Origin of the sequence: Ensifer adhaerens, assembly GCF_028993555.1 — a bacterium.
GTDB classification, from domain to species: domain Bacteria; phylum Pseudomonadota; class Alphaproteobacteria; order Rhizobiales; family Rhizobiaceae; genus Ensifer; species Ensifer adhaerens_I.
The window spans coordinates 57,243-114,436 of the sequence record NZ_CP118613.1 but is presented as its reverse complement, the minus strand read 5'-3'; the positions used below and the strand labels follow the sequence as shown (position 1 = coordinate 114,436).

Annotated in this window: 50 protein-coding genes (2 of these 50 cut by a window edge); 20 read left to right on the top strand and 30 right to left on the bottom strand. The window is 59.6% G+C overall.

The window, feature by feature from the left end; translation table 11 throughout:
• The 4 genes from PWG15_RS36390 to PWG15_RS36375 all read right to left on the bottom strand — a co-directional run.
• Positions 1-1,361, bottom strand: partial view of a site-specific integrase gene (locus tag PWG15_RS36390; protein ID WP_275028080.1) — the 5' portion only. Its footprint begins 514 nt before the window's first position; the window shows 1,361 of its 1,875 coding nt (coding positions 1-1,361); it begins with the start codon at positions 1,359-1,361; the stop codon falls past the left edge of the window.
• 3 nt (positions 1,362-1,364) lie between these two features.
• Complete coding sequence (locus PWG15_RS36385; RefSeq protein WP_275028079.1) at positions 1,365-3,176, bottom strand: site-specific integrase; 1,812 nt, start codon at positions 3,174-3,176, stop codon at positions 1,365-1,367.
• The gene (locus tag PWG15_RS36380) at positions 3,166-4,323 is read right to left on the bottom strand and encodes a tyrosine-type recombinase/integrase (protein ID WP_425536862.1); all 1,158 of its coding nucleotides are present in this window, start codon (positions 4,321-4,323) and stop codon (positions 3,166-3,168) included. Before PWG15_RS36380 ends, PWG15_RS36385 begins: the two co-directional genes overlap by 11 nt.
• Before the next feature lie 349 nt (positions 4,324-4,672).
• Entirely contained in the window at positions 4,673-5,026 is a 354-nt protein-coding gene (locus tag PWG15_RS36375; protein WP_275028076.1) for a ParB/Srx family N-terminal domain-containing protein, read from the bottom strand.
• Between the two features lie 1,154 nt (positions 5,027-6,180).
• On the opposite strand from PWG15_RS36375, the gene PWG15_RS36370 reads away from it, so the two are divergent.
• Positions 6,181-13,920 (top strand): RHS repeat-associated core domain-containing protein, encoded by a 7,740-nt coding sequence (locus PWG15_RS36370; protein ID WP_275028075.1) that lies wholly within the window; start codon positions 6,181-6,183, stop codon positions 13,918-13,920.
• Positions 13,921-14,014: 94 nt separating this feature from the next.
• The gene (locus PWG15_RS36365) at positions 14,015-14,482 is read left to right on the top strand and encodes a L,D-transpeptidase (protein ID WP_275028074.1); all 468 of its coding nucleotides are present in this window, start codon (positions 14,015-14,017) and stop codon (positions 14,480-14,482) included.
• Between the two features lie 219 nt (positions 14,483-14,701).
• Here PWG15_RS36365 and PWG15_RS36360 read toward each other — a convergent pair whose 3' ends face one another.
• Positions 14,702-15,268, bottom strand: coding sequence for a UPF0149 family protein (locus PWG15_RS36360; RefSeq protein WP_275028073.1), 567 nt, complete (start codon positions 15,266-15,268; stop codon positions 14,702-14,704).
• Between the two features lie 260 nt (positions 15,269-15,528).
• Here PWG15_RS36360 and PWG15_RS36355 point away from each other — a divergent pair, with 260 nt between their 5' ends.
• A complete protein-coding gene (locus PWG15_RS36355) occupies positions 15,529-15,750 on the top strand; it encodes a hypothetical protein (protein WP_275028072.1) in 222 nt (73 codons plus the stop codon).
• 11 nt (positions 15,751-15,761) lie between these two features.
• Here PWG15_RS36355 and PWG15_RS36350 read toward each other — a convergent pair whose 3' ends face one another.
• From PWG15_RS36350 to PWG15_RS36340, 3 genes are all read right to left on the bottom strand, one after another.
• Positions 15,762-15,977 (bottom strand): hypothetical protein, encoded by a 216-nt coding sequence (locus PWG15_RS36350; protein ID WP_275028162.1) that lies wholly within the window; start codon positions 15,975-15,977, stop codon positions 15,762-15,764.
• Between the two features lie 152 nt (positions 15,978-16,129).
• Complete coding sequence (locus PWG15_RS36345) at positions 16,130-16,327, bottom strand: hypothetical protein (RefSeq protein ID WP_275028071.1); 198 nt, start codon at positions 16,325-16,327, stop codon at positions 16,130-16,132.
• 512 nt (positions 16,328-16,839) lie between these two features.
• Complete coding sequence (locus tag PWG15_RS36340; RefSeq protein WP_275028068.1) at positions 16,840-17,736, bottom strand: SMP-30/gluconolactonase/LRE family protein; 897 nt, start codon at positions 17,734-17,736, stop codon at positions 16,840-16,842.
• A 72-nt stretch (positions 17,737-17,808) separates the two neighbouring features.
• Here PWG15_RS36340 and PWG15_RS36335 point away from each other — a divergent pair, with 72 nt between their 5' ends.
• Entirely contained in the window at positions 17,809-18,225 is a 417-nt protein-coding gene (locus PWG15_RS36335; RefSeq protein ID WP_275028066.1) for a GlcG/HbpS family heme-binding protein, read from the top strand.
• Positions 18,225-19,085 carry an NAD(P)-dependent oxidoreductase gene (locus PWG15_RS36330; RefSeq protein WP_275028064.1) on the top strand — a complete coding sequence of 287 codons (861 nt, stop codon included), beginning with the start codon at positions 18,225-18,227 and terminating at the stop codon, positions 19,083-19,085. The genes PWG15_RS36335 and PWG15_RS36330 overlap by 1 nt, the downstream gene beginning before the upstream one ends.
• Before the next feature lie 3 nt (positions 19,086-19,088).
• Here PWG15_RS36330 and PWG15_RS36325 read toward each other — a convergent pair whose 3' ends face one another.
• On the bottom strand, positions 19,089-20,120 hold the full coding sequence (locus PWG15_RS36325; protein ID WP_275028062.1) for an L-idonate 5-dehydrogenase: 1,032 nt from the start codon (positions 20,118-20,120) through the stop codon (positions 19,089-19,091).
• A 10-nt stretch (positions 20,121-20,130) separates the two neighbouring features.
• The gene (locus PWG15_RS36320) at positions 20,131-21,078 is read right to left on the bottom strand and encodes a 2-hydroxyacid dehydrogenase (RefSeq protein WP_275028061.1); all 948 of its coding nucleotides are present in this window, start codon (positions 21,076-21,078) and stop codon (positions 20,131-20,133) included.
• Positions 21,079-21,164: 86 nt separating this feature from the next.
• Here PWG15_RS36320 and PWG15_RS36315 point away from each other — a divergent pair, with 86 nt between their 5' ends.
• From PWG15_RS36315 to PWG15_RS36300, 4 genes are read left to right on the top strand one after another with little or no spacing between them, the layout of a single operon-like run.
• The gene (locus tag PWG15_RS36315; RefSeq protein WP_275028060.1) at positions 21,165-21,920 is read left to right on the top strand and encodes an SDR family oxidoreductase; all 756 of its coding nucleotides are present in this window, start codon (positions 21,165-21,167) and stop codon (positions 21,918-21,920) included.
• On the top strand, positions 21,889-22,425 hold the full coding sequence (locus PWG15_RS36310) for a gluconokinase (protein WP_275028059.1): 537 nt from the start codon (positions 21,889-21,891) through the stop codon (positions 22,423-22,425). Before PWG15_RS36315 ends, PWG15_RS36310 begins: the two co-directional genes overlap by 32 nt.
• Positions 22,422-23,309, top strand: coding sequence for an NAD(P)-dependent oxidoreductase (locus PWG15_RS36305; RefSeq protein WP_275028057.1), 888 nt, complete (start codon positions 22,422-22,424; stop codon positions 23,307-23,309). The genes PWG15_RS36310 and PWG15_RS36305 overlap by 4 nt, the downstream gene beginning before the upstream one ends.
• Positions 23,306-23,638, top strand: a complete 333-nt coding sequence (locus PWG15_RS36300) for a hypothetical protein (RefSeq protein ID WP_275028056.1) — start codon at positions 23,306-23,308, stop codon at positions 23,636-23,638. Before PWG15_RS36305 ends, PWG15_RS36300 begins: the two co-directional genes overlap by 4 nt.
• 49 nt (positions 23,639-23,687) lie before the next feature.
• Here the strand turns inward: PWG15_RS36300 and PWG15_RS36295 are convergent, their stop codons facing one another.
• The 5 genes from PWG15_RS36295 to PWG15_RS36275 all read right to left on the bottom strand — a co-directional run bounded on the left by PWG15_RS36295 (position 23,688) and on the right by PWG15_RS36275 (position 28,711).
• The gene (locus PWG15_RS36295) at positions 23,688-24,416 is read right to left on the bottom strand and encodes a cytochrome b561 domain-containing protein (RefSeq protein WP_275028055.1); all 729 of its coding nucleotides are present in this window, start codon (positions 24,414-24,416) and stop codon (positions 23,688-23,690) included.
• A 2-nt stretch (positions 24,417-24,418) separates the two neighbouring features.
• On the bottom strand, positions 24,419-25,288 hold the full coding sequence (locus PWG15_RS36290) for a carbohydrate ABC transporter permease (RefSeq protein ID WP_275028053.1): 870 nt from the start codon (positions 25,286-25,288) through the stop codon (positions 24,419-24,421).
• Positions 25,289-26,209: a carbohydrate ABC transporter permease gene (locus PWG15_RS36285; protein ID WP_275028052.1), complete on the bottom strand. Its 921-nt coding sequence runs from the start codon at positions 26,207-26,209 to the stop codon at positions 25,289-25,291.
• A gap of 67 nt (positions 26,210-26,276) precedes the next feature.
• The gene (locus PWG15_RS36280) at positions 26,277-27,605 is read right to left on the bottom strand and encodes an ABC transporter substrate-binding protein (RefSeq protein ID WP_275028051.1); all 1,329 of its coding nucleotides are present in this window, start codon (positions 27,603-27,605) and stop codon (positions 26,277-26,279) included.
• A gap of 20 nt (positions 27,606-27,625) precedes the next feature.
• On the bottom strand, positions 27,626-28,711 hold the full coding sequence (locus PWG15_RS36275; protein ID WP_275028050.1) for an ABC transporter ATP-binding protein: 1,086 nt from the start codon (positions 28,709-28,711) through the stop codon (positions 27,626-27,628).
• Between the two features lie 110 nt (positions 28,712-28,821).
• On the opposite strand from PWG15_RS36275, the gene PWG15_RS36270 reads away from it, so the two are divergent.
• Positions 28,822-29,844 carry a LacI family DNA-binding transcriptional regulator gene (locus PWG15_RS36270; protein WP_275028048.1) on the top strand — a complete coding sequence of 341 codons (1,023 nt, stop codon included), beginning with the start codon at positions 28,822-28,824 and terminating at the stop codon, positions 29,842-29,844.
• Between the two features lie 45 nt (positions 29,845-29,889).
• Positions 29,890-30,906, top strand: a complete 1,017-nt coding sequence (locus tag PWG15_RS36265) for a LacI family DNA-binding transcriptional regulator (RefSeq protein ID WP_275028161.1) — start codon at positions 29,890-29,892, stop codon at positions 30,904-30,906.
• Positions 30,907-30,942: 36 nt separating this feature from the next.
• Here PWG15_RS36265 and PWG15_RS36260 read toward each other — a convergent pair whose 3' ends face one another.
• The 4 genes from PWG15_RS36260 to PWG15_RS36245 form a co-directional block, all read right to left on the bottom strand.
• Positions 30,943-31,674 carry an amino acid ABC transporter ATP-binding protein gene (locus PWG15_RS36260; RefSeq protein WP_275028047.1) on the bottom strand — a complete coding sequence of 244 codons (732 nt, stop codon included), beginning with the start codon at positions 31,672-31,674 and terminating at the stop codon, positions 30,943-30,945.
• The gene (locus PWG15_RS36255; RefSeq protein WP_275028046.1) at positions 31,655-32,314 is read right to left on the bottom strand and encodes an amino acid ABC transporter permease; all 660 of its coding nucleotides are present in this window, start codon (positions 32,312-32,314) and stop codon (positions 31,655-31,657) included. The genes PWG15_RS36260 and PWG15_RS36255 overlap by 20 nt, the downstream gene beginning before the upstream one ends.
• Complete coding sequence (locus PWG15_RS36250) at positions 32,311-33,015, bottom strand: amino acid ABC transporter permease (protein WP_275028045.1); 705 nt, start codon at positions 33,013-33,015, stop codon at positions 32,311-32,313. Before PWG15_RS36250 ends, PWG15_RS36255 begins: the two co-directional genes overlap by 4 nt.
• A gap of 64 nt (positions 33,016-33,079) precedes the next feature.
• Positions 33,080-33,883 carry a transporter substrate-binding domain-containing protein gene (locus PWG15_RS36245; RefSeq protein WP_275028043.1) on the bottom strand — a complete coding sequence of 268 codons (804 nt, stop codon included), beginning with the start codon at positions 33,881-33,883 and terminating at the stop codon, positions 33,080-33,082.
• Between the two features lie 267 nt (positions 33,884-34,150).
• Here PWG15_RS36245 and PWG15_RS36240 point away from each other — a divergent pair, with 267 nt between their 5' ends.
• Complete coding sequence (locus PWG15_RS36240; protein ID WP_275028042.1) at positions 34,151-35,173, top strand: LacI family DNA-binding transcriptional regulator; 1,023 nt, start codon at positions 34,151-34,153, stop codon at positions 35,171-35,173.
• A 40-nt stretch (positions 35,174-35,213) separates the two neighbouring features.
• On the opposite strand, the gene PWG15_RS36235 is transcribed toward PWG15_RS36240, so the two are convergent.
• Genes PWG15_RS36235 through PWG15_RS36225 form a run of 3 tightly spaced genes read right to left on the bottom strand, consistent with a single transcriptional unit; the run spans position 35,214 to position 38,937 of the window.
• A complete protein-coding gene (locus PWG15_RS36235) occupies positions 35,214-36,314 on the bottom strand; it encodes an ABC transporter substrate-binding protein (protein ID WP_275028040.1) in 1,101 nt (366 codons plus the stop codon).
• A 47-nt stretch (positions 36,315-36,361) separates the two neighbouring features.
• Complete coding sequence (locus PWG15_RS36230; protein ID WP_275028038.1) at positions 36,362-37,423, bottom strand: ABC transporter permease; 1,062 nt, start codon at positions 37,421-37,423, stop codon at positions 36,362-36,364.
• Positions 37,424-37,440: 17 nt separating this feature from the next.
• On the bottom strand, positions 37,441-38,937 hold the full coding sequence (locus PWG15_RS36225; protein WP_275028037.1) for a sugar ABC transporter ATP-binding protein: 1,497 nt from the start codon (positions 38,935-38,937) through the stop codon (positions 37,441-37,443).
• A 178-nt stretch (positions 38,938-39,115) separates the two neighbouring features.
• Between PWG15_RS36225 and gndA the strand changes: the two genes are divergently transcribed.
• Complete coding sequence (gene gndA / locus PWG15_RS36220) at positions 39,116-40,531, top strand: NADP-dependent phosphogluconate dehydrogenase (RefSeq protein ID WP_275028036.1); 1,416 nt, start codon at positions 39,116-39,118, stop codon at positions 40,529-40,531.
• A 288-nt stretch (positions 40,532-40,819) separates the two neighbouring features.
• Here the strand turns inward: gndA and PWG15_RS36215 are convergent, their stop codons facing one another.
• Positions 40,820-41,428 (bottom strand): recombinase family protein, encoded by a 609-nt coding sequence (locus PWG15_RS36215; RefSeq protein ID WP_275028035.1) that lies wholly within the window; start codon positions 41,426-41,428, stop codon positions 40,820-40,822.
• 95 nt (positions 41,429-41,523) lie between these two features.
• On the opposite strand from PWG15_RS36215, the gene PWG15_RS36210 reads away from it, so the two are divergent.
• Entirely contained in the window at positions 41,524-44,427 is a 2,904-nt protein-coding gene (locus tag PWG15_RS36210) for a Tn3 family transposase (RefSeq protein WP_275028033.1), read from the top strand.
• Between the two features lie 757 nt (positions 44,428-45,184).
• On the opposite strand, the gene PWG15_RS36205 is transcribed toward PWG15_RS36210, so the two are convergent.
• From PWG15_RS36205 to PWG15_RS36190, 4 genes are read right to left on the bottom strand one after another with little or no spacing between them, the layout of a single operon-like run.
• Positions 45,185-45,490, bottom strand: a complete 306-nt coding sequence (locus PWG15_RS36205; RefSeq protein WP_275028032.1) for a hypothetical protein — start codon at positions 45,488-45,490, stop codon at positions 45,185-45,187.
• On the bottom strand, positions 45,487-46,026 hold the full coding sequence (locus PWG15_RS36200) for a hypothetical protein (protein ID WP_275028030.1): 540 nt from the start codon (positions 46,024-46,026) through the stop codon (positions 45,487-45,489). The genes PWG15_RS36205 and PWG15_RS36200 overlap by 4 nt, the downstream gene beginning before the upstream one ends.
• Positions 46,027-46,060: 34 nt before the next feature.
• Complete coding sequence (locus PWG15_RS36195) at positions 46,061-47,059, bottom strand: DUF8626 domain-containing protein (protein ID WP_275028028.1); 999 nt, start codon at positions 47,057-47,059, stop codon at positions 46,061-46,063.
• Positions 47,059-47,514, bottom strand: coding sequence for a DUF3846 domain-containing protein (locus tag PWG15_RS36190; RefSeq protein WP_275028026.1), 456 nt, complete (start codon positions 47,512-47,514; stop codon positions 47,059-47,061). The genes PWG15_RS36195 and PWG15_RS36190 overlap by 1 nt, the downstream gene beginning before the upstream one ends.
• Positions 47,515-48,429: 915 nt before the next feature.
• Between PWG15_RS36190 and PWG15_RS36185 the strand changes: the two genes are divergently transcribed.
• From PWG15_RS36185 to ligD, 4 genes are all read left to right on the top strand, one after another.
• Positions 48,430-48,987 carry a helix-turn-helix domain-containing protein gene (locus PWG15_RS36185; RefSeq protein WP_275028025.1) on the top strand — a complete coding sequence of 186 codons (558 nt, stop codon included), beginning with the start codon at positions 48,430-48,432 and terminating at the stop codon, positions 48,985-48,987.
• Positions 48,974-49,264, top strand: coding sequence for a Y4lK-related protein (locus PWG15_RS36180; RefSeq protein WP_127664462.1), 291 nt, complete (start codon positions 48,974-48,976; stop codon positions 49,262-49,264). Before PWG15_RS36185 ends, PWG15_RS36180 begins: the two co-directional genes overlap by 14 nt.
• Before the next feature lie 114 nt (positions 49,265-49,378).
• Positions 49,379-49,807 carry a helix-turn-helix domain-containing protein gene (locus tag PWG15_RS36175; protein ID WP_275028024.1) on the top strand — a complete coding sequence of 143 codons (429 nt, stop codon included), beginning with the start codon at positions 49,379-49,381 and terminating at the stop codon, positions 49,805-49,807.
• An 881-nt stretch (positions 49,808-50,688) separates the two neighbouring features.
• A complete protein-coding gene (ligD, locus tag PWG15_RS36165; RefSeq protein ID WP_275028022.1) occupies positions 50,689-51,681 on the top strand; it encodes a non-homologous end-joining DNA ligase in 993 nt (330 codons plus the stop codon).
• A 207-nt stretch (positions 51,682-51,888) separates the two neighbouring features.
• Here the strand turns inward: ligD and PWG15_RS36160 are convergent, their stop codons facing one another.
• Genes PWG15_RS36160 through PWG15_RS36150 form a run of 3 tightly spaced genes read right to left on the bottom strand, consistent with a single transcriptional unit; the run spans position 51,889 to position 55,214 of the window.
• A complete protein-coding gene (locus PWG15_RS36160) occupies positions 51,889-52,578 on the bottom strand; it encodes a hypothetical protein (RefSeq protein WP_127664459.1) in 690 nt (229 codons plus the stop codon).
• On the bottom strand, positions 52,575-54,977 hold the full coding sequence (locus PWG15_RS36155) for a hypothetical protein (RefSeq protein WP_275028150.1): 2,403 nt from the start codon (positions 54,975-54,977) through the stop codon (positions 52,575-52,577). Before PWG15_RS36155 ends, PWG15_RS36160 begins: the two co-directional genes overlap by 4 nt.
• Positions 54,978-54,986: 9 nt before the next feature.
• The gene (locus PWG15_RS36150; RefSeq protein WP_127664457.1) at positions 54,987-55,214 is read right to left on the bottom strand and encodes a hypothetical protein; all 228 of its coding nucleotides are present in this window, start codon (positions 55,212-55,214) and stop codon (positions 54,987-54,989) included.
• 364 nt (positions 55,215-55,578) lie between these two features.
• On the opposite strand from PWG15_RS36150, the gene PWG15_RS36655 reads away from it, so the two are divergent.
• Both PWG15_RS36655 and PWG15_RS36140 read left to right on the top strand, forming a co-directional pair.
• On the top strand, positions 55,579-55,752 hold the full coding sequence (locus tag PWG15_RS36655; RefSeq protein WP_425536861.1) for an ATP dependent DNA ligase: 174 nt from the start codon (positions 55,579-55,581) through the stop codon (positions 55,750-55,752).
• A gap of 292 nt (positions 55,753-56,044) precedes the next feature.
• Positions 56,045-57,194: the 5' portion of an AAA family ATPase gene (locus PWG15_RS36140; protein ID WP_275028148.1), read on the top strand. It continues 602 nt past the right edge of the window; 1,150 of the gene's 1,752 nt are visible here — the first part of the coding sequence; the start codon lies at positions 56,045-56,047; the stop codon falls past the right edge of the window.

Below are 57,194 nucleotides of genomic sequence, written 5' to 3'. Positions count from 1 at the left end.
CGATCGGTCATGGCCCGGGTCACATGGCCGAAGTGCGCCTGAAGCGCATGTAGTCCGGTGCGGTCGCGTTTGCCGACAAAGCGCGCAAAGGTCTTTCGGCCCTGATGGGTGTTCAGATGCCAGGGCTCGCCCTCGTGGTCCGGCAGGCCGATGAACGGTGCGAACAGATCGTTCAGCCGCCGTATAATCGTGGAGACGACGGGCAGGTCAGTTCTCGCAGCGGGACCGACAAGGCCCGTGCTGGCCATCACCAGAAAGAGCTCGGATCGCCCGCTTTGGGCCCGCAGGCGAGCGGTCAGTTGCTCCATGACCAAGACGGCCCGTTCGACGGGCGCTGGAGCAACCCAGCGGTGGGCTTCGCCGTCGACGCCGCCCGCCGTCTTGTAGATCTGGCCGGCGAGATAGGCGAAGCTCTCGCTGCCATCACTGGCAGGATGCTGCTCGATGCAGCCGACCTGAAGGCCAAGGATCTCCGAGACTCGGGCGCCGACCAGATAAGCGATGACGACAAAGCATGCGTCGTAAATGCGATCTGCAAGATACCGCACCTGCTTAGTGCTGGTGACAGGCGCTTCATGCCAGGGAGATTCCTCTCCGGAGAGGGTCGAGAAGGTAAACTCCCTGATCGCGTCGGTCGCGACGAACCCGGCCTTCGTCTGGCTGATGCCCCTGGCAAGGGCATCGTCATACGCAACCTGCGCCTGCGTTTGCAAAGCGATGACTTCGTCCGCCGGCTGTTCGATCAGCCGCAAGGCCGCCGAGACCAATGGCACGGCGACCGCGTCCGGCGTATAGGGAAGCCAGCCTCGGTCACGCCGAACGAACGGCGGCACAGTCCCTGGGAATGGATCATCAATTGCCACTTCCGGGAACTTCGATCCTTGGAGATACAGAAGCGTCAGCAAATTTGCGTAGTGTTGCAGGGTCATGGCCGACAGCGCCTTGCCCGGCTTGCTGCCAGGACGCTGCGCCATCGCCGCTAAGAACCTATCGCTGCCATCGCGGTCGAGATCGGCGAAGCTGCGGTACCCTTGCGCCGCCATCCAGCGGATCAGCGTCCTCTGCATATTAAAGACGCGGACGATCGTCGAATCGTGAACGTTGCGGCGGCCTGCAGGCGGGTCCAGCTTCAGGCTCCACAGGAACAGTTTGGCCGCCTCTCGCCAGTCAGCCCATTGCGGATCGCTGAACCCGCTGTCGTCGGCCAGGGTAAATCCCCAGTCGAGCGAGAAGTCACTCCGGTTTGCGCCGGGGCGATGGCCGTCGAGATGCCAGACCTGGTCTGACCATACCGAGCGCGCCGATATTCGAAGCGCTGGCCTTGCCGCGGCTGCAAGATCGGGTGCCGTGGACGCTTGCATCGCTCACTCCAGCGCCGGCAGGATTGGCAGAGCCAACATTCGACCTTCGGCCTCCGCACGCAGCGACTGCGGGAAGTCCGGCAGGATGTCGTCGACCAGGATGCGCAGGCTCGGCGCATACAGAAGCTCGAAGCGGCGCGGATCGATGCGCTCGCGTGCGCGATCCAGTTCCTCCTTCGCCTGAAGGACACGCGCCATGTGCTCCGCATCGATCGGGATGACCAGTCCCGGGCAGCGCAGGCATCCGCCGAAGTGCCGGCAGATCCTGCCAGTCGCCGATCCAGGCGCTGTGCCAGTGGCCGGGTTGAGACAATCATGGCTGAACGGAGCCGTCGCATCGCTCGCCAACGCAATCCGGTCACGTTGCGCCTGATCTCCGGCGTCCGCTCTTATTCCGACGATCCAACCGAGCATCAGCCCCTGCAACCGGGCGATGGTCTCGCGTTGGACGCGACGCGTCTCTGGCCCCTTGATGTAAAGCTCAGTCGTGTCGGCGCGAGCGTGATTGAGCACGTCTTGTGTCGCGACGATGTCGCCGCCGGACGCCTTGTAATATTCGGTGGCGACGCTGCCCCGCAGCAGAACGGCGGCAAAATCCGGCAAGAGTTGGCGTGCGCGCTCGGGCGCCGCCTTGTTCCAGATGGATATCCGGGCATTCGAGCGTTTGATGAACGCCTTCAGGGCATGCGACAAGGTCGCCTCCACGACGAGCGTCACCGCGTCCTTCTTCTCACTCTTCACCAGGAATAGCCGGTTGCGATCCTGGCGGCTGGCCCGGGCCGCGAGCGGCGCGGTCATCGCCAGCAATTTATCGATTAAGTTCGGCGCCGCATGTCGCCGACGCCGGTCGAAGGATCGCCGCTGCGCGCGCTTCACCTTCGCACCGGCCCGGGGCTTGGCCCATTCGACGATGATACGATGCTCATCGAGCGGATGCGCCACTTGGCAGTCGCGCGTCACCAGTCGCAGTGCATCCGGATTGCCCGCCGCCTGGATCGAAAGCGCGATAAAGAATGCGACGACCGTTTCGCCGGTCAGGTGAAGATAACCGGCAAGGTGACGAAGGCCGCCATGACGATTGACCGCCGATATGTTGACGCCGCTGCGTATCGCAAGCGTCCGCGACGGCAGCACGCCGGCATTCACACCCGCAAGCGCCAGGACCAGGTCGCACAGCTCGGGATCGACGCCATCGACCGGGCCGCTCGCCGCAAGGATGGTCCGTCCCGTTTCGAAGCGCTCCCACGCCTCGTCGATTTCCTCATAGCACGCGCCCAGGATCGCCTTGAGATCCGCTGCGCCAAGACGCGGTCGCGTATCGGCATTGCGGCTCGGCCAGACCCGCCAAGGGAAGTCGATGCGGGCAGGCAGCCGGGACGGATGCCGGCGCTTGGTCCAGTCGATCATCTGGCGAAGCTGCATCAGCACATTCGCCCGCGATCCCTTCGACCAGGGCCGGTTCGTCTGTCCTCCAACCTGGCGATCCAGCCACGCGATGTAGCGCCCCACCATCGCACTGGTCAGATCGTCGGCGGACAGGACCTGGCCGTCCTCCACCACAAAGCGCGCGAACGTCCGCAGCGCCATCCAGCAATGACGCTGTGTCTCCCGGCTCGATGCCGCATGATGGTGGCGGAAAGCATCGGCCAAAAGTATCGCGATGTCCGACGGCAATCCGAGCGTGCCGGGATCGTAGCGCTTTGTGACCTCGCCCCAGCCGTCGCGGAAGACGACGATGGTGTCGGCCGGCCGGTCCAGAACGATCGGTGTCGCAGCCGACAGCCGCCGGTCGATGTGCCCGCGTCTAACGGCCATCGGGGATCAACTCGCCATAGAGATAGTCGATGCTGTCGGCGAGTTCCCGGGCATTGAGCTCGACGCAGCGCAGGTAGATCGCCGTGCTCTGGATCGAGCTGTGCCCCAGCAGAACCTGCACGATCTTCAGCGGATTGAGGTCCGGCGTGGTCAATGCCTGCCGCTGCAACCGCACCAGCATCGTCATCGCGAATGTGTGCCTCAGATAATGCAAGGTTCCCGTCACACCGGCCGCCCGGAAGGCCTCAGCAAACACCGCCGTCAATCGCGCCTTGCTGACGGCGTTTCCCTGAAGGTTGAGAAAGAGCGTGGAGGGCGGCCGATAATCCGGTCGCTGGCGCCGCAACGCCCGGACCTGCGGCGTGCGAACCTCGTCGATATAGCGCTGCGTGCGGTCGACCAGGCGGATCGGCGGATAGATCGTGCGCGGCTTGTCACCCTTGGTGATTGTCAGCGGCACGCCGATCAGAGGATGATCGTCGTCATCCAGATGCGCCGTCTCCGGAACCTGGAAGACGGCAAGGCCGCAAAGCTCCTTGCGCCGCAATCCCGTCGCCAGCGCCCATTCCGCCATCAACCGGTAGGGCATCTCGAGATGCGCAAACACCCGGCGCAACTGATCGACACGCAACGGTCTCGGCAGACGTTCGTGCTCGGCGACCGTCAGGATATTCGCCGCCATGATCCCCGGACGCCCGTCCACATGCGCCAGGAATGATTGTCGCCGGCCGGAGCCCACTCGAACGTCGACGAACTGGAACGGCAGACTCTCGATCCAGCCGCGGCCCTGGGCCCATGCATAGAACCGGCAGACCGTACGGACCCGATCGTTCACCGTCGACCGCGCGTATGGCCGTTTCGTATGCGGGCTCGGCTGTGACAGCATGCGATTGCGCCAGGCCGCAATCTCCGCCTCGCTCACACCGCGCCAGTCGAGACCGGATTGCTCCAGACTGTCGAACCAGTCATGCAAGTGCTCGCCGTAAGTCCGGATAGTTTCCGCGGCGTGGCTACGACCGGGAATCGTCGCCAGTTCCATCAGCCAGGCAAACGCCGGCTCGATGATCGACATCCGTTCCGACACCAAAATTGGAAAGCCGGCCGGGATTGCGGCATAACCCATCGCCGCCCTGATGATCCGCACCACGATCTGTCCTCTTTGCCCGCCGTCGCTCAAAACAACAAAAGACATCAGCAGGACCCAAAGCCCTGCCCAGCAACAAAGAAGACAGTTTCTCGAACCGGATGTTATCTTGAGCGGAGCGCCTTCGGCGCACTCTTCTCTTTTGAATGCGAGGGGTTCCCCTCGCGCTCTCCCGTTCGCCACGTGGCAGGGGTGCAGGACTTCGCCTGCACCCCATCAAAAAAGCTTGTGGTGTCGCCGCCGCCTCAAGTGTTGTCCTCGCTACGCTGCGGGAACACTTGACCCGGACGTCCGTGTGCCTTCCTCGATATGCCCCGCGAATATGGCCCACAACCATGACGGTCATACGAACTCAACAGGACAGTTGCGACGCAGAACCTAACATTTCCTCGCGCATGACGTTCTCTGCGAGGCTGATTTCCGTGGCGGTCTCCCCTTCGCGTTCCTTGCACTCGACGGGGTAATCCTTGGCGATCTCGCCCGCCTCGGCCAACAGATTGAGCGCAGCCAATCGGCGGCCGCCGGCGACGACGAAATAGCGGCCCTTCTTGTCGCCCTTGCGAACAACGAGGTTCTGCAGAAGTCGGTAGCCGTCGGCGCGAATGTTCGCAGCCAGCGCCTCGATGCCCTCGGCGCTGTAGGTCTTGCGCACGTTTCTCGGATCAGCGTCGAGCTTGCTCAATGCAACAGTGATGATGTCAGTCATGATGGTTCCCTTTTTCCCTATTCCCGCGAAGCGGCCTCATGCCCGAAGGGGCAGGAGCCCCGCTCCTGCTCCCCGAGCTCGCGCGGAGCAGCGGGGGAGAGGGGGGCCAAGGGGACAAATCGGAGGGGGATCACCCGCCCAAGGGGGCGACGCAAAATCCGCCTCGAGCGGATCCGCGTCGATCCTGCACGGAGCGAGCTAAGGGCGAGCGCAGGAAGGACGGGGAGACCGATTTTCCCCTTGCAGGGGAGAGGGGGCAGAGCGCCCTTTCCCCACTGAAGCAAACAAATGAGCATACCAGGCGGAGGCACAGCCGAAGCCAGTTCGCGCGCCGCTTGACCGGTTAAAGGGGCAGCCGCAGGAGGTTTAGCATAGCGATCGCCCGAAGGGCGGAAACCGGGACCGACTGCCCCCGGGCAAGCGGTTCATTTTGGTCTTCCACCTCTGGTGCCGGCGTTTCCCACAAGCCTTCGGCAAACCCTACGGCGCTACCTGGCGGGCGCGGGTTGCCTTCGGCTGCTCCGCTCCCTGAGGGTCGCTGCGGCCGCTTGCCGGCCTGTGCCGGCGCGGCTGGAAAACGCCTCGCGCGACTACGCTGAACTCCTCAACAGGGTGGTGACCGGTCGTGTCGAACGTCGTGAGTGGGGCCGATACCAGAATGACCGGTCTTAGTATCTGGTGCGCGAAAGCTGACATTCGAACTACTATGACGGATATATTCTTCGCGCTGCCATCCGCGATGCGACTATGGCCTAGGAAATTCATGTACCTCCACCTGAGTTCCACTGCCTGGCTACGGCGTGGCGATAAATGGGGGCTCCGCGGAGGTGGCGATGCATAGGTTGTCTGACGACAAATTTCCATCTAATGTAGTGATCGTCAAGCGGCAGTTCTAAATACTCTCGTCGCTTCCCCTTGTGTTTGATTGCGACATTTATAGCTGATCTGCCGATTGCTACCATTGTCAACATTTCGCAAAATTTCGACGCTGTTTTTGAGGGTTTACGAGAAACACAAATTGCTTTGACTTGACTTACGCGGGGGCGTCTATGTGCAAGTGTTTTCGCTGGGTATTGCCCTGGCTGTTAATCTGTTTCTATGCGTCTGGTGGAAAGGCGGAAGTTGTTCCGGGAACAATCGCGGGACAATTGACTGTGAACCTCAACGGTTCCTCTTCATACAACTTACCTCTGGCATTGCCACAGGGCACTGCTGGAATGGCTCCCAAGCTGTTCCTCTCCTATGACAGCAATTCTGGTCCCGGACAGTTTGGGCTCGGATGGTCGCTTGCTGGTGCATCAGCTATCAGTCGGATCAATCGCACAACTTTCATTGATGGTCGGCCAACTGCCGCGGTGTTCGACGATGCCGTCGACGCTTTGGCCCTTGACGGGTCACGGCTTGTGACCGCTCCTGAGGGTGCCCCATATCTCGCAAAATCGATTGACGATCAGACTCGTGTTTGGCGCGATGGTCAGAAGTTTGTCGCGAAGACAAAAGCTGGGCTGACCCTCTACTTTGGAGAAAGCCCAAACTCGCGGATCAAAACATCCGGTGGCCAAATTCTCACGTGGGCGCTAAGTCGCATTGAGGATACTTTTGGAAATCAGATTGTCTTCTTGTATATCCAACGCGAAGGTGATTGGGGAATCGATAAAGCTTTTTGGACAATTTCTAAAGGTGCTTTGGATCAATCCAACCTGTATGATGAAACTTCGTTACGGACAGAATCTTTTGCAAATCTGGTGGTCGAGTACGACACCAGCGCACAAATCTACTCAGCGCGATTCATCAGTGGAGAAAAGACTTCTCGCAGCCTCTTTGCAACTGGCATCGTCGCGTTTGTGGGCCAGACCGAGTTTCGTCGATATGAGTTTGAATACGAGACGACCGGTCGCTTTGGCGGCCGTCGCCTGAAATCAATCAAAGAAATCGGGGCCGATATCGGTAGCCCTCGGGTCGAATATCCGAAGACCGAATTCACTTACACAAATTTTGAACCTCGCTGGAACAAATCAACGAGCTATGAGCTGCCGTCGGACTTCGGATCATACCGCTCCCTGAGATCGGGCTACCGTCTGATTGACCTCGACGGAGACGGCGACCGCGATCTGCTCTATTCAGCCTATGTAGATGGGCACAGCTTCCGTCGGGCCTTCAAACAGGACGCGCAACAATGGCTGCCGAACGGTGGCCTCGCACCGCCGATCGATTTCTCAAGCGAATCGGATGAGACCGATGCCGTTTTCTTTTTCGACGCCGACGGAGACAACAAGCCGGAGTTGTACTCCAGCCGCCTGTCCGCAGGAAGCCTTCAGGCTACCGCTCATCTTCAGGACAACGATACCTGGGCGGAGGCGCAAGGACGCGAACCGCCGTTTATTGTTGTTGCCGACGGACAGCGCTTGATGACGACGTTCGCCACACTCTGGGACGCACAGTCTCGGCTCTTAACCTGGGGCGCTCAAGGGGATCTTAATTCCTGGATAATTGACCAAGGCCGTTGGCAGGGCGTTCCCGTGTCCGGTTGGGCTGAGGCTGGGATGCCGGCGCAGGTGTTTGACGGCGACTTCAGATGTGACGGCAAGCCCGACCTGGCCACTGTGTCCGCCAACAAACACACGATTCGGTTCTTTGAGAAGGCAACCAATTCAGAAGGCGGCCTTGAGCTCAAGGAGATTGCCACACATCAAAGCAGTGGTGACATCACGGCCGCAAAACTGCTAACGCGCGGTGCTTGCAGCAGTATCTCAGTAGCCACCTCGAGCACAGGAGAAGTTTCGGTTGTTAGCATCGGATCGTCGGGGTCGGTGGAAGTGGATACGCTACCGCTTGCAACAGATCAGATGGCCAAGCTGGCTGATATCTTTCCGCTGGATGTCGTCGGGCAAGGGGATCAGGACATCGCCATTCTTTTGGCAGCCGATGATACAAAGGCCAATATTTCCGTCTTTCGCTTCGATCAATCAAACAAGAGTTGGGCGCACGACCCTGTGCTCGACTACGTACCCTCCAGCGCTGGAGAGACGGTCGACGGGGCCTACCTCATCACAGTTGAAGATATTGACGATGACAAGCGCGAAGATTTCCTCCTGCTGCCGGCAGAGGCAGGCGTGACCACCAAGGCACTCGTCAATACTGGAAATGGTTTTTCCCTCGTGTTCGGCTTTGTTCCTCCGATCGAGTTCGCGCGGGAGGAGAAAGTCGGCGCAAGTCCTCAATTTGTCGATTTGAATGCAGATGGGCTCACGGATGTGGCGGGCTATCATCTGGACAAGGACGGTAAGGAAGTCATCAACACAACACAGATAAACACGAAGGATGGCTGGGTCGGGGTCGAGGCGCTAAAGCTGCCAAAGCCAATAACTCATGAGAAAGGCGGATCGGCCGGGGCTTTTGTCGATTTCAATTCTGATGGCATCGCAGACTTTGTATATGCCTACGGAGCCGCGACTGATTGGGGCGCGTGGACAATCGCATTTGATAGCTCAGGAAATGCCCTGAGATGGGACCCTGTCCCCGGATACAAACTGCCCCTCGAAGCACGGCTTTCGGATCCCGAGAATGGTGACATGGGGGTTCGGTTTATGGACCTGAACGCCGATGGGCGGGTGGACATTTTGGTAGCGCGAAGGGAACTCGATGGTTCATTTGTTCGCAGTTCTTTTCTAAATTCCGGAACAGGCTGGACGGTCGCTCCGGCCGGATTTTTATCGCCCGTCCCCTTCGTTTCCCGCAATAGCGCAGAAGTTCACTATGAAACGAAGGTTTCTCAGGGTCAATATTATCGCGATTTGCAAGTATCAACGCTTGATCTGAATGGAGATGGTCTTTCAGACCTTCTCTTCAGATACGGCCACAAAATGCTGACAACCGGGTTCGGCATTCCCTATACGCCTGGCAAGGGTTGGTGTCTCAACAAGGACAAGGTCATTCCTGGGCCGAATCCGGGAGATCCAATAACGATTGAACCTCATCCGATCTCCGCGGCCACCGAATGTGCAGGTGTCTACTTGTCTACCGGCTCAGGATGGAAACCAAGCACTGATGACTACCTTCCGCCCGCAAAGCTAGACCTCTCTATCCAGGAAGAAAACGCGTCGGTGGATATTATTGACGTTAACGGAGATGGGCTGCCGGATATCGTACCGTCGCGTCTTGTGGCTGGCGCCAACCAATACAATGCGTTTCTCAACACTGGAAAATCCTGGATTAAGGACGCCGCATACTCGGTACCGCTTGAGGCGTTGTCAGCAGATAAAAAGCTGACGGGTCACAGGATCATGGACTTGAACGGCGACGGCCTCCTCGACATTGCCTATAACCGTCCCGGTCCTGCAAAAGGAACGTTTCTCAACAACGGTACCGGGTGGACCAAGGCCAGTGAGCAATTCGCTCCACCGGAGCCGTTCGTAAACGACAAAGGCGAAGATCAGGGTATCCGCTTCATAGATGTAGACGGGAACGGTATGCCAGATGCATTGCGGAGCTTCCGTGACAAGAGAGGCAACCTTATTCAATCCGCTTTCCTGAATTCCGGCGATCCAACTAACCCGCAGCAGGCTATAGAGAGTCGTGCGGACATGCTCAAGACCATCGCCAACGGCATGGGATTAGTCACGACGCTAGACTACAAGTCCCTGATCAGCCCGAGAATAAGTGCTGTGATTACGGCGGAGGATTTCTACACTCCCAGTCCCATTTCTCCGTTCCCGAAGATAAGTCACGTGCCGACTATGTATGCGGTCCAGCAGATGTCGTTCGTGGACACGGATAAGAGTGAGATCGCTACGCGATATCAATACAAGGGCTTCCGGTTCAATGTGCCGGCAGCGGCCGCGCTCGGTTTCGAAGAGCGGACGGCGCGCAACTTCGTAAACAACGTCCCGAGCGGCATCGAAGAGCGCGTCGAAATGTTTCAGGACTATTTCCGGGTCGGCCGCAGCAAACGCGAACTGGCGATTGTCGACGGCGTCACCGTTTCTGAGATTACGAACGAGTATGACCTGGTCGAGCATTCATCAACTGCCTGGCCCAAGCGACTGATACTCTCGTCGACGACGACCACGACTCGCGACCTGAATGGAGACCAGATCGGTTCGACAAGACAGCAGTTCGCGTATGATTCCTTCAACAACGCCACCAAGACCTGCGTCGAATACGGCGACGGTTCTCGAACGCTAACAGACAATAGTTACGATAACTCGCCTGATTTAATGGCGCCTGCTGTGCTTTTTCTGGGTCGACTGGAAAAAGCTGTCGTTTCTCACTATCGAACAAGGACCCCGGTCGCTTGCAGCGAACTTATGCAAGGATTGTCAGGCGTTCCTCCAGACGAAGTCGTCACCAATACCGCAACTTTCGCCTATGACATCAGGCGTAACTCTACGGGCAACTTTGATACCGCCAGCACTGGAGTGCTGAAGAAGGAAGTTGCAAATTCTGGTCATCCGCTCGCTGTCACGAAGTCCTATCAGCACGACAAGTTTGGTAACACGGTCGGCGAGACAGCCACCACAGCCGACCTCCCGGCTCGATCCAAGTCGACCGAATACGACACACTGGGCCGCTTTCCTATCGCGGAATCGAATGCTCTCGACCACAAAGTTACATACGAATATTCGTCTCTGCTCGGTCTCGCAACGAAAGTCACCGATCCAAATCAAGTCGAGAACGAAAACGAGTACGACGGCTTCGGGCGGTTGATCGCATCAACTTCGCCCACCAAACTCAAGTCGACCGACATTCGGAAGTTCGAGTCAGGATTTGAAGTTCTTGGGCGGCAGGTCGCGCTCAAACAGGTTCAAAAGGTCGGCGATCTTCCCGAAATTACAACGTACTTTGACTATCAGGGACGCACGCTGCGCACCGAAAAATTGGGCAAATCGGACGGCGTCTTTCGCAAAATCTTCCAGGACACGAAGTACGATGCGCGAGGGCGTGCCGTGGCAAGCTCGCTCCCCTTTTTTGAAGGTGACCCGGTCTTCTTCGGCCAGACCGAATACGACAATCTTGACCGGGCAACGCGAACAATCGCGCCGGACGGCGGTATTACCAAAGCTGCATATGCAGGACTGATCACCAGGATCACAGACGCCAACGAGAAGGTTTCGGTCAAGATCGTCAACGAAAAAGGTCTGACCGTCGAAACGGTCGACAATGCGAAAGGATCGTTGAAGTTCGAATATGGGCCTGGCGACCGCTTGCTGAAGACAATTCAGGTCGATGGACTGGAACTCCTCCATGGCTACGACCAGATTGGTAACAAGGTGATGTCGATCGATCCTGATCTTGGTCGCTGGGACTACCGGTATGATGGATTTGGCGAAATTTTCTGGCAGCGGGACGCCAAAGGCCAGGTCACAACGGTGTCTTATGACCTGCTCGGCCGACCGCTTCAGCGTCACATGCCGGACAAACTCGATCAGTTTACCTATGATACCGCAGCATTCGGCATCGGAAAGCCAAGCGCCGTATCATCCTCTGACGGTTATGAAGAGCAGTTCGCCTATGACAACAAGGGACGGCTTTACCGTAAGGCGACACGCATTCAGGGCGAGCTGTATTCGACGTCAGTGGAATACGATGAGTACGATCGCGTCGTCCAAGCTCACCATCCGGGCAACTATGTCGTCAGCAGTGAGTATGATGATCTTGGATACCTTTCCAAGGTGCGCGCCAATGATCCGCTGAAACCGTACTTGACCGAACACAAGATCTATTGGACCGCAGGTGAGCGCGATCAATACGGCCGGATCATCACCGAGGAATTCGGCAGCGGTGTCACGTCGACCTATGCCTACGATCCGCTCAAGGGAAATCTGAGCCGGATCGCAGCCCAGGCGGCAGATGAAACCGAGATCACTGATATATCCTTGGACTACGATCTCGTCGGCAATCTCCTCTCCAAAGACCACAAGACTGAAAAAAAGAAAGAAGACTTCAAATACGACGATCTCGATCGACTGACGAATTGGAACGTGAATGGCAAGACGCAGGGTCGATACACCTATGATGGTGCCGGCCGCATGCTCTCAAAAACCGGCATGGGCAAGTATTCATACGACGGCGAAGGGCCGGCACACGCCGTGAAGCGCATTGCCAAGCCAGACGGCAGCGAGGCTGAATACCAATATGACGCCAACGGCAACATGGTGTTCGGACCTAAGGGTCGCTTCGAGTATTATGCCAACAACTCAGTGAGGCTGATCTATAAGTCGAAGGACGCATGGTCGCGCTTTTCCTATGCACCTGACGGGAGCCGGTACTTCCAGCACTACTCTGAGACGCGCGCAATCGGCAAATCCGGATTTGTGACCAATGTCCTTCAGACGATCTCCGTCGGCGCCTATGAGCAAATCCGCGATCTAGGCGGCTCGTTCATCGTCAAGCCTGGCGGTTTCCAGCGGCACCGGCTCTATCTCGCCGCCGAAGGTGGCGTTGTTGCAGTGCTGGAGCATTCTACAGAATTCGAGCCGCTGGCAAATGATCCCAAATTCAAGGCCGGAAAGGAAGACACCCCGCTCGCGATCGCGTTGACGACAATGTCGGTCAGTTACCTGCATAAGGACGAATTAGGCTCGATCGTGAAGGTCACGAACGAGGACGGGGCAGTCGTTTCCGGCTATTCCTACGATCCTTGGGGCAAGAGGGTCCAGGTTGCCTGGGCGGCAAAAGGAAAACAGGATTTCGCCGAAGGCACGTTCCGGCGCGGCTTCACAGGACACGAACATCTCGACAATCTCGATCTGATCCACATGAATGGGCGGGTCTACGACCCGGACCTAGCGCGTTTTGTGTCGGCCGATCCGACGCTTCAATTCCCTGAAACTGGACAGAACTACGATAGATACTCGTATGTCATGAACAATCCGCTCGCATTCACTGATCCGAGCGGATTTGGACTTTGGGAAGCCATCAAAAAGCTTGGTAGAGCAATCGCAAAACCGTTCGAAAAGATCGGGAAGTGGATCGAAAAAAATTGGCGCACGGTTGTTGTGATTGCGGTTGCAGCGGTTGTCAGCGTTTTCACCGCTGGGATTGGAGGCGCTATACTTGTCGGAGCTATCAGCGGCGGACTGAATGCTGCGCTGTACGGGGGAGACTTCTCAGACATACTCCGAGGAGCGATAATTGGAGGTGCGTCCGGGGCGGCATTCTTTGGAGCAGGCGAATTGGCTTTGGGTGTCGGCGCAGAAACTGGCTCTTTCTGGGCCGAGACAGGTGCTGGGTCGGTTGGTCATGGAGTCGTTGGTGGCTTGGAATCTGAAATAAATGGAGGCGATTTTTGGAGCGGATTTGCATCCGCCGCCGTGACGAAGGCTTTTGCCAGCAAGGTCGCGGATATTCGAAGTGACGCTCTGCAGACAGTCGCAGCCTCGGCGATTGGCGGAACTGCTAGCGTGGTCGGTGGCGGCAAGTTTGAGAATGGAGCAATCACGGGCGCATACTCACACCTCCTTAATGATGCAATGCATAAGGCAAAAGAGCAGTCAGTCTCACAAAAAAACCAGCCCGATTATATGGAAGACGCCATATATCCAACTTGGTCACCAATTGACCTTGCGATCGGTGCAGGTGCTTTTTTCTGGCGTTCGATGGTGTCGTTGTATGGTAGCTTTGTCGCAACTACGGGAGGCTTAGGAGCGTGGGTTCGCTTCGGGTCAAGCAGGCTTCCCGGAAGGCTGCCCGAAGGACTGAACAAAACAAATTGGTCAATCAGATGGGGATCAACGAGTAGACACCTGCAAAAAATCGGTAACCCTCGACTACGAGAGTGGAATCAAACACTAAGACAGCAAGGGGGCGGCCACTGGGATGTCGTTGGACCAGGACTCTGGTCCCCCGCTGTTATACCGCCACCTAGAACTGAGATGGCACCCAATCAACCCTAGTCTCTATCGGAAATGCTTCAGTGTCTGAGAGCTTGGATTTCGGGAACTCACGGCAATCCTTGAAGGTAAGCGAAGTAGCCAACAGGGGAGTTGAATGAATGCTGGTTCAATAGGCATTATCTTTCTTTCTGCGGCTAAGGTCACTCTCCGAACCATTGTTATCTCCCTGTCCATTGCTAGTGTGGCGTCAGCTTCGACATCGCAAGAATTGCAAGTGCATGTCGACCTCTCTGACCAATCTATGGCGGTAACTCTCGACGGCGAAGCCATCTATTACTGGCCGGTATCGACTGGAACCGTCGGATACAGCACCCCAACGGGAGTATTCCATCCAATCCGCATGCATGAAACTTGGTATTCGAGGAAATACGATGGCGTTCCGATGCCAAATTCGATCTTCTTCTTCGGAGGCTATGCGATACACGGTACCTTGGACACGAGAAACCTTGGCCGACCTGCGTCTCGCGGTTGCGTGCGTCTCCACCCAGAAAACGCCAAAGTGCTATTCGATCTGGTCAAGAAGCGGGGGCTCTCGCGAACAGAGATCATTTTGCACCAATAGGTCGACCAGCGGCTTAACACCTGGCCCAAACTTGAATTTACTTGGAGAAGATTCGACGTCAGGCTTGTCTGCGCTGAATGACCTCCTTTTACCTTGGTGAAAAGCTACGTCTATGCCGCAAATGTCCGGATCCAGGAAACACCTCCGACGACGTGAACATGAACGCGACGAGCAGCCCACGGCTTTAGTCTGTTGACGGACGAGGAGCCGTCCGTTGTTTCAGAACTTCTGCTTTGCGCGCCTTGGCATGAAGTAGCTTCGCATGTTGACGAGCGCTTCGCCGACGGCAGCAGCATCCTGGCGGGTCGCTTTCCGTTTTGTCTCGCCGAGCCTGCGGATGGGCGCGATGATATCGCCGGTCCCGGCATGACCTCGAAGAACCGGCTGCCAAAGCCTCGGCGCGTACCTTGTTCCTAACAGAAAGCAGAGGTCCCAATCGAATGGATCAAAGGTCTGATCATCGATCCTGGTGAACCTGGGCCGGTGGTCTTTCGGTGTTTCGGAAAGGCTCGCAGAGATGCGGTTATACTCCGCAACGATCGTCTGCACGGCCCGATGTTCGGTTGTTTCCATCGGCAGGTTCAGGGCATCCGGACCGGTCAGTTCCGGGATCCACTGACGTGGGTCGATAAACTTCGGGCCGATGATGAGAGCCGTGAGATAGCCATCGAGACCGCTCATTGACCAGATTGGCGATGCCGGACGACGTGCCCTGATAAACGCCTCGAACGCCACATCATCCAGCTTCGGTCGTGCGGTCGTCGTCCCCTGGCTGTTGTGCGTCATGCCGCCCGTCGCTCCTGCTCTGTCAGCGCCTCGCGCTCAGCCTTCCAGTTCCAACGGCAGAAGACTCTCCATCTCGCTGGCTTTCACTTTGCCCGCGATTGCGACCGGGCAACCTAAATCATCGACCATTCAACCAGGTAACGGCCAAGCTCTGTTCCGCATGCAAAGGCGATGAGGGCAAAGCCGATCCGTGCCGCCCACTGGTTGCGCACCTCCAAATAGCTTCGATTGACGCGATCGAGGCGATCCGCGAGATCTCAATGTTTGCTGTCGGACAGCGGAATGCCCCTGAGCTGAGCGAAAATGCGAAACCAGAATTGGTGGTCAGCCTCGCGACGATCGACGTGGGCCTCAAGTGCGCAATGAGCCACGGCCGTTGTGGCATCGACACCGTACAGCTCTACAGCGGCTTCGATGGCGCTCTCCTGATCGAAATTACCTGCAAAGATGCTTTTCACGCGGTCATACCTCATTTTCGTTGATGGTCTTTGCCTTAGCTGGCCTGTCCCATGAACCGCATGCCCTCGTCTGTCCACGAGATGGAGGTTCGACTTCCTGCGAGCGGTCCACCCAGGAGGACAGGCGTGTTGATCTCGACCAGGCCGTGATCGAGGAGAACGCGAAGTCGGCGCCACGGAAGGTCGATTTCCTGGCCCCGGGCGATCAGCGCCATGTCCTCCTGAACCTGCTGAACCGTGTTGCTCGTCATGGTCACGAAGTCTTCCCTTGCTGGTTGATGTCCAATGCTCACCCATTCAATCTGAGATTTCAAGCATCGGGACGCAATATCTCCAGAGGAGATATGCGGCGGCACGCGGGCCACGGCGGAAAGCCGCGCTCTGCGTGCAGGGCGCGGCCGTCTCACTTCGGCTTGTTGTCGTTGTCGGCTTTGGCGTTGAAATCGCACTGATAGCTGACCTCGACGTTGGCGATGAGCGGAAGCGAGACCGCGACCGAGATCTTCAACTGGCCTTTATGGGACAGTTTGGCGACTTGCCGATTGAGGTAAAGGCGAAGGCGGCGGCCGGTCTTCTGGCAGAAGGTTACGAGCGCTTTCATGAGGTTGATCCTCCTCAGTGGGGGCGTTTGCAGGAGGGGGCGAAATACTACCTTAAGCGCAGGCGCGGGTCCTTACATGCCGTCGGGGGACGAGAACGGATCCCGAAGCGATCGCGTCGCGCCTGGCAAATCCGGGGGGTGAAGGACGTTCGGTATCCTTGGTCGAACGACAAAAGAGGGTGCGTGACTATAGAGCAGTGGGGAGGGTTGCCTCAGAAGGGGGCGGCTCGACTTCGATGATGTCGGCCAGCACCACCCCAACTGGGGCTGTGGCGCGTGCGTTTGCATGTCTGCAGTTCTGGTCGCCCGATGGAGGAAGGAGGATTTCCTCCATCGGGCGCCGTCGAAAAACGCAAGTTTTTCGGCGGTTCAGTCAAACGGGTGTTTCCAATAATGCAGTGTCTGCCACTCTTTGTGGGCGCTGACCGGTTTTCCTGCACTACTTTGTTGTTGACGCAACCCTTGCGTCGAGCTTCCATCTTGTTAAATGGCGCCTCGGTTGTTCGCCTTGGTCACGGGTGTTGCATGCCGCAACGATTGAGCGAGATCGTGTAGATGCTGGTTGTCGCGGTGATGAAGAGTTGATGCTTGGCCCGCCCCCCGAAGCAGAGATTTGAGACAACCTCCGGGACAAGAATCTTACCCATCAGGTGACCATCAGGCGCGATGCAGTGCACGCCATCCGCAGCCGAAGACCATAGGTTGCCGTCAAAATCTACCCGAAACCCATCAGCACAACCTGGGCTGATGGTGTAAAATGCGTTCCCTCCAGATATTTTACCGGCTGGTCCAACGTCGAAGACGCAAACATATTGCGCGTCGGCGCCAAACATTCTGCCGGTATCGGCAACATAGAGTCGGGTCTCGTCGGGGCTGAACGCCAATCCGTTCGGGCACTTCAACTCCGTGGCTACCGCTTCAATATGTCCGTCGGGATCGACGCGATACACGCTACAAGGTAATTCCTGCTCACTGCGATAGCCTTCGTAATCGGTCATAATTCCGTAGTGCGGATCAGTGAACCAGATCGAGTTGTCCGATTTCACCACCACGTCATTTGGGGAGTTTAGCCGTTTGCCTCGGTAGCTGTCGGCAATCACGGTAATTGAACCGTCGAGTTCCGTCCGCGTGACCCGTCTTGTGCCATGTTCACAAGTAACGAGTCTCCCCTGTCGGTCCCGTGTGTTGCCGTTCGCGAAGTTCGACGGCTCCCTGAAGACCGAGACCCCAGCGCCGGGGCACCAACGGTGGATACGATTATTGGGAATGTCTGAAAACAGAAGACATCCTGCGTCACCAAACCAAACCGGGCCCTCTACCCAATCGAAACCCGTCGCGATTTGCTTCACCGGTGCATTGCAGAGCACATAGGTGCGAAAAACAGGATCGATTGCTTCAAAGAACGACATTCAGCTTTCCCCTAAGTATAACGATATGTTATCGATAACATATCGAGACTTTGGAAGCGAGAGAGAATTGCGATGGACGCCACCGAAAACACGCTGGTCTTAACCGATGATGCGGTCTTAAGAATGTTGTCGGCTGCCCGAGAACGGGCGCAACAATTGCACCAGCCGCAATGCATCGTCATTGTCGATGCAAGCGGTGTCACCCTCGGCCAGCTGCGAATGCGTGGTGCGCGATTTTTGTCCCTTGCTAGCGCTGAAGCAAAGGCGCGGACCGCGGCCTCTATCGGTGCGGAGACCAAGACAATTCCGGAAGAGGTGCGGCTTCTCATCGCCGCGGCAACAGGTGGAGCTGTGACCGGCCTTACCGGCGGCCTGCCGATCAGAATCGCTGGTGTGCTCGTCGGCGGGATAGGAGTTGGTTCGGGTACCGGTGAACAGGATGCCTCAGTCGCACGAGCTGCACTTAGTGTGATAGGAGCCGACATCTGATGACGAAAATTGCTGTTCTGGGGACGGGCTTGATGGGTGCGCCCATGGCGCGACATTTAGGTGCGTGTTTCGACATTAGCGTTTGGAATCGCAATCCGGACCGAGCCTTGCCTCTGGCCGACATTGCTCGAGTCGCACGCGATCCGGTAGAGGCCGTTAGCGACGCTGACGTTGTGATCTCCATGCTGCTTGACGGGGAAGCGACTGAGGCTGTTCTGATTGGAAAAGGGGCCATCGAAGCAGCAAGACCCGGCGCTCTTGTGATTGACATGGGCTCTGTCGAACCCGAGTGCGACCGCCGACTAGCGGATTTTGCCAGCTGCCACGGAAAACATTTCATCGATGCCCCCGTTTCAGGCGGGGTTGTTGGCGCGGAGGCCGCTTCGCTTTCCATCTTCGTTGGTGGAAGTACTGAGGATTTCGAGTATGCGTTTCGATTCCTGTCCGCACTGGGGCGACCAACACATATGGGACCGGTCGGCTCGGGACAGGTCGCGAAACTGGCAAACCAGCTGATCGTGGCGATAACCATTGGCGCGGTGGCTGAGGCACTCCATCTTGCCGAAAATGCCGATTGCGATCCAGCAGTTCTCGTGCAGGCCCTCAAGGGTGGCTTTGCCGACAGCCGCATTCTGGATCTACATGGAAACCGAATGGTGAAGGGCGATTTTCAGCCTGGTGGGCGCTCTGCCGCCCAGCTTAAGGACCTGCGCAACGCTCTGGATGCAGCCGCTCAAGCCGGCCTTACGCTCCCACTCGCGCGGACCGTAACGGATGGCTTTGCGGACCTCGTCAACAACAAGGGCGGCGCGGATCTTGACCACGCCGCCTACTTTTTATGGCTGAAAAGCCTTTGCTGACGGTCAGGAAAAGGCGATCTGCGCTTTCATCGCCTGGCTGCGGTCGCTTGCCAGCTCGAAAGCGGTGATTGCATCGATGAGCGGCAGCGTATGGGTGATCAGCGGCTTGACGTCGATCAGCCCCTTCTGCATCAGCCCGACTCCGGTCGCGAACTCTTCGTGGAAGCGGAAGGAGCCACGCAGTTCGAGTTCCTTGGCAGTGATCGCCATCATCGGCAGGCTCATATCGCCGCCGAGCCCAAGCTGGATGATGACCCCGCGCGGGCGCAGCGCAGCGATGCCGGCGGCAAGCGCCGGCGCGGCGCCGGAGCACTCGTAGAGAACGTCGAAGCTGCCCTTGTCGGCGCCGTAGGGAATGAGCGCATCCGGCTCGCTTTTCATGTTGATGACCCGATCCGCGCCGACCTTCTTGGCGAGCCCCAGGGTGAAGTCGGAAAGATCGGTGGCGACTATCTCGGCCGCGCCGGCGCGGCGCGCCGCCAGGATCGCAAGCACCCCGATCGGTCCGCAGCCAGTGACCAGAACCCGCTTGCCGAGCGTTTCGCCGACCCGGCGCGTCGCATGCAGCGTCACCGCCAGCGGCTCGGCAAGCGCCGCCTCACCGGGCGTCAGGCCATCGGCCGGCACGCATTGGATGGCGTCGGCGATAAGCACCTCGCGGAACGCCCCTTGGATATGCGGGAAAGGCATGGCGCTGCCGTAGAAGCGCATGTTGAGGCACTGGTTGTGCAGCCCTTCCTGGCAATAGCGGCAGGTCCGGCAGGGGCGCGATGGCGACACAGCGACGAGTTGGCCGATGTTTAGCCCCTCGACGCCGGCTCCGAGCGCTTCCACATAGGCCGAGACCTCGTGGCCGAGAATCATCGGCTCGCGCAGGCGCACCGTGCCGAAGCCGCCGTGATTGTAATAATGCAGGTCGCTGCCGCAGACGCCGCCGACGGCGAGGCGAAGCCGGACTTCGCCGGCGCCCGGTGCCTCGACTGTCCGCTCCTCGATGCGCAAATCTTTTGCGCCGTGAACGACGATGGCTTTCATCGGAACCTCCTTACAGAACCGGAGTCAGCAGCGGCTTGCCGGCAAAATGCGCGGCGAGATTGTCACGCACCAGCTGGCCCATGGCCTTGCGCGTCTCGATCGTGCCGGAGGCATGGTGCGGCTGGAGCAGCACGTTGTCGAGGGCAAGAAAGCGCGGGTTCAACGCCGGCTCGCCTTCGAAGACGTCGAGCGCCGCAGAGCCGAGTGTCTTGTTTTCCAGCGCTTCGAGCAGCGCCTCTTCGTCAATGTTGGAGGCGCGGGATATGTTGATCAGCATGCCCTCGGCTCCGAGGGCGGCGATCACCTCGCGGCCGACGATATGGCGCGTCGCGGCGGAAGCGGCGAGCGTGACGAAGAGGAAGTCCGACCGTTCGGCAAGCGCCACCGGATCGGCGATATATTCCCATTCCGACGCATAGGGCTTCGCCTCAACGTCGGAATAGGCGATCTCCAGATCGAAGCCCTTGAGGCGCTTGGCGACCTCGTAGCCGATCCGGCCGAGGCCGAGCACACCGGCGCGCCGGCCCCAGACGCGCCGCTTCAGCGGATAGAGGCCCTTGGCCGCCCAGCTGCCGTCCTTCACCCAGCTTTCCGCGCCAATCATGCCGCGCGATAGGCAGAGCATCATCGCCACGCCGAGATCGGCGACGTCATTGGTCAGCACGTCGGGCGTATTGGTGACGCGGACGCCCCGTTCGCGGCAGGCGGCAAGATCGACAGCGTCGAATCCGACGCCATAGACGGAGATGACTTCGAGCCCCGGGCAGGCCTCGATCATCGCGCGGGTTGCGCCGAGCTCACCGCGCGTGGCGATTCCTTTGACGCTCGGGCCGACCTCGGCGAGGAAACCCGCCTTGTCGGCGGCATCGAAGTAGCGGTGCACGGTAAAGGCCTCGTTCAGCGGCACCTCGTCCCACGCAGGATAGGGGCCGACCTGGAGAATATGGGGCTTGGTCAATTCAAAACTCCGTCCCTTGACAATTGATGTTATCGATAACATAAACAGATCAAATCCAGTTGTCGAGATGAAATGCAGGAGGAAAAATGGCCCTCGAACTGTTCGATCTCAGAGGCCGGCGTGCGCTGGTCACCGGCTCGTCGCAGGGCATCGGCTTTGCGCTCGCCCGCGGCCTTGCCGAGGCCGGGGCGGAAGTCGTCCTCAACGGGCGCGACGAAGCCAAGCTCGCCGAAGCCGCCGAACGCATTGCCGGCGCGAAGAAACTCGCCTTCGACGCAACCGACCATGAGGCGGTGCGGAGCGCCGTCGACGGCTTCGAGGCGGAGGTCGGGCCGATCGACATCCTCGTCAACAATGCCGGCATGCAGCACCGCACGCCGCTCGAGGATTTTCCCGCCGACGCCTTCGAAAAGCTGCTCAGGACCAATATCTCGACAGTCTTCAACGTCGGCCAGGCTGTGGCGCGGCACATGATCAAGCGCCGCGCCGGCAAGATCATCAACATCGCCAGCGTCCAGACGGCGCTCGCCCGCCCGAGCATCGCCCCCTACACCGCCACCAAGGGCGCGGTCGGCAATCTCACCAAGGGGATGGCGACCGACTGGGCGAAATACGGCCTGCAGTGCAACGCCATCGCGCCGGGCTATTTCGACACACCGCTCAACGCCGCCTTGGTCGCCGACCCGGACTTTTCGGCCTGGCTCGAAAAGCGTACGCCTGCCGGCCGCTGGGGCAAGGTGGAAGAGCTGGTCGGCGCCTGCATCTTCCTCGCCTCGGACGCTTCCTCTTTCGTGAACGGACACGTGCTCTATGTCGACGGCGGCATCACCGCATCCCTCTGATACTCCCCGGCGCATGGTGCTGATGGGCGTTGCCGGCTGCGGCAAGTCCTCGGTCGGCGCCGCCCTCGCCAATCGCCTCGGCGCCGTCTATTTCGACGGCGACGACCTGCATCCGCCGGCAAATATCGCCAAGATGAGCAAGGGCATCCCGCTCGAGGACGAGGACCGCTGGCCCTGGCTGACCCTCGTCGGCGAGGCGCTTCAAGCCGGCATGGGGCCCACCATCATCGGCTGCTCGGCTCTGAAGCGCGCCTACCGCCAGCATATTGAACGCGCGGCCGGCGCGCCCGTCACCTTCATCCATCTCGCCGGCACCGTCGCCGTCATCGAGAAGCGCATGAAGGAGCGGCAGGGCCATTTCATGCCGCCGGCGCTGCTTGCCAGCCAGTTCGCGGCGCTCGAGCCGCCGGGACCGGACGAAAATGCCATCAGCGTCGACATCGACCAGCCGCTCGATGCGGTCGTCGATGCCATCGCTATCCAACTGGGAGGACTGCAAAAATGACGAACAGGGTCGCATTGATTGGCGCCGGAGCCATGGGGGGTGCCATCGGGACGAGGCTCATCGAAACCGGTAATCAGCTAACGGTCTTCGACCTCGACCAAGCCAAAGTTCAGGAACTGGTTGACAAGGGCGCGAAGGCGGCGCCGAGCGCTGCGGAAGCGGCGGCGGCATCCGACACGGTCATTCTCAGCCTCAATTCCCCGAAGATAGTCCATATCGCCGTCTTCGGCGAGACCGGCGTCGCCAAGGGGGCCAAACCCGGGACGCTGATCATCGACATGTCCTCTATCGATCCGGAGGCCACCAGGGCGCTCGCACAGCAAGCCGCGGAAACCGGCCTGCGCTGGGTCGACAGCCCACTATCGGGCGGCGCTCCGAAGGCTCTTATCGGGGAGTTGACACTGATGGCCGGCGGCAAGGAGCAGGATGTCGCTGATGCCTATGAAGTGCTGAAGCACGTCGCCTCCAACTATACCCATATGGGCCCATCCGGCGCCGGGCAAACGACCAAGCTGATCAACCAGGTTCTCTGCGGGCTGAATTTCCTCGCCGTCGCCGAGGCGACGCAGCTGGCGATTGATGCGGGCGTCGACGCGGCGAAGATCCCGCAAGCGCTGAAGGGCGGCCGGGCCGACAGCGCCATTCTGCAGGAATACATGCCGCGCTTCGTCGCCAGGGATTATCGGCGCACCGGCCGGATCGACAACATGGTGAAGGACCTGAACGGCGCGCAGGACCTCGCCCGCCGCACCAACACGGCGATGCCGCTGACGGCGACCTGCGCGGAAGTGCACCGGATGCTCACGGCGGCCGGGCTCGGCGGCGAGGACCAGGCGGCGCTGATGGAATTTTTCAAGGGACCCAACAAGGAGATTGCCAAATGATCACCCGCTATGCATTGTTCGAGGGAAAGGTGAAGGAGGGCGAGACTGCGGCCTTCCGGGCCGCGGTGTTGGAAAACATCCTGCCGAAATGGAAGGCCTTTCCCGGGGCGCTCGACGTGCGTGTCACCTTCGCGGATTTCCGTGACGACGGAGCGCCGGAAATCCCGATGATTCTGGCGATCAACTACCCGGATCTCGACACGGTCGAAAAGGCACTGGCGAGCCCGGCGCGCGCCGCGGCGAAGGCCGCGACCGAAGCGGTGCTGGCGCGCTTCTTCGAAGGCCGCATCCACCACCACGTCACCCAGGCGAACGAATTCCACCTCTGAGCAAAATCATGCGTAATCCGCGGCGCCCTGAGCGTCGCGGGTCTTTGGGCTATACGTCTTTAGGCGGTAGCTTCCTGATCCCCATGCCGATCGGCCGGAGGCTGTTCCCTGGATGCCGCGGATCTGGACCCCAAATGACTTGATAGGTGTCATACGCCATCCCTCTCCGCTGTAGCACGGCGAACGACACCAGCACGATCAGATACCATGTGCCGATAAGCAGGAGCATCCACCTCGGAGCATTCGCCTGCCAAAGGCCGGTTGAAACAGCCGCCATGGAGACCAGCAGCGCCACATAACCCAATGACTTGTGAATGCGCTCAAAGAGGCGGCGGCGGCGTGTCATGTCGTAGTGATCACCACGCCAGCTGCCGTCGGCTGCCGGTGACGACGGGCCACCTTTCGTTCCTCTGAACCATCCCCCAAGATATTGCATGCCGCCGAGTATCATGACCGTCCATCCCGTGAGCTGATGCGCCCAAATCGCTGCGGTTATCGATTTGGTTTCCGCAGGTGCGGAGAGGATAAGAAATGTGCCAACCAGCATGAGCACCAACGCTGCATACTGCGCACCGCGATGAAGATGCCACCATCGCCGATCGTCCAATACACGAGGCCAGTCCTGGCCGGGGAAGATTTTGAAGAACCGCGCTGCGATCACACCGATGGGGACGAGAACCGACCAGGCCATCACCATCGATCGCGCGTGCCATGACAGGTGCGTTCCGACTTCATGAACTCTTGTTGGATCGCAGGGAGCGAGCAGCCAATCGAACATTGTCATCCTTTCACAGCGCCCGCGGTCATGCCTGTAATGATCTGTCTTGATGCGACAAAGGTGAAGATAATCGGAGGGATCGCCAGCAACATGCCGGTAGCCATGACGACACCCCAATCGATATCGTACTCGGTAAGCGAGTTCACAATCGTCACCGGTACAGTTCGGGTGTGCCTATTGGTCAAAGCGTTGCCGAGGAGAAATTCGTTCCAGGCAATGCGGAACGTGAAAATCGCCGCCGCCGCTAGTCCTGGGCGGATCACCGGCAGCACCACCAGGAAAAACACCTGCAACGGACCAGCACCATCCATCCGCGCCGCTTCCTCTAGCTGGATCGGCACCTGCACGATGAAGCTCTGCAGGATCCATATCACGAAGGGAAGATTCATCGCGACATAGACCAGAATCAGCCCGGCGAGGGTTCCATCGAGCCCGAACTGATAGGTCCAAATTCCAAATACGGGAACGAGGAGTACGGCCGGTGGCACCATGCGCATGATCAAAGTCGTAAGTGAAACCGCATCACGGCCCATGAAGCGGAAGCGTACGAGCGCGTACGCCGCCATGCATCCGACAACGAGCGTCAATGCGGTCGAAGTCAAACCCACGACCAGGGAATTTCCGAGCGAACGCGCGAAGGTCGGATCACAACGCCCAACATTCTGCGGCGAATACCAGAGCACGTCGCACAGCACCTTCTCGTAATTGTGCAGTGTCGGTAAGAAGATCAGGCCCGCGCCGTCGGACATGATCTCGACGTTCAGCCGCAGTGAAGTGAGAAACATCAACGCAATGGGCCCAACAGCCATCATCACCAGGACTGCCAGAAGTGCATAAAAAGAGGGGTTGGTTTGCTGGTCACGCGCGATCATCTATTTTTCGCCTTTCAGAGCTGCGGTCCGCAGTCGCGCCGCACGGCCTTCAATCACCTTATTGTAAGCAAACATGCCAAGCGTCAGCCCAAGGAGGAGGACAAGCAGCAGGTTCGACATTGCAGCAGCCAGCCCAAGCTCGCGAAACTCTGACGCTGTACGCGAAATGCGCAGCGAAACGATCTCGGTGGACAGACCTGGCCCTCCGTTCGTCAGTACCAGGATCACTTCGAGGACCTTGAACGCATCTATCAGCCGAAGCAAAGTCGCAACAACCAGGACGGGAAGCATCAACGGCAGCTTGATGTAGAGCACTTGCTGCCAGCCGGTCGCCCCATCGATCCTGGCAGCTTCCAATGTGGAGCGGGGGAGTGATTGAAGGGCCGCGAGCGATAAAATGAAAATGAACGGAGTCCACTGCCATATGTCTGCAATGATGACAGATGTAAGGGCCCATCGGCTCTCGGACAGCCAGGGGACCGGCTCGAAGCCGATAGACACCAACGTCCGGTTGAAGACGCCAACCGTCGGATGGTACATGTACCGCCACATCAATCCGACAACGATTGGCGCGATCATCATCGGCAGGATGAACAAGGTTTTCAGCACCGACAATCCGCGGATATTGCGATCCAGCAGCAGTGCCAGGCCGACGCCCAGCACCATCTCGGCGGCCACGACCACTCCCGCGAATGTGATGGTAACTGCGACACTCTCGTGAAACTGGGCGTCGCTGAAAAGTTTCAGATAGTTTCCGAGCCCTACCCAGTCCGCTTCACCGATCCGTTGACTGGGATTCCAGTTCAAGAAGCTAGCATAGATCATGTAGCCGATCGGGTAGAGCAACGCAGCGCCAAGAATGAGCGCCGCTGGCGCGAGAAATAGGTAAGGGGTCAGCCGATTTACGTTGGCGGCCTGCATCATGTCCTCCGAGTAGATTCCAAGCGGGCCGGCACCCGGCCCGCGTTCAGCGCGAAGTATGCTGACCTTACTGCCAGCTGTAATAGCCGGCCTCTTCCATGGAAGATCGGGCGCGTTCGGCAACCCCGTCGAGAGCGGTCTTTGCGTCAAGTCCCTCCGTGAGCACCTTGCTCAGCGCCGTTCCGAGATCACCATTGATCTTTCCCCAGGTTGGGATAATGGGGCGCCAGTCTGGATCCGCGTAAGTGAGCGCCTCGCCGAACGTTGCCATGTAGGGAAACTTGGCGTTAACGTCCGGGTCATCGTGCGTCGATCGGCGAATCGGGTTTCCGCCCTCCAGCGCAATCAGCTTGTCGGCATGTTTGGAGGTGAGCCACTGCAGGAGCAGGAACGCCGCTTCCTTGTGAGCGGCATTCTTTGGAATAGCCAAACCGAAGCCGCCCGTCTGGGAACCTCGTCGCACTCCCTTCGGATGCAGCGTCCAACCCACCTTGCCGACGACTTGGCTCTTCGTCGGATCGTTGACTTGTCCCGCGAAAACCGTGCTGTCCAGATACATAGCGGTTTTGCCTTGAAGAAAGGCCGTGCCAGCCTCGGCGAAGCCGAAGGTCTTGGCCCCCTCTGGCCCGCAGTCGACGATTTTCTTCAGGGCATTGGCCGCAGCTACGCCCTTCTCGTTATTGATGACCGGGTTCCAGTTTTCATCGAAGATGCGGCCCCCGAGCGGCGCTAGGTGCAACAGGAAGGCATGACTCGCATGCTGCCCGGATGCCGCACGGCTGGCGAGTCCGCCCATGCCTGGCTCAAGCTGGGGAATACGGCAGGCCAGTTCCAGGAGCTCCTCGTAAGTCTCTGGCACCTTCAAGCCGTGCTTCTCGAAAATATCCTTGCGGTAGCCAAGAACTGAAGTCTCCGCGCCGAACGGGAGCCCGAACAGCGAACCCGTCGGTCCCGGCAAGTATCCCTTGGTACCGCCTGCGATACCGATGTTCTGCACATAGCCATCAATAATGTCAGCGGCGTCATAGGTCGGGTCGGCAAGCTTCGGGTTCATGAAGTATTTTGCGAGGTTCTCGAGTTGATCGGCATACACGTAGTCGGCCTTCGAGAACACAACGTACGAAATCAGATCGTAATCGCCCTCGGCTTTGGTGAGCTCAAGCGTCTGCTTCTCGCGCATCTTAAGATACTCGAGTTGGTCGACCTCGACCTCGATCCCGGTCTCATCCGTAAACTGCGGCAAGACCTTGACCACGGCGTCATAGTGTGGATGTGCAGGGAAATTCACCACGAGCGTGGTGCCCTTGTACGCCTCGTACGGGTTTGCGCTGGCTGCTACGGTTTGTAGCAATATCCCGGCGAGTGCCCCTGCTAGAATGGTATTTAATCTGCGCATTCTCGTCCTCCCTTTAATGATCAAAGTCTCAATGTGGTCGTACGGTCGAAGATCAGAATGTCGTCGGTCACCACCTCGAACGTCGCCAAGTCCCCGGCTCGGGGGGAAATGGCAGACGGCAATTCGACAAGCACCTCCTCGCCGCTTGGCAACTTCGTGACGAGGGTCGTTTGCGCTCCAAGATATTCGGAAACGACCACCTGCAACTCGATGGGTGCGCCGGAGGCAGCGTCGAAAATGATGGAAGAGGGCCGAATGCCGAGTGTGACCTCGCTTGCCTTGTGAGGGCGGACCCGATTTGCCGTCTCCTCGGACAAAGGCAAGAGGAACCCGGCTCCGCGAGCCCAAAGGCGGCCTTTTTCCTCGACGAGCATGCCGTCGATGAAATTGATCGCCGGACTGCCGATAAAACCCGCAACGAACTTGTTGTTCGGCCGTTTGAAAAGCTCTTCGGGCGTTCCCTGTTGCTGAACGACTCCTTCGTTCATCACAACAATGCGATCGCCGAGGGTCATTGCTTCGACTTGGTCATGCGTGACATAGACCATGTTCTTTTGCAGCCGGTCGCGCATTTCGCCGAGCTCAGTTCGCATCTGGGCGCGCAACTTGGCGTCGAGATTCGACAGAGGTTCGTCAAAGAGAAAAGTCGACGCATCGCGCACCAAGGCTCTCCCCATCGCCACGCGCTGACGCTGCCCTCCAGAAAGTTCCGCCGGCTTGCGCTCGAGTAGGTGTGTGATGTTCAGCATCTTGGCCACCCGTTGGACGCGGGCGTCGATCTCAGGCCTGGGTACGCGGGCCAGGCGCAGACCAAAAGACATATTTCGCGCGATATTCATGTGCGGATACAGCGCGTAGTCCTGGAACACCATCGCGATGTCGCGTTCCTTCGGCTCCAGCCGACCGATTGCGCGATCATCGAAATAAATCTCGCCGCCACTCAACTGTTCCAATCCGGCAAGAATCCTCAGAGTGGTCGACTTTCCACAACCGGAGGGCCCGACGAGAACGGTAAACTCGCCGTTCTCCAGGGTCAGGTCGATTGGCGGCAGAACTTCAAGCGACCCAAATCTCTTGGTGACGTGTTCAAATACGATCTGCGGCACAGGGTTCCTCCAGTGGTTTTGTTATCGATAACAATGGCGTATATTCTGGACACGAGGAAGATTTCGATCTGGGGAATCAGCGTTACCGATAACGTTGCTGGGAGGCGCCGGTGCGAAGAAAACGTGGTTGTACGACAGTCGATATAGCGAGGGCACTCGGCGTGAGCACAATGAGCGTATCGCGCGCCCTCCGAGGCATCGAAGGCGTGTCAGAGAGCACCCGCTCGGCAATCTTGCGGATGGCCGAAGTGATGAATTACGTTCCCGACAGCACGGCTCGGGCGCTCAGCCAGCCTTGCTCGAACCTGATTGGTATTTCCGTTCCGACACTATTCAATGACGTCTTCGCGGAAATATTGGAAGGAACCCGCAGCACATTCCAGTCTGCGGGTTATGAAACAGTAATCGATACAACCGACTACAATCCGGCAGCAGAGCTGGCATGGGTTGAACGGGTCCTGTCCTGGCGACCGGCTGCCATGATTATCACGGGCGCCCACTCGGATCCGCAACTGCGTCATTGCCTGAAACTGCGAGGCGTACCCACTCTCGAGTTGTGGCAATATACAGACGATCCTATCGATATTTGCGTGGGCATCGACCACCATGCCGCCGGCCTTGCGATAGGGAGGTACGTATTCAGACTTGGCTATCGGCGGCCCGCTTTCGTCGGCGCACCGGTATCTCGCGATCCGCGCGCCGAAGAGCGCCTGGCTGGTTTCATGGCGGCCTTCGGAACTACCACAAGGCGAGAGGCGGCGATAGCACGGCCTATCGAGACGAATGCATTTGAGGCTGGCCGGTCCGGCACGCTAACGTTGTTCGCTGAAACGCGCGAGTATAAGCCGGACGTCATCTTCTATCTCAATGATCATCTGGCGTTCGGCGGGTTAACGGCTTGCCAGTCGCTCGGATTGCAGGTTCCACAGGACATCGGAATCGTCGGCTTTAACGCGCTCGGGTTAACCAAAGTACTGCCGGTGCCGGTAACAACCGTTTCCACCCCACGCAGATTGATGGGTGTCATGGGAGCACGCAATCTGCTGGCGCGCATCAGAGGTGCCAAAGTTCCAAACAGCATCTGCCTGCCCGTCGAAATCATTTCGGGTCAGACAACGCGCTTGCAATTCTGAGTCAAACTGGCTGTACTAGTCTTGATAACGATAACATGGATGCAAATGGATACGATCCGCAAGCCCCCGACGATGGCCGATGTGGCGCGGCGAACCGGCGTTTCGCCAATGACCGTTTCGCGTGCCTTCAAGCGTGACAGTTCCGTCAGCCAGGAGACCCGCGAGGCGGTGCTGCATGCTGCCGAGGAACTCGGTTATGTCTTCGACAGCACCGCCTCCAATTTGCGTTCGCAGCGCACGGATTTCATCGCGGTGACAATCCCGTCGATCAACAATGCCAACTTCGCCGACACGGTCCGGGCGCTTTCGGACCGTGTTTCGGAACGAGGCCTGCAGATCCTGCTCGGCTACACCAATTATGACGTCCGGGAGGAAGAGCGGCTGATCGAGCAGTTGCTGCGTCGCAAGCCTGAAGCGATCGTGGTGACCGGTGGCAAGCACACCCCGCGCGCCCGAAAACTGCTGGCGAACGCCGGCATCCCGGTCATCGAAACCTGGGACCTGCCCGATGAGCCGATCGGCCATGTTGTCGGCTTCTCCAACGCGCAAGCAGTGCGCGAAATGGTCGACCACTTCGTCGCCGTTGGCTACTGCAAGATCGCCTTCATCGGCGGCGACGCCTCCCGGGACACGCGCGGTACCGATCGTCGTTCCGGCTTCATAGCTGCCCTGATCCACCATGGTTTGGATACCTCACGCCTGATCGCCGCCGGTCCACCACCGATCTCTATGCGCGAAGGCGCCAACGCCATGGGGCAATTGCTCGAGCGCTTTCCAGACACGGACGCGGTGATCTGCGTCTCCGACCTTTCCGCCTTCGGGGCACTCACCGAATGCCAGCGGCGCGGCATCGCGGTACCCGATAGAATCGCTATCGGCGGCTTCGGCGATTACGAGATCGGCGCAATCTGCGTGCCGAGTCTGACGACGATCAACGCCTTTGCCAGCCAGATCGGCGCGAAGACGGCGGAACTGATCCTTGACGTGCTCGATGGCAAGCTCGACCAGCCGGGGCGAGTGACGATCCGCCCCGATCTGATCCTGCGGCAAACCAGCCGATAGGCCCTGCACCGAACTCAAGCGACGGCGCAGAAGCCATCATTTGACGTCGGATTTCACGAACTGCCGCAGTTCCGGCGTCTGAGGATTGGCGAAGAGCGCGGCGGACGGTCCCTGCTCCCAGATCTTCCCCTTGTGCATGAAGATCGTCTGGGTGGCGACGCGGCGGGCAAAGCCCATTTCGTGCGTGACGAGGATCATCGTCATGCCGTCGCGGGCAAGGTTCTCCATCACCGTCAGCACTTCCTCGGTCAGTTCCGGGTCGAGCGCCGAGGTCACCTCGTCGAAGAGCATGACCTTCGGCCGCATGGCCAGCGAGCGGGCGATGGCGACGCGCTGCTGTTGGCCGCCGGAAAGCTGGTCCGGATAGGAATCGAACTTTTCCGACAGCCCGACGAGTTGCAGCACCTCGCGAGCGACTTCCCGCGCCTTCGCCTTCGCCACGTCCTTGACGATCCGCGGTGCCAGCATGATGTTTTCACCGACCGTCAGATGCGGAAAGAGATTGTAGCTCTGGAAGACGATGCCGACGTCGGTGCGCAGCTTGCGAAGCGCCTTGGCATCTTCCCCCAGCACGTGGCCGGCGATCTCGATCTTGCCCGAATTGATCTTTTCGAGGCCGTTCATGCAGCGCAGCAGCGTGCTTTTGCCCGAGCCCGACCGGCCGATCAACGCAAAGACTTCGCCGCGTTCGACAGTCAGCGACACGCCCTTGAGGACTTCGAGAGCACCGAAGCTCTTGTGGACGTTTTCAACGATTACTTCCGGCATGGAGCCTCCTTTCCAGCAAACGCGACAGCTGGGACAATGGATAACAGACGACGAAATAGAGGGCGGCCACAGCCAGGAAGACGCGGAACGGCTGGAACGTCGCATTGTTGATGAGCTGGCCGGCCCGGGCGAGTTCGACGAAACCGATGATCGAGGTGATCGAGGTGTTCTTCACCACCTGGACGGCGAAACCGACGGTCGGCGGCAGGGAGATGCGCATGGCCTGCGGCAGGACCACATAGCGATATTGCTGCAGCCTCGTCATGGCGAGCGATTCCGACGCCTCCCACTGCTGCTTCGGTACGGCCTGGATGCAGCCCCGCCAGATCTCGGCAAGATAACCGGACGCGTAGATCGTCATCGAGGCCCCGGCGGCAATGAGCGGCGGCAGTTCGAAGCCGGCGAGGCTCAGGCCGTAATAAGAGAGGAACAGGATCATCAGCACCGGAATGCCCTGGATGATCTGGATATAGGTGGCGGCGGCAATCCGCACCGGCTTCAGCTGCGAGGTACGGGCGAGCGCAACCGCAAAGCCGAGAAGACCGCCGCCGATCAACGCGATCACAGTCAAAATTATCGTCCACTGCAACGAATAGAGAAGGAAGCCGAACTGATCGAGGCCAAAGGTCTTGAGGGTCATGCCTGCACCTCCGGAAGGGCCGTCATCGTTTTCCGCGCGACCCGGCGGCCGAAAAGCCACATGCCGACCAGTGCAAGGACGGCGCGCAGCGCCAGCGCCAGCGCGAGGTAGATCAGCGTGACGGCGATATAGATTTCGAAGGATCGGTAGGTCTGCGATTCGATGAAGGCGGCCGAAGCGGCAAGCTCCTGGGTCGAGATCGCCGAGCAGATGCTGGAGGCCAGCATCATCAGCACGAACTGGCTGCAGAGCGCCGGATAGACCTTGGCGATCGCCGGCACGATGATGACGTGGCGATAGATCTGGAAGCGGGTGAAGCCGAGCGCCTCACCGGCCTCGATCTGCGACTTGTGGATCGCCTCGATGCCGGCGCGGATGATCTCCGTCGAATAGGCGGCCAGGTTGATCGTCATGCCGATCAGCGCTGCCGTATCGGCGCCGACGCGAAGGCCGAGACCCGGCAGGCCGAAATAGACGATGAAGAGCTGAACCAGGAAGGGCGTGTTGCGGATGATCTCGACATAGGCATCGACGAGAAAGCGGACCGCACCGCCCCAGATGGAGCGGACCGAGGCAAGCAGGATGCCGGCGGCACAGCCGAGGATGATCGACAGCACCGAAATCTTGATCGTCAGCCAGATGCCGCTCAGGATCTGATCCTGGTACTGGGCCAGCACACCGAATTGAAACGTGTAGGACATGGGAACTCCGTAGACGTAAGGGAAGCCGCCGGGGCATTCGCCGGCGGCTCCTTGGGAGAAGCCATCAGAACGTCGGGAGCACCGGCATCGGACGACCGGTCCACTTCGTCGCGATCTTGTCGAGATCGCCGGAAATCTTCATCAGGTAGATGGCGGTGTTGAGCCATTGGCGGATCTCGAAGTCCTCCATCCGCGTCGCCATCGAATTACCCTGCTGGAAGAAGGTGAAGCCGACCTGCAGGCCGGCATCCGGGCGCTGCTTGATGATTGCGTCGCCGACCGTCGAGGGCAGCGCGACCGCATCGACCTGGCCGGCGATCAGCGCCTGGGCACTGGTCGAATCATCCTCGTAGACGACGATTTCCAGGCCGGGAACCGCCGCCTTGCGGAGCGCCGTCTCCTGCGACGAGCCGCGGTTGACGGCGACGCGCTTGCCTTCAAGATCGGCGAGCTTGGCAAATTTCTGGTCGGGACCGGAGATGATGTCCATGTTGAAGGCGCTGTAGGGCTGGGTGAACATCACCGTTTTGGCGCGCTCCCCGGTCGGCGCCAAGGTGGCGACGAGAAAATCGACCTTGCCGGTCTGCAGCGCCGGAATGCGGGCCGGCGGCGTCAGCGGCACGAGCTCGACCGGCAGCGACAGATAGCCGGCGATCAGGTTCGCCACGTCGACGTCGTAGCCAGTCGGGTTGCCCTGCTCGTCGACCATGCCCATCGGCGGCGCGCCGGTGAGCACGCCAATGCGCACCGTACCGCGCGAGATGATGTCGTTTAGCGTGACGGCCTGCGCTTCGACAGCAGAAGTCAAACCTGCCACGGCTATCCCAATCGCCGTTAGAACGGCGCGAATGCTATTTGAGAATCTCATCAGATGCTCCTCCACAAGATGATGTTCCGGCACGGCAAATCGCTTGTTTGCGAGAGGCTCCTACCTCGAAGCCTTACCAAACCACAACTGAGCGCCGGCCTCTCCCTCGCCTGCAGAAAGCATCACCTTCTAGGTCACCCCCATGCCGCTTAGTCGGCATGGGCATTGCGTTCTGCAAGCGTATAGGTTATCGCTAACCTAAGCTTACGTTATCGATAACATTGGCTCCCGTCAAGCGGGATTGTAAGACCGAAAGAGGGACGACAAATGGGTCACGAGCGCCGCAAGCCCGTCACGCTACTTGAGGTAGCCGCAAAGGCCGGGGTGAGCAGAATGACCGTTTCGAAAGTGTTGCGGGAAGTCGGCAACATATCCGACGATACTCGGCAAAGAGTAAAGCAAGCCGCCGCCGAGCTCGGCTATCTGCCGAACAATCTTGCGGGTTCGCTGAGTTCACGCAAAAGCCGGATGGTGGCGGTCATCATCCCGTCGATCAGCGATATCGTGTTCTCGGAAGTGCTGAGCGGGGTGAATGCCGTCCTCAGACCGACAGGGTTTCAGACGTTCATCGGGGAATCGGGCTTCGAGCCCGAGACCGAAACCGAGCTCATCCGCGCCATGCTGTCGTTCCGGCCGGCCGGCATCCTGCTTAACGGCGGCATGGCGCGAAGCGCGGATGCGGAAAGTCTGCTGGCGCGGCGAACCTGCCCGGCGATCCAGCTCTGGGATTGCGACAGGCGCGCGTTGGATTTCAGCGCCGGCCCATCGCATGAGGAAGCGGGGCACCTGGTTGCGAAGCATTTTCTCGAGCGCGGGTTGAGGCGCATCGCCTATGTGGGTGCCGAGCTCGGCAAGGACCTCTGTGCCCGCCGCCGCCATTTGGCCCTGAAGTCGGCGCTTGCCGCCGCAGGCATCGACCTCGTCAGCGTGACCGCCGAAGAAAGACCGCGGCAGGCGGTCACGGGACGCTTTCTGACCGAGCAGTTGCTGCGAACGCATCCCGAGGTCGAGGCGATCCACTTTCTCAATGACGCGATGGCGCTCGGCGGTCTCTCCTACCTGCACGGAGCCCGCCTCCCGGTGCCCGAGCGGATCTCCGTGGTCGGTTTCAACGGCACGTCGCTCGCCAACGCGGTCAGAACGCGGCTCACCACGATCGACGTACCGCGAACGGAGATCGGCGAGAAAGCCGCCCAGGCGTTGCTGCAGATGATCGCGGAGGAGACCGTGCCGGACGTCTGGGAGGCCCCGCTCGCATTGCTGCAGGGCAATACCACCGTGGCCGCTTAAGAAAAAAAGGCGCCATTCGCGGCGCCCCAGTCCTGGGAGATTACATCTTGCCCCAAAGCTTCTTGTACTGATCGCGATAGCCGTTATCGGGATCAAAGGTGTTCTTGGGGCCGCCGTCGAACTCGACATTGTCGGCCGTCACCACATGCAGCGGCGACAGATAACCCGACCATTTTTCGCCGGCCAAGGCGCGATTCAGTTCGTCGACGAGCTGCCAGCCCTGCAGGTTCAGGGGCTCGGCGACCGTCACCTTCTGGAACTGACCGGCGCGGATGCGCTGATAGGCGGATTCCGAGCCGTCGCCGGCCGCGACGTTGATCGGCGCATCGGTGCCGCCCTTGCCGGCGGCGGCGAGCGACGGCCCCATGAAGTCGAAATAGAGGTCGTTGATCGCCAGCGAATGGGTCCACTGGTCGCCGTATTTTTGCAGCAGCGATGTCGTCAGCTGCGGCATGCGCTGCGACGTCTCGGCGATCGGCGTGTCGACATATTCGAGCACCTTGCCACCGAGCGCCTCGATCTCCGCCTTCATCTTATCGGCCTTGGCGATGGCGATCGCATAGGTCGAGTCGGTGAAGATCACCACGCCCGGCTTGCCCTTGGCATCGACGAAGGCCCAGTTGGCGGCAGCCTTCGACACTTCCATCGCGTCGGTGCTGACATTGGCGAAGAGCCCGGTCTTGTCGTCCGGGCCGATCACCGGGCCCGCATGCCAGGCGACGAGCGGGATGCCGGCGGCCTTGGCCTGTTCCAACGCCGGCGCCTGCTCGACGGCGTCGAAGCCGTTGATGATGATGCCGGCCGGCTTCAGCGCCATCGCCTGGCCGAAGGCCGCCGTGCGGCCGCCGATCGAGCCGGCGCCGTCGATCACCTTCACCTCCCAGCCGATCGCCGTGGCCGCCTCTTCGACGCCGGTGGTGACGCCGAGGATGCCGCCGTTCTTCAGGTCACCGGCGAGCACGACGATGGTCTTGCCGTCCTGGGCCTTCGGGCCTGCCGTCGGCCCGTCCCAGGCGGTCACCTTCTCCGCATACTTCGTGACGATCGCCTGAGCATCGCCCATCGGATCGGCAAGCGCGACATTGGCGCCCATCAACGCAATTGCCGCAACCGTCCCTGCCATGAAAGTCCTGCGTTTCATTTACCCTTCCTCCCTTGGGTTCGTTATCTGATGCAGATCTTTGGAATTCACTTCGTTCCGGCTGGCTCCGGGGACGCTGCCGGCGGCTTGCGCGCCACAGTCCCCCTCCTGCGCTGCGCGTAGCCGGCGATGCCGATCGCAACGAGCAGCGTGACGCCGTTGAACAGTGGTTCGACGAAGAACGAGCCGCCGATTTGCTGGATGCCGGAGATGCCGACCGCCAGGATGATGACGCCGATCATCGTGCCCCAGACATTGACGCGGCCGGGCTTGATGGTGGTCGAGCCGAGGAAGGCGCCGACGAGGGCGGGCAGCAGGTATTCGAGACCGACGCTCGCCTGGCCGATCCGGAGCTTCGAGGCGAGCAGCACGCCGGCAAGCGCGGCGAGCGTGCCGGACGAGACGAAGGCGCCGATGACGAAGCGGCGGACCGGGATACCATTCAGGGCCGCCGCCTTGGGATTGGCGCCGATGGCGTAGACATAGCGGCCGATCGGCAGATATTCGAGGACCAGCCACAGCACCAGCGCCAGCACGAGGACGTAGAAGCCGGTGATCGGCAGGCCGAGCAGCATCGTGCCGTTCAACGAATAGAAGCCTTCCGGCAGCACGCCGACCACCTGCCGGCCCCCGGTGTGCCAGAGCGCCAGTGCATAGAGGATGGTTCCGGTGCCGAGCGTGGCGATGAAGGAGTCGATCCGCGCCACCTCGACGAGCAGGCCGTTCAGGAAACCGGTGAGCGCGCCCAAGAGCAGGACGACCAGCACGGCGACCGGCCAGGGCACGCCGAACATCGTCTGCAGGCTGATCGCCAGGATGTGCCATAGCACGATGCCGTAGCCGACCGTCAGGTCGATGCGTCCGGAGGCCATCGGGATCATCGCCGCCAGCGACAGGATGGCGATGATCGCCTTGTCGGAGATGATCGAGCGGACGTTGAGGACCGTCGGGAAGGTCTGCGGCAGGAGCAGCGAGAACAACACGATCAGCAGCAGCGTCAGGATGACGAGACCGTAGACCGGCAGGAAGCGGATGAGCTTCTGCGCCAGGCTGAGGCCGGAAAGCTCGCCGCGGGTCGGTTCAAGCGCGGTGGATTCGATCGACTGCATGTTCTTCTCCCGGAAACTCAGGCGGCTTCGGAGGCCGAGGCGGCGGCGATCACCGCCGAGGTCGTCAGTTCTTCGCCCTTCAGCTCGCGGACGATGCGTCCGCGCGAAAAGACCAGGGCGCGATGGCAGATGTGGGCGATTTCCTCGAAATCGGTCGAGACCACGACGACCGCGAGACCCGCCTCGAGCGCCCGGGCGATCAGCCGGTAGATGTCGGCCTTGGCGCCGACGTCGACGCCCGCGGTCGGATCCTCGGCAACAAGCAGCTTGCGGCCGGTCGCCAGCCAGCGGCCGACCACGACCTTCTGCTGGTTGCCGCCGGACAGCGCTTCGATCGGCAGGCTCTGGTCGTTCGGCCTTAAGCCCACGCTGTCGCCGATCGCCTCCGCGAGTACGGCCTCCTTCGAGGGGGCGAGGACCGAAAACAGACCGCGGCCCGAGGCCTGTGGATTGAGGAAGGTGTTCTCGCGCAGCGACAGCGACATGGCGACCGATTCTTCCGTTCGGTCGCGGGCGATCAGGCCGACGCCGGAGCGCATCGCCGCCACCGGACCTGAGAGGTCGGGGGGCTCGCCGCCGATCGTGATCGTTCCCGAAAACGGCTGGCAGCCGAACAGAGCCCGGCCGACCAATTCCTGACCGGCGCCGCGCAGGCCGACGAGCCCGATGAGTTCGCCCTTGAGCACGTCGAAGGAGACCGGCCCTACGCCCTGGCAGGCGAGCTGCCTGACGCTGACGACCGCTTCGCCCGGCGTACTCGCCGCCTTGACGAAGAGCTGATCGGCCTTGCGCCCGACGATCATTTCGATGAGTTCGTCCGGGTTCGTCTCGGCGACCGGCTTCTGGCCGACGAGGCGGCCGTCGCGCAGCACCGCAACGCGGTCGGCGATGCGGAAGATCTCGTCGAGACGATGCGAGACGTAGATCATCGCGACGCCGCGCTCTTTCAGCGGCCGGATGGCGTTGAAGAGTCGCTCCACCTCGTCCGCCGGAAGGCTGGCCGTGGGCTCGTCGAGCACCAGCACATCCGCCTCGACGGCCAGGGCCCGTGCGATCGCCACCAGCGATTTTTCCGTTCGCGTCAGCGCCTGAACGCGGGTCGAGGGATCGAATTCGCAGCCGACGAGACGCAAGGCCTCGCGCGCCCGCTCCTCGGTGCGCCGCCAGTCGATCAGCCGGGTCCGCATCGAGAACCCCTGCGCCAAGCCGACATTCTCGGCGACCGTCATCCATTCGATGAGGCCGAGATCCTGGTGGATGAAGGCGACCGGCTGCCGCTTGTTCGGTTTCGGCGGCTGGTTGACATAGGGCTCGCCGCGGAACCTTATCTCGCCGCCGTCGGGCCGGTAGATGCCGGCAAGCGTCTTGATCAGCGTCGACTTGCCGGCGCCGTTCTCGCCGAGAAGTGCCAGGATTTCACCGGCCTCGAGGTCGAGCGACACCTGCGACAGGGCCCGGGTGCCGCCGAACTCCTTGGTGATGGTGCGGAACTCCAAAAGCTTTTCACCATCCATGCGCTCCTCCCAAAGCCGATTGAAGAGGAGCTTATGTTATCGATAACAACTCTGTCAACGCACGTTTGTGGTTTTATTTTTCGCCCTTGCCAGCAACAGAATATTTCCTATGGTATCGATACCATTTCACTCAAGCCCTGCGTAGCGGGCTTCATCACGATTGCAGTGAGGCTTTCAAATGTCACAGGCGGAAATCGGCCTAATCGGTCTCGGCGTCATGGGCTCGAACCTGGCGCTCAACATCGCTGAAAAGGGCAACAAGATCGCGGTGTTCAACCGTACCGTCGAGGCGACGCACAAATTCTACGCGGAAGCCGGCGAACTCAAGGGCCAGATCGTGCCCTGCGACACGATCCAGGAATTTGTCGCCGCCATCCGCCCGCCGCGCCCGATCATCATCATGATCAAGGCCGGTGAACCGGTCGACCAGCAGATGGAAATCCTCAATCCGTATTTGGCCAAGGGCGACATCATGATCGATGCCGGCAACGCCAACTTCCGCGACACGATGCGCCGCTTCGAGGCGCTGAAGGACAGTGGCCTTACCTTCATCGGCATGGGCGTTTCCGGTGGCGAAGAGGGCGCGCGCCACGGTCCGTCGATCATGGTTGGCGGCAAGGAAGAGTCCTGGAAGCGCGTCGAGACCGTGCTGACCTCGATCGCTGCCAAGTATGACAACGTGCCTTGCGTCGCCTGGCTCGGCGAAAACGGTGCTGGCCACTTCGTCAAGACCATCCACAACGGCATCGAATATGCCGACATGCAGATGATCGCCGAAATCTACGGCATCCTGCGCGACGGCCTGAAGATGTCGGCGAGCGAGATCGGCGAAGTCTTCGGCACCTGGAACAAGGGCCGCCTCAACTCCTACCTGATCGAGATCACCGAGAAGGTGCTGAAGGCCGCCGATCCCCTGACCGGCAAGCCGATCGTCGACATGATCCTCGACAAGGCTGGCCAGAAGGGCACCGGCAAGTGGTCGGTGATCGAGGCGCAGAACATGGGCGTGCCGGCAACCGGCATCGAGGCGGCGGTTGCCGCCCGCAGCATCTCCTCGATGAAGGACGAGCGCGAGGCGGCCGAGAAGATCCTCGGACTTCCCGCCGTCGGCGAATTCAAGGTTGCCGACAAGGCTGCCTTCATCAAGGATCTCGAAAGCGCGCTGCTTGCCGCCAAGATCGGCGCCTATGCGCAAGGCTTTGCCGTGACGTCGGCGGCTTCCAAGGAGTTCAACTGGAACCTGCCGATGCCGACTATCGCCAAGATCTGGCGCGCCGGCTGCATCATCCGCTCGCAGTTCCTGGACGAAATCACCACCGCCTTTACCAAGGCGCCGGATGCCGCCAACCTGATCGTGACGCCTGCCTTTGCCGCCATGGTCAAGGATACCGACGGAGCATTGCGCCGCGTCGTCTCGGCCGCCGTGCTCGGCGGCCTGCCGGTTCCGGCGCTCGCTTCGGCGCTCGGTTATTTCGACAGCTACCGCCGCGGCCGCGGCACGGCCAATGTCATTCAGGCGCAGCGCGACTTCTTCGGCGCCCACGGCTTCGATCGCATCGACGGGGTCGAAAGCCACCATGGGCCGTGGGAATAGCCTAGCGGCAACGAGACAGTGCTGCGACAAAGGTAAAAAAGTTTGGAGAGGTTCAGAAGTGTTAATAAACTCAGCTGAACGTCGACGAAGCTGAATGCGTTGGACAGGGAAGCTTTGAAGCACCGTCCTTGCGTCAGACTCGACTGGCCCTAGTCCAGCCTCCCGCACTGCCAGTGTTCCAGTCGAAAAACTTCTCGTGCCGTGCACACAGGCTTGAGAACGCGACCTTCGCTCCTCTACAGCCCCCGAGCATCTGACCGCGGACTGGCAGAAATCCGCGCGGGTACGTCATTCGCCGCTCGCTCGATCGCGTTTGACGATATCAGCAATCGTATTCTTGCTAATCGTAAGATCGCGGGCGATCCAGCGATAGCTTCGGCCCTCCGCGATGAGGGCCAGTACCTTCGGTGCGAGCTTGTCCGACTTTGGTCGCTGACCGGATTGCCTCCCGAGCTTCCTGCCGCGCGCTTTGGCAGCGGCAAGGCCGGATTTCACACGCTCACTGATGAGATCGCGCTCGAACTCAGCAATGCCGGAAAGAAACGTCGCGAACATCCGGCCGTGTGGCGTCGACAGGTCGAAGGTCATGCCGTTCATAGCGATGACCGAGACTTTCCAGCTTTCCAGCTCGCGCAGCGTGTTGAGGAGATCAATCGTCGAACGTCCCCAGCGGGAAAGTTCCGTGACGAGGATGGCATCGATCTGCCGCGCTTGGGCGAGGGCCATGATCTTGCGACGTTCGACACGATCGAGCTTCGCGCCGGAACCCGTCTCTTTGTATATACCGGCTATTGCATAGCCAGCGCGCTCAGCAAAAGCTGTCAGGTCTCGCTCCTGCCTCTCACAGGACTGATCGACCGTCGAGACGCGGCAATAGATTGTAGCGCGCTGTCCCAATTGAACCCTCATGGATTTTCGGCCGGCAAGGCCTTGATTTGCATGGGACGATAGTCGTCCCTTTCTGACTGTACTTCAATAGGGACAACATCTGCATGCCACGGCGCACAATCCTGACCGAACGCCAGCGCGAGAGGCTATTCGATCTGCCGACCGACGAGCCATCATTGCTTCGCCATTGCATATTGAGTGACGAAGACTTGCGGCACATCAGACAGCGTCGCCGTCCGCGAAACCGATTGGGGTTCGCTCTCCAGCTTTGCGCCTTCCGATATCCCGGCCGTCTCTTGCAGCCCGGCGAGATGATCCCGCCCTCGATGTTGGCCTTCATCGGCGCACAGATCGGTGTCGCGGCTGAAGAGCTCGCCGAGTACGGCGCACGATCGGAAACCCGCTACCAGCATTCGGCGGCATTGCAGCAGCTCTATGGCTATCGACCGTTCGAAGGTCAAATGCGCGCGGACATGCTCACATGGCTTGATGAGGCCGCTGAAAGATCAAGAACGAATGATCAGCTGGCGGCCGAGTTTCTGGCGGAGCTGCGCCGTCGCAACGTCATTGTCCCGGCGATCTCAACCGTCGAACGGTGCTGCGCCGACGCCCTGGTCGCCGCCGAACGGGCGGTCGCGTCCCGCATCACCGGGCGTTTGGATGTGCAGAGCCGCACTCGGCTTCTGGCCCTGCTTTCCGAAACTGCCGATGGCCGGATCACCCGCTTTGTGTGGCTGCGTCAATTCGAAGCCGGCTCCAACTCAAACGATATGAACGGCCTCCTAGACCGGCTGGTGTTTCTGCGCAAGGTCGCCATCGATGTTGGCATTCTCGACGACATCCCACGTCACCGCGTGGCCGGTCTGCGCCGCCAGGGCGAACGCTACTCCGCCGATGGAATGCGGGATTTGCCGGAAAATCGACGATTGGCGATCTTGGCGGCATGCGCCGTGGAATGGTCGGCCATGTTGGCGGATGTCGCCGTCGAGACGCATGACCGCATTGTCGGAAAACTCTACCGTGCCTGTGAACGCAAACGGGATGAGCTGTTGCAAGCCGAACGCGCGTCGATCGGCGATACGCTGAAAATGCTTTCCCGCTTCGGCGAGGCACTGATCACCGCGCATGAAGAGAAGGATGACTTAGGATTGGCCATTGCGGAAGGCGGTGGCTGGGAGCTGCTCCGCCAGACTGTTGCGCAGGCGGCCGCGCTCACCGGCAAGGTCTCGGCGGACCCGTTGGAATTTGTGACCGACGGATATGCCCGTTTCCGGAGGTATGCGCCTCGGTTTCTGGAAGTCCTGGCATTCCGCGGCGGACGCGGCGCAGATTCGCTGCTTGAACCACTGGAATTGCTGCGCCGCCTCAATCGTCGGGGCGATCGCACTTTGCCCTTAAATGCACCGCTCGACTTTGCCCGATCAAGATGGCGCAAAAGGATTCTGAAGGATAGGAAACCAGATCGGCAAGCGTGGGAAATCGGGCTGTTGTTCGAACTTCGCAATGCCCTGCGTTCGGGTGACATCTGGCTGACCGACAGTAGGCGGTATCGCGAGATCAGTACGGCGCTGGTGCCGATTGAAACGGTATCCGAAACTGCACGGCTGGCCGTTCCGCTGGAGGCGGACGACTGGCTTCGCCATCGAAGCCACATTCTCGAACGCGGCATGGCGCAGATCTCATGTGCCAATGATGCTGGCGTTCTTGCAGGTGGGGCCGTCGCAGATGGCAAGCTTCAGATCGGCCGGCTCGAAAGGGCGGCGCCGGAGGAGGCTGCCGCGCTCGTCCTGAAACTTTATGAAAGTATGCCGTCCGTTCGGATCACGGACATCCTCATTGAGGTCGACGAAAAGCTGCGCTTCACGGATGCCTTTACTGATCTCCGCACCGGGATTGCCTGCGGCGATCGGATCGGCGTCATGACGGTTCTGCTCGCCGATGGCGTCAATCTCGGTCTCAGGAAGATGGCCGACGCCTGTGACACCCGCACTTTCTGGGAGTTGCTGCGGATCGGCAAATGGCACGTCAGAGAGGAGACGACGGCACGCGCTCTTGCGATGATCGTCGAGGCGCAGTCGAAATTACCGATGGCCCGCTTCTGGGGCGACGGAACGACTTCGTCCTCGGATGGCCAGCACTTTCCGGCAGGTTCGACCGGTGAAGCATTGAATGTCGTCAATGCCCGGTATGGCAATGAGCCGGGTCTTTCGGCGTACAGCCACGTCTCTGATCAATACGCTCCCTACTCGACTCAGATCATTCCCGCGACCGCGCACGAGGCACCTTACATTCTCGATGGCCTGCTGCAGAACGACACCGGAAGGCAAATCCGCGAGCATTATGCCGATACCGGCGGTTTCACGGATCATGTTTTTGCCATCTGCTCCGTTCTCGGCTTCCGGTTCGCACCGAGAATCCGCGATCTGCCGGACAAGCGGATTTACGTTCCCGCTCTTGACCAGGTGCCTCCTGTGCTTCAGCCGTTGATCGGTGGCCGCATCAACATTCGGCTGATCTGTGAAAATTGGCCTGATATCCTGCGGCTCGCCGCCAGCATGGCCGCCGGGACTGTCGTGCCGAGTCAGATTCTTCGAAAACTCGCCGCCTATCCACGTCAGAACAGCCTGGCACTGGCGCTCAGAGAGGTCGGGCGTCTGGAGCGTTCGATCTTCATGCTCGACTGGCTCAACGACATTGATTTGCAGCGTCGAACTCAAATCGGATTGAACAAGGGCGAGGCCCACCATGCCCTCAAGCGCGCGGTCAACTTCAATAGGCGCGGCGAAATCCGAGACCGGTCGTCCGAGGGACAGCAACATCGAATTGCTGGTCTCAACCTCCTCACCGCAATCATCATTTATTGGAACGCATGGAAGCTCGGCGAAATCGTCGCGGAGCAAATCGCGAGCGGCGAACCAATCGACCTCGAGCTGCTTCCTCATGTCTCACCACTCGGATGGGAGCATATTACGCTCACCGGAGAATATCGATGGCCGCCCTTAAGGTAGTATGTCGCCCCCTCCCGCAAACGACCCCTCAGTGGTTGTGCGTAATCACGAAGCTCGAATACGACAGGCCCGGCCGAGTGCACTGCGCAGCGGTCGTAACGGAGCGAAGCGGAGAGGAGAACCCTTTAGGGTTGCACGCCAAGGCGGGGCCTGACGTATCGTGCGCAGCATTAGATTGCGCATAGCCAATAAGGAGAGGCCGGGAAGCGCGGCCTTCGTAGCTCCGGCCGCCGCATTCGCCGTCAATCGGAAAATCGCCAGCTGGCCGCCGGGCCGGATCTCGGTCGCGATCTCGCTGCAGCGGGTCAGGCGCGCGCCAGCTCTTCAACGGTCGACAACGACAACCAGCCGAAGTGAGCCGGCCCGCTTGCGGGGCGGCCGCCGTGGATGGGGAGGGGAGCACGAGGGGAGGGGTGTCAAGGGCGCCCCTCGTTCCGCCCCTGGCCCGCTCGATGCGGGCTTGGGACGGCCGGAGCGCTTTGAAGTTGGGGAGAAAATCGCCTATATTGATTTCCGGAGTGGGGACGAGCCTTGCGGCCCGCCCCCGTTTCCTAGAGCCAGAATTGGACTCGGATCCGCACTTGCCAGGTGGTCCGGGTCCTTTTCACGTCTAGGGTGATGCTAAGTGGTAGGAACCACATGCAACACCTCCGGTTCGAGGGCGAGGCCGTCGCCTCGGTCGGGGTGGCCCATCCTCCCCGAACGCGCCGCTGGCTCGGCGCTGCTGCTTCCGCCCTCGAAACTGCTGTCGTCCTTCTTACCGCACTATGCCGAGTTGTTCACCAATGCTCGGCGGGTGCCTCGGTCCAGCTTCCTTGAGCATTGCCAGCATCATTTTCTGCGTCATGCCGCGCACCTCGTAACCTTGTGCGCGGGCAGCCTCGATGATGGATTCCAAAGTCCGGTATTCCTCAATGAACGCGCCCAGCCAAAGGGCGCATTCGTCGGTTTCCGGGTCGGGAAACGCCTGAAGAAAGAACGTCCGCAAGGGCGGATCATAGCCTATCGTCCCCTGCTCGTCCGTTTCAGTGCCGTCGGTGATTTGCACGGTGTGTCGGCTCAAGTGACTGCTCCTCTTGATCGCCTTTCCGGGCCGCGCCGGGAATAGCGCGGCCTATCACCGGTTGTAGTCATAATAGCGTTTGCACTTTTTCTAAAGCCGAAATGCGCGACCAACGCCTGATTTGCGCGATGGCAGGCAAGCGCGTAGGCGACGATTTGCGCGATCAAATCCGCGTCGGCGGCGCCCGCCCTTTTCGCCCGGTCGGCGAAGTCCTCGGCGAGCTCGCCGTCCTCCTCGCCGACATGCTTGTTGCCAACAATCCACGAAATCTGTGCGGTTGGGACTTCGAGCCGGGGCTTGATCGGAACGGCAGAAATCGAGCCCTTCCGGGTGCTCGCTGCGGCTCCGGCCTTCTCTGCCTCGGCTTCGGTCGGAAAATAGGCCATGACCAATTTCCGGCGCTGCGCGTCGGCGGCGCTGATGAAGGCGTGCCCGCCATCCTCGGTCTTATACAGCGCCCAATCGGCGGCAGTGCCGCCGAAATAGGGGTCGCCCTGGCCGTAAAACTCCATTGCAGAATAGATCGTGTCGACCATCGGAACTGTCCTCTTCTTGGATCTGGGCGAGTGATCAGGCGGCGCTAGTGCCGCTGATCGTCTTCAACACGCGCTGGGCGGCGTAGCGTCCGGACTCGTTCAAGTGCCGTTGCCAAGCGCCTTGCGAGGGCGACCAGCGGAAGCCGTTTGCCTTCAACACGCGCCGCGTCGGGTCGTCCGGCTTGCCGGGAAAGATCAACTGGATACGCGCAATGTCGGCGTTCTCCTTGATCTCGACGGCTCCCGCGCTCGTCTCGACCTCTTCGGTTTGGGTGCCGCGCTCCTTCATCCTTGCAAGCGCTGCAAGCCGTTGCTGCAGGCGGCGGAGTTCGGCGCGGCTGTTCGTGGTGCTGAACCCGCGCCGGGATTGCCACGGAGCTAACTTGATGCCTCTCGCTGCGGCATCAGTGGAAAGGCCGGTATGGGCCACAACGGCGGCAATCATGTCCTCTTCGCTGGAAAGGTCTTTCTCCATGCGCCGGATGATCGCGTTGGCCGCTTTCATCCGGTCGATGGAAAACGCCAGCTCCTCTATGCGGGTAACGATGCGCTGCATCGCCACCGGATCGCCGGATCGGATCGGCTCATCGTCCGTGCCGTGCGGGAAGGCCTTCCGCTTGGCGGACTTGCGGGCCATTGCCTCGTGCGCCTTCAGATCGGCGCGGCGGGCGTCGGAGATCCGCATGCGCTTTTCGTTGCGGGCAACCGGAAAACGGGCGGGACCGGTAATAAACCAGTTCATGCAACGGCCTTCCGCTGCCCAATAGCGGCGCGTCAAATCGACATGTCGCCGTGCGAAGGCTTCGATTTCAGCCTCCGGGATCGGCTCGCAAGCCTTGTTCCAAAGCTCCAGGACATAGGCGCCAAACTGATTCAACCGCTCGGCCAGGTCTGCAAGCTCTGACCTTGCGCGCCGGTCGGGAAAGTGGGTGAGCGCGTGAAACTGCGGCTCGATGTCCTCCGCCGCAATGGTTGCGGCGAAGGTTCCTGCGACGATGGCGAGGATGTTGTTTTCGAGGGCCGCGATTTTCATCATGCCTCTCCCTCGACAAGGGTAGGGGCGCGGCGCTCGATGCGGCATTGCAAACCCGCGAGCGCACCGGCGATGATGATACCGCCCGGCGAAATCTCGTCTGCCTTTGCGAAAACCGGGTCCAGGACCGGGCGGCAGCATTTGAAATGCTTCGCTGCGTCCTCAAGGCTGATGAGGGGGGACGTGTAGGGCGTGCTGCCATCGCCTCCGACAAGCACGATCTTGCCTGCGATAGGCTGCGGGAAGCCTTCGAAGATCGTGAAGGCGGTCAACCCCTCCTGCAGACCTTCTTCATCGACGAAAAGCGTGTGCCGCTCATCGAACCGCACGACCTCCAGCAGGCGGCAGCCGATAATCGCGTAAAGCGGCCGGATGCCCAGATCGACCTGAAGCTCTACCGGCTTAAAAATCGTGGTTTCCGGGTCCAGCACATAAGCGGTGTTTGCTCTTACCATTTTCTAGCCCTTTCCTTTCCGCGAAGCGGTCTAGCTCTTGCCCGAGGGGCAGGAGCCCCGCTCCTGCTCCCCGAGCTCGCGCGGAGCAGCGGGAGAGAGGGAGGCAAGGGAACAAAACGGAGGGGGTTCGCCCGCCCGAGGCGTGAGCCGAAGGGGCGACGCGGTCCGCGCATGCGGATCCGCGTCGATCCTGCACGGAGCGAGCCGAAGGCGAGGGGAGGAAGGACGGGGATCCCGTTTTTTCCCTTGTGAGGGAGAGAGGGCGGCGTCCTCTTTCCCTCCTTCAGGAAGGCAAAGCCGGCCGTCTGGCGGCCGCCATTTCGAGTATCAAAACCGCGCGAACCGCAGTGGGCCGCGGCCTCTTATTTGCAAGTTCGGAGGCAGCGGCCCGGCTTCCTTGTTTCCAAGTTGGGGAAGCGCCCCGACAATAAAACGCCGCTCACCGTACACCTTTCACGAAATTGCTGTGTTTTCGCTTGCTTGCTGTTTTCAGTCACACCACGGAGGACGCGGACATTTCACAGGATACCGATAGCCGACATGGAAAGGGCCGCCCTGGCTCGTAGATCAGGACGGCCCCGTGGTGCATGACAAGAAGGGCTAGCGACTTGCCATGACCAACTCTCGATTGTCGTTGCCGGTTGGCAATATGCTGATTTCACCGCGAGCTGTAAACGGCTTTTATAACCAATTTGATGCAGTCATGACGTGAAGGCCGCGAAGCGGCTCTTGCGCAACCGATCGTTACCCTATTGGGCGAAGAACGCTTTTTTGCGGTCTTCGTGCCGAAGGCATAGAGCGGGGTCGCGTCAGCGATGCGCCAAACTGATACCACCCAAGACGTTTTGAGGGTTCCAAGAACACAACCACTTCCATTAAAGTGGTCTGCTCCATGAACAACCACTGGTAGGATGAATGGCAGGACCGTCGCTGGAGCAATGGATCTCGGATCTCGGATTGCAGCAAGTCAATGATCCGGACGTTGACAAACCAGTGTATCGGCTGCCAGCCCCCGACGGTCGAATTACACTCAGCGCCGCGCTGGAAGAAAGAATCTCCGCCAGCATCCGGGAAGCCCGCGAGAGGCGAAATCTCTCCCGGTCTAAACTTGCGCCCCTGCTTGGTATCACCGAAGCGGTCTACGCCCCCTACGAAGCAAGCGTTTCCCGCCTGACGGTAGGCCGCCTGATCCATCTCTGTGAGGTGCTTGGAGCAAGTCCAGAAGAGCTTCTAGCGCCGGCAGCTCTCCATCTGTGGGGCGAAAAGCAAAGCAAAGTGGATCTGCTCTTGGCCTGCATCGACAAGCTGCGACCCTTCGACGAAGAAACCTTGCAGGACGTTTTCAGCTTGCTCAAACGGCTAGGCAAAACCGGAATGAGCGGCCACGGCGGGAATGGCGCGGCGTCAGCCGCGCCATTGCTCGCCCGGGCCGCTGGACCTTTGAAGAGGATGAATGGACATGGCGGAACCTGAATATGGGCGGCTTATGCTAGAGAGCGAGATCCCCGCCTTTGTCGACGCGGTGATCAAGACCGGCTGCGACATCTGCGCGATCGGGCACGACAGTTATGTGCTGGGCGATCTCGAGGAGATGGACGCCGCGGCGGACGAGCTCGAACGCATCGACGATAAATTCGGCGATCGCGATTTCCTGCTCCTGGAGATCGTCGCCTACTTGCGATCGATCGGCCGATATCTTGACCCAGGTTCGCCGGCGAAGCACTGGACTGAAAACGGCAATATTCACTGAAATAGGGGAATGTTCATCGAGCCGGTCGCGTTGTAGGAGGTCGCCACAAAAGAGGAACTATCAGGACTGCGATAGGTCGGGGCAGGGCACCCATCGCCGAAATACGGAGAATTCATGCTGACACGTACCCCTGAACGAAAGCAGCCCGCCCCCGTAGATGTTCATGTCGGCCGTAGAATCCGCATGCGGCGGGTGTGGATGGAGATGGCACAAGCGACACTAGGCGAGGCGATCGGGGTCACGTTCCAGCAGGTGCAGAAATACGAGAAGGGGACCAACCGCGTCGGAGCAAGTCGCCTGCAGCAGATTGCCGACGTGCTGCAGGTCCCGGTCTCGTACTTCTTCGAGGATATGCCCGGTGAAGCCACGAACGGCGCCGGCGTCGCCGGTCGGCCTTCCGCGCTCCATCCGGAGCTGATGCAATTCGTCTCGAGCGACCAGGGGCTTGCCCTCATTCGCGCCTTCTGTCGGATCGAGGACGAGAAGGTTCGTGCCCGAGTCGTGAGCCTGGTGAAAGCACTCGCCGAACAAGATCGATCGTGAGCGACTGTCGCCCGTCGATTTCTGAGCGGCTGTGTTCAGTGGGGCGACGATGCCATTGTCAACAGCTTTTGCGGCAACGATCGCCACGGCGACGTGCGAAACATCGTTACCGGCCCCGAGCGATAGCGCTGGCGGGAGGACCGATTTGCGACCGGATCCCCTTTTCTCTCCTTGTTTGGTCATCCCCCCGTTGCGACGGCAGAAGTGCCCGAACGCCCAAAGCTTGCGGTGGCGGAATGGCGGCAGATCGGAGACAAAAAAATGGGCCGACGGAAACCGCGGCCCATGAAGTGTGGAGATCTTTAACCTCCAGAGGGGAACAGCTGCTGCAGCGGTACTGGGAGGAGAAAACCGCCATGTGCATCAGCTGCGCGCACTATGCTCATTTTTTGATCGGATGGAAAACATTTATTGTGCAACGCAGCTATGCAAATGCTGCGGCACTTCCAAATCACTGGCAACGTCGTTTGTATCATGCGGCCCTTTGCACGACTTCAGCATCGTCACATTCCGCCGCCGCAAGAGCTTCGTCGTTGTCATCCGGATCTTATCTCGAGATGGACGCGAAACTTGCAGACTTGAAACTAAGCCATGGCTCCTCGTCGAGCTTAACCAGCTCGGATATGACGTGACGGGAGATTTGCAACATTTGTCAGCCGCAGAGATGCCGCGGATACCGGGAATGGGCGACCGGGACTGGCAGAAGATTGCGAAGGCATTGGGGCAAGAGCGAAAAGCACCGACTTGTGGCGATAGTGCATGGCTCCTCTCCGCCATCTCCGCGCGAAGATCGTAAGCGCGGGAGCGCACATGCGAAAAGCTACACAAAAGAATTAGCCCAACGTTTGCGCCGCCTCCGCGGAATTGTGCGTTAATGCGGCATGGCGAGAGCGTCATCAAAAAAGCCGCCCAACCAGCCGCCGCCAGATCCTCTGCCGGCGCGCATCGAACCGTGTGTGGCAATGCTCGTCGTCAAGCCCCCCAAAGGGCCTCAATGGGTCTTTGAGGTAAAGTGGGACGGATATCGCCTCGCGGTTCACGTGGAGCCGGGGAGGGTGCGCGTCATCACACGCGGCGGCTATGATTGGACACGCCGCTTCGGCGCGATCGCCGCCGGGGCGCGTCTGCTCGGGCATGAGTCCATAATCCTTGATGGCGAAGCAGTCGTGCTCGACGAGAAAGGGCGATCTGACTTCGGCGCCTTGCAACGCACGCTTGGCCGAAAACCGAGCTTGCATGATCCTCGCGAAATCCTCTTCTTCGCCTTCGATCTGCTCTATCTCGACGGACACGACCTGAGGCGGCAGCCGCTACGCGAGCGCCGACGGCTGCTCGAGCAGATCGTCGCCGGCCGCGAAGGTGTGATCAGGTTGTCGGAAGAGGTCGAAGCGGACGGCGACGAGTTCTACCGCATTGCCTGTGAGCATGGCCTCGAGGGAATTATCGCCAAGCACCGGGAAAAGACCTATCACAGCGGCCGCGGCGAATGGTGGCAGAAGATCACCTGTAGGCGTCGCGACAGTTTCGTCATCGTCGGCTATGAGCCATCGACAGTTGCCAGCGCGATCGGCCGGCTCCTGCTAGCGGCCTTGAAAAAGGATCGGCTCGTTTACGTCGGCGGCTGCGGCACTGGTTGGAGCGATCAGGAATCGGTCAAGCTGCGTGAGCTGCTGGACACGATCAAGGAGGACATGCCGCCAGTCGCGCTCCGGCGCAAGGGCGCTGTCTTCGTCCGGCCGATGCTCGTTGCCGAGGTCGAATATCGCGCCTGGACGGAAGACGAAAAGCTGCGGCATCCTTCCTTCAAAGGCCTGCGAGAACGGGCCGATGATGCAACTGTATTTTCTTTAGATCGCCAGCCTCCGTCGGTTTGAAGCAAAAGCCCAGGAGGGAACGCTCAGTGTGCCGCCCTCGTACTTTTAAAGGAAATACCGGGCAGCCAGGAGAACGGGGCGCCGCATTCCAACAAGGAGCCGAGGGTAAAATGGGGGGCAAAGAATGCTCTCGTTGCCTGCGAAATTGGCCCTGCGGCGATTACTGGAACCTCTGCAGGGCTTTCGATTGAAGCGAACACCTAAAACCTACTTTCTCGGTCTCTGGATAGCTTCAATCTGAACTTTAAAGCGGATTTGAATGCTCTCAAGAAGTTCGGCGAGCTTTTCGACATCTACCTTTGTGATGGACACGCTACCACCGGTAGCACCTCGCCTAAGAGCTGGCTGCCCCGTCTCCTCGAACCAGGCGAGCGCTTGTGAGATCACAGACTTTGCTGTCGAGAGCCGATCATTCAAATGCAGCGCATCGTTCTTCGATAACCCAAGGAAGGATGCTGCGCCGAGCCACATCCTTGGCTCGCCGTTGTCTTTGACAAACTTCTTGAACGTCAAGCTGTTGAAATATGGTGCCACAGCATCGTACAGATCCTGAGGGCTTCGTTCGGTAGCCGGTTGTCCTTGAGAGACGAGGACGATTTTTGTAGCCTCGTTGCGACCGAGAGCTGTTATTTCGTAATGGTTGGGTCGCGACTTAACGAGCCAGCCTCGGCGCAGGGGGTTATCCTTCTTCGTCTGCCCCATAATTTCCATCATTACTCGCTTGTGATCGGGATACTGATCCTCATAGCCGCGGCACCCAAAGCGATTTTGATCTCTTTTCCACGTGGCGACGGTCAAATCCCATTCGCTGAACTCGCTCTTGCCAGCCGATGCAAGGTCGTTGGCGGCGAGTAGGATTTCATGGGCTGCGGTGGTTCGCTTTGACGTTTTGGTCATTCCACGTTCGCCTTTTTGAAGACCTCTTCACTAGCCTGCCAAGCATGGTCGATGAAGCTAGCGCACTCTATTTCAGCGTGGGCAGCGTGCTGCAAGAACTGCGCCTCCGTAACTGCATTGTCGCGGATTTGCTGCCTGACGTGCAACCGCTTTAAAACCTCGAAACACTTAAGGGCCATAAACTGCGCGAACGTTCTGTTGCCGATGCCTCCAAGTCCCTTTGGCGTTCCCATACTCTTTCTCACACGCTGAGATTCGGCGCTCTGCGGATTCAGCCAAACGACATTAGGAAACTGAGGCTCCTCAATGATGGTAGGATAATCCTGGCCTCCATGATGGGTCCTTTGCTCCACCGGCAAGTCTGCCATTCCTGGCGCTTCTTCCCCGCACAAAAGTATTTCAGGGATATCTGAACCACTCTCGCCGCCGAGCCCTTTCGGCTGCACCCGCTCTGCACCGACTGCGACTTGGATCGACGCTTGATCGGTGAGCTTTGAACCAAATTTTACCCGCACGGTTGCATGGCCTTCATGCCCACCGGCTGTAAACACTCCTCCGCGTCCAATCGAACCCATATCTGGCTCGTCAATGGATGCCGAGATCAGTACATCTTCACGTGATCCAGAAGGCGTCTTGAAAGAAGTATGTAGCTTGAATTTGCCCCCTTGTTTCAGCGGCTCGGCCGGCCCAACGATGTCTACTGCTGAAACATCCAGAACCTCGATCAAAACTTCGTTCGACCTGATCTTTCCATCGGACGTCTCAAGCCAAGCGAGGGCAACTCCCGCCGCTAAACCCTCCACTTCATCCGGGGAGAAATTCACGACAGTGCTCGTATCCGTCTTGCCGACCAGATCATCGGCCTTAACGGGCTTCGACGATCCGTCGGGTTGATCCTCAAAGCAAGAGAAGAGCATAGGGATCTTTGTCCCGGTCGCGATCGCAAGTTCCAGCCTTTCCCGCTCCAAGATGATACGGTCAATCCTAGCGCCAAACTCCTTCTGATCGCGCGGCTCCCGCTGACCCGGCCCCCTTGCGCCTGACTTGCTGCCGCTCCCGGAATCAGAGTCGTCGCCGTCCGCCTCACGCTGCTCAAGGAAACTTCTCATCAGATCGCGAAAAGCCTTAAGCGCCTTTTTGGCTTTTGCCTGTTCTTGTGGTGCCGTCTCCGATGCCTGGACCTTCTGTATTTCAGTGGCCAGCGATTTCACTTGTTCAACGACCCAAGCTTCAAGAGCTCTAACCAGAGGCGTATCGGCGAGATCTTTGCGATCCGCACCAATCAGATGCTCATCGATCAAAGCAGGACAATCAACGCGCCCCCGAATGAAATAGACAGCCGGCATCGCCAAGCCCAAAGCTGGAAGTGGCCAATTAGCGACGTTGTTCCGAGAATTCCACAGCCGAATGACATTCCGGGCCTTCAAGTCGTCAGACAATGCAAGGTTGCTTTTGGTGGTTTCGAGCCGAAGTACCCCAGGCTTCTGCCCTCCATCTGACATCGTGATCGATTCCTTCGTGGACGGATCGAGCAGCACATCGGGTAACTCAAGTTCAATAGGTGTTTCGAATCCTGGATAGGGCTCCAGCGCGGATACTTCCAGCGGAGATCCGGTCACCACTTGCCCATCGACAAGCAACCACACATCGCAGGTTTCCAGGGTCAGCGCCGTTTGGCCGTGATCCTTAATGAGATCAGTGATCTTTCCGACCCGAGTTCCCATTCCATCCTGACGAGCCTTCGCCCACTGCTGTACCTGGTCGATGGTCACGGCAGTGAAGGACTCGCGCTTGTCGAAGGCGCCTTGAACGGAAGCCGGAAGCTTCTGAAACTCAAGGTCCATAGATCTCAAGAAAGCGGTCAAGCGTTTCTGTGGTGCATCCTCCCTGATGTTGTCGAGGGGCCTACCGGCTTCTAGTCCGAAGCCGGGACGATAGCGTACGCTTTCGTCGTCGTTCTGGTATCCCATGCAGGTGTAGAAACCGTCGCGGCAAGATTCCATTACGGCGCTTCTGGAAGCGCCGCGCACCATAAAGGCTTTGCCTCCGTTGCCGTGGCCCGCTTCGATCTGATCGGCCAAAGCTTGACGTGCACCTTCTCTTCCCGACCAGGTTTTCCAATGCTTGAAGTCCTCCGAACTCGCACCAGCAAAATCGAGGACTGCAAGCTTCTTCTGCTTGGTGTTGATCAGGACCGCAATTTGGCGATCTGAGCGCTGGCTGACATTCAATCGAAGGTATTGGTCCTTAGAGTTCTTGATCAGCTCTGGCAAACCGTCCCTCACCTGTGAAAATCGTCCCAGAAGCTGGTCAAGGGTATGCTCTATATCGATAGGAACTTCGTTCGAAAATTCAAACATTCCAGCCTCTTGAATAGAAAGTTCGCTGAGCGCTACCATTTGCAATCCTCAATCTAGGCGAAATTGGCTGTCGGCCTGGGAGCTACCTGACTCGAATTTTTGGCGGCAGGCTTTAATCTCGGCAGTGAGCGCTCGAAAGATCTTCTCGACGTCGGCCTGCTCGTACGAATAGTTCGATTTATTTGATAGATTTCCAATCAGTTGGATCGCCTTGATCGCCTTGTTGACGCGGGCAGTCCCCAACCGGACGAATTTCTCCCTATCAGTTTCAGACATTCATTTCTCCAGAAAGCCCTCTGTGGCGCAAATGCAATTCCTGTAGCGTAGATATGTGAAATGTACGCGTATGGCAAGACCATCCTCGCAAGAACGCTCTATGTGGCCGAGATATTCAATTCAGGGCGAGAATACTTGACCATCAGGGGAGGAAATTCGCCAGTTCCTTTTCACTCCACCAGCTCAGCGATGCAGCCACACGGAGATAGCCGTCGAGAAAGCTGCGTGATCTGAGTCGAGGACTGGAGGAGACTCTCGCTCCAGCCGAAGCGGCCGATGACAGAAGATCACGTGCAATCCCTTCCGATAGGTTCGTGACGTCGACTTCCAGCCGTCAGAGACCGTACCCGACGCGCTTGGCAGGCTGCTGCTGGCCGCGCGCAATGGCGACGACCTCGTCTATGTCGGCGGCGTCGGAACCGGCTTCACGCACAGAATGTCGGCCGATCTGCGCAGGTTGCTCGAAGATGACGACACCGCCGGCGGCGAGCCTGAAGCGGAAGAATGCCGTCTTCGCCGAACCGCCGCTGGTCGCTGAGATTGAATACCGCGCCTGCACCGACCACCAGAAGCTCCGACACCGGTTATTTAAGGGCGTCAGAGAATAATGCGATGTGTATTCATTAGAAGCCCTCGGCCTGGCGGTGCTGAGCGCCCGACCGCACGGGCAGGGGAAGGCGAGGGCTACGGCACCGTAAGAAAGGGAATCCCCTGTAAATCGAGTTTTGCTAGAGTGCCGGCGGCAGCGTAGTGAGTCGCAAGGTCAATTCGTTAGAAATGGCCCATCTCCTGCACTGCTATAGAGAAGCAGCAGCCGGGGGGCGGACAAAATGGCATCAGGAACAGAAAATCGGCAAGCTGTATTCAGCTGGCTCAACGAGTTCCTACGCGATCAGAACCTGCAATTCTCCAGGTCAGGCTTCAAGGGCGGCGCCAGTCTCGGGAAGCACACCGTGGACGAAGTCGCCGGCAATTGGGGCGATCCCAATTACTCCGGCAACAAGCCCATCCGCTGGCTCTTTCAGGTCGATCTGACCGTTGATCCGATCATTGCCCGGCTGCCAGGCGCCGTGCCGGAAGAGGGCGTCGGCAGCTCGAACACCGCCCAGGGCGACAAAGCCGGGCTGGCTGTCAGGATTCTGCCGCTGCTTCAGACCGGGCCAAATGCGTTCACGCGCGCAGATGATTTGGAGGTCAACGCCCTGTTCGTGTTCCACGGCGCGGTGGCCGCCGGATCGTCGTCGGACGCCTTCTCCTATGACATCACAACGGGTGCGCTCAAACGGGGCGGGAATGCGGAACAATACATCTTCGCCGGCTTGCTCGGGTTGCTACCACGCGGCACCGTGAAGACGGTCGAAGTCGCTGGTGCCCAGCGCGACGTGACTTACGGCGAAGTGGTCGACGCGCTGCAAGCGGCAATTACCACCCTCCCGAAGGGCGGTGCTGGGGGCCAGATCGGCGTTTACGATCTGAGCGATGACGCCGAAGCCACCCGGCTGAAAGATGAGGTCGAGGCCGCCTGGAAGGCTGCAGGGCCGCCGCCTGCTGCTGCCGCTGCTGCGGCAGAAGAGGCTGAGGCGGATGCAGACGTGGTGGTCGAGGCGATCGATCCCGCTACGTTGGAAGTTCCGGTCAACCCGGATCTTCTAGGTATCGACGCCTCGGTCTATCGGCAAATCAATGCCATGCTGCAATCTGGCAAGCAGCACATCATGCTCTACGGCCCACCGGGGACTGGCAAGACAACGCTGGCACGGTGGATCGCGAGCAGCCTGCCCGGCGGCCAGTGGACGCTGGTCACCGGCTCATCCGACTGGAGCTCGCAGGACATCATTGGCGGCTATCAGCCCATCGGCGGCGGGGACGTTGATTTTGTGCCGGGGATACTGCTGCGCAACTTCGACCGGCCGCTGATCATCGACGAGCTCAACCGTTGCGACATCGATAAGGTGATCGGCCCGCTGTTCACTGTGCTGT

Excerpts from the sequence above, each read along its gene's own strand:
- PWG15_RS36385 (WP_275028079.1), bottom strand. The coding sequence starts at position 3,176 with ATGGCCGTTAGACGCGGGCACATCGACCGGCGGCTGTCGGCTGCGACA.
- PWG15_RS36375 (WP_275028076.1), bottom strand. The coding sequence starts at position 5,026 with ATGACTGACATCATCACTGTTGCATTGAGCAAGCTCGACGCTGATCCG.
- PWG15_RS36365 (WP_275028074.1), top strand. The coding sequence starts at position 14,015 with ATGAATGCTGGTTCAATAGGCATTATCTTTCTTTCTGCGGCTAAGGTC.
- PWG15_RS36360 (WP_275028073.1), bottom strand. The coding sequence starts at position 15,268 with ATGACGCACAACAGCCAGGGGACGACGACCGCACGACCGAAGCTGGAT.
- PWG15_RS36355 (WP_275028072.1), top strand. The coding sequence starts at position 15,529 with ATGTTTGCTGTCGGACAGCGGAATGCCCCTGAGCTGAGCGAAAATGCG.
- PWG15_RS36350 (WP_275028162.1), bottom strand. The coding sequence starts at position 15,977 with ATGACGAGCAACACGGTTCAGCAGGTTCAGGAGGACATGGCGCTGATC.
- PWG15_RS36345 (WP_275028071.1), bottom strand. The coding sequence starts at position 16,327 with ATGAAAGCGCTCGTAACCTTCTGCCAGAAGACCGGCCGCCGCCTTCGC.
- PWG15_RS36340 (WP_275028068.1), bottom strand. The coding sequence starts at position 17,736 with ATGTCGTTCTTTGAAGCAATCGATCCTGTTTTTCGCACCTATGTGCTC.
- PWG15_RS36335 (WP_275028066.1), top strand. The coding sequence starts at position 17,809 with ATGGACGCCACCGAAAACACGCTGGTCTTAACCGATGATGCGGTCTTA.
- PWG15_RS36330 (WP_275028064.1), top strand. The coding sequence starts at position 18,225 with ATGACGAAAATTGCTGTTCTGGGGACGGGCTTGATGGGTGCGCCCATG.
- PWG15_RS36325 (WP_275028062.1), bottom strand. The coding sequence starts at position 20,120 with ATGAAAGCCATCGTCGTTCACGGCGCAAAAGATTTGCGCATCGAGGAG.
- PWG15_RS36315 (WP_275028060.1), top strand. The coding sequence starts at position 21,165 with ATGGCCCTCGAACTGTTCGATCTCAGAGGCCGGCGTGCGCTGGTCACC.
- PWG15_RS36310 (WP_275028059.1), top strand. The coding sequence starts at position 21,889 with ATGTCGACGGCGGCATCACCGCATCCCTCTGATACTCCCCGGCGCATG.
- PWG15_RS36305 (WP_275028057.1), top strand. The coding sequence starts at position 22,422 with ATGACGAACAGGGTCGCATTGATTGGCGCCGGAGCCATGGGGGGTGCC.
- PWG15_RS36300 (WP_275028056.1), top strand. The coding sequence starts at position 23,306 with ATGATCACCCGCTATGCATTGTTCGAGGGAAAGGTGAAGGAGGGCGAG.
- PWG15_RS36295 (WP_275028055.1), bottom strand. The coding sequence starts at position 24,416 with ATGTTCGATTGGCTGCTCGCTCCCTGCGATCCAACAAGAGTTCATGAA.
- PWG15_RS36290 (WP_275028053.1), bottom strand. The coding sequence starts at position 25,288 with ATGATCGCGCGTGACCAGCAAACCAACCCCTCTTTTTATGCACTTCTG.
- PWG15_RS36285 (WP_275028052.1), bottom strand. The coding sequence starts at position 26,209 with ATGCAGGCCGCCAACGTAAATCGGCTGACCCCTTACCTATTTCTCGCG.
- PWG15_RS36280 (WP_275028051.1), bottom strand. The coding sequence starts at position 27,605 with ATGCGCAGATTAAATACCATTCTAGCAGGGGCACTCGCCGGGATATTG.
- PWG15_RS36265 (WP_275028161.1), top strand. The coding sequence starts at position 29,890 with ATGGATACGATCCGCAAGCCCCCGACGATGGCCGATGTGGCGCGGCGA.
- PWG15_RS36260 (WP_275028047.1), bottom strand. The coding sequence starts at position 31,674 with ATGCCGGAAGTAATCGTTGAAAACGTCCACAAGAGCTTCGGTGCTCTC.
- PWG15_RS36255 (WP_275028046.1), bottom strand. The coding sequence starts at position 32,314 with ATGACCCTCAAGACCTTTGGCCTCGATCAGTTCGGCTTCCTTCTCTAT.
- PWG15_RS36250 (WP_275028045.1), bottom strand. The coding sequence starts at position 33,015 with ATGTCCTACACGTTTCAATTCGGTGTGCTGGCCCAGTACCAGGATCAG.
- PWG15_RS36245 (WP_275028043.1), bottom strand. The coding sequence starts at position 33,883 with ATGAGATTCTCAAATAGCATTCGCGCCGTTCTAACGGCGATTGGGATA.
- PWG15_RS36240 (WP_275028042.1), top strand. The coding sequence starts at position 34,151 with ATGGGTCACGAGCGCCGCAAGCCCGTCACGCTACTTGAGGTAGCCGCA.
- PWG15_RS36235 (WP_275028040.1), bottom strand. The coding sequence starts at position 36,314 with ATGAAACGCAGGACTTTCATGGCAGGGACGGTTGCGGCAATTGCGTTG.
- PWG15_RS36230 (WP_275028038.1), bottom strand. The coding sequence starts at position 37,423 with ATGCAGTCGATCGAATCCACCGCGCTTGAACCGACCCGCGGCGAGCTT.
- PWG15_RS36225 (WP_275028037.1), bottom strand. The coding sequence starts at position 38,937 with ATGGATGGTGAAAAGCTTTTGGAGTTCCGCACCATCACCAAGGAGTTC.
- gndA (WP_275028036.1), top strand. The coding sequence starts at position 39,116 with ATGTCACAGGCGGAAATCGGCCTAATCGGTCTCGGCGTCATGGGCTCG.
- PWG15_RS36210 (WP_275028033.1), top strand. The coding sequence starts at position 41,524 with ATGCCACGGCGCACAATCCTGACCGAACGCCAGCGCGAGAGGCTATTC.
- PWG15_RS36200 (WP_275028030.1), bottom strand. The coding sequence starts at position 46,026 with ATGGTCGACACGATCTATTCTGCAATGGAGTTTTACGGCCAGGGCGAC.
- PWG15_RS36195 (WP_275028028.1), bottom strand. The coding sequence starts at position 47,059 with ATGAAAATCGCGGCCCTCGAAAACAACATCCTCGCCATCGTCGCAGGA.
- PWG15_RS36190 (WP_275028026.1), bottom strand. The coding sequence starts at position 47,514 with ATGGTAAGAGCAAACACCGCTTATGTGCTGGACCCGGAAACCACGATT.
- PWG15_RS36185 (WP_275028025.1), top strand. The coding sequence starts at position 48,430 with ATGGCAGGACCGTCGCTGGAGCAATGGATCTCGGATCTCGGATTGCAG.
- PWG15_RS36180 (WP_127664462.1), top strand. The coding sequence starts at position 48,974 with ATGGCGGAACCTGAATATGGGCGGCTTATGCTAGAGAGCGAGATCCCC.
- PWG15_RS36175 (WP_275028024.1), top strand. The coding sequence starts at position 49,379 with ATGCTGACACGTACCCCTGAACGAAAGCAGCCCGCCCCCGTAGATGTT.
- ligD (WP_275028022.1), top strand. The coding sequence starts at position 50,689 with ATGGCGAGAGCGTCATCAAAAAAGCCGCCCAACCAGCCGCCGCCAGAT.
- PWG15_RS36160 (WP_127664459.1), bottom strand. The coding sequence starts at position 52,578 with ATGACCAAAACGTCAAAGCGAACCACCGCAGCCCATGAAATCCTACTC.
- PWG15_RS36155 (WP_275028150.1), bottom strand. The coding sequence starts at position 54,977 with ATGGTAGCGCTCAGCGAACTTTCTATTCAAGAGGCTGGAATGTTTGAA.
- PWG15_RS36150 (WP_127664457.1), bottom strand. The coding sequence starts at position 55,214 with ATGTCTGAAACTGATAGGGAGAAATTCGTCCGGTTGGGGACTGCCCGC.